A 55626-nucleotide genomic window follows, 5' to 3' on the forward strand; every position below is an offset into this window, starting at 1 on the left:
GGACCTCGTCCCGGTCGACCTTCACGATGACGCCGTCGACGATGTCGCCGTCGTTGAAGTACTTGATCGTCTCGTCGATCGCGGCGAGGAAGGCTCGCTCACCGCCTACGTCGTTGACCGCAACCGAAGGAGTCAGCTCGGGGTCCTGCACCTGTGTCACGGCGTACACAGCCGACGTGGTGCCCTGCGTGGGCGACGGGGTGACCGACCGGAGCGTGGGAGGGGACACGATGTACGCCCCGCGCGTGGGGTGCGCGGGTCCGGCCGCAGGGTGGGGAGCGAAGGGCGGAAGGCCTGTGACGGTCCGGGGTGCCAGCGTCCGGCAGGCTTCGTACGACGCCTGGACGAGTTGCACCACCGGGTGGTCGTGTCCCGCCAGTGCCGCCAGGCTGCGCCATTGAAGGTACAGGTCCTGGAGGATGTCCTCGGCCTGCGTCGGGCTCTGGTCGGCGCGCGCACACTCGAGACGGGCGACGGCGAGGTTGCCGGCCGCGGCGAGTGCCTGGGGGTGGCAGGCCCCGACATAGCGGTTGAGGCGAGTGCTGATGAAGGCGAGGTTGGCGGTCGCCTTGTGCAGGCGTTGGGCCGACCGAGCCGTCCGGGCGCACTCGATGTGGACTGCAGCCAGCTTGCCCTGCACGACCAGGGCGCGCGGGTGGTTGGCGCCGAGCAGGGCGGACAGCCGTTGGCTGGCCGCTTCGAGGACGCCCGCCGCGTGTTCGAAGCGGTCGTCCGCCTGGGTGTCTCGGGCGTCCTCGGCGGCGGCCAGCGCGAGCTGGGCCACGATCAGATAGCCCCGCGGGTCGCGGGAGTCCAGTGCCGCGATGGCCGCCAGCGAGGCACGGTTGAACGCGGCCATGGCCGCGTCCCGCGGTGCCCCGGGCGGCTTGCCGCGGGTGAGCACGACACGCACTCCGGCCAGGAGCTGGACGATCTCGACAGGCGGTGGGTCCGTGGTGGCGCTCAGCAGCCGGTCGGCCTCGGCCAGCCAGCGCGCCGCCTGCCCGGCCTGCTCCGTGCCGGCACTGATGGCGGCGAGGTTGGCCACGGCCCGCACAGCGGCCCAGTCGGGGCGCCCCGAACGCCATGGGTCCTCGGACGCGTCCTCCGTGCCCCGTCGTTTCGCACGAGCCCCCTCGGCGAGGGAGTGATCTCCCGGCTTCCGGCGGGCCGCGTCGGTCTTGTGCCGACCCGTCAGCAGACGCCGCGCCTCGTCCGGGTGGCCGAGACAGGTGAGCAGCACCGCGCAGCGGTTCGGGTCACCACCTGGTGGATAGCCCTGAGGGGGATCGGAGACCAGACGCCGCACCAGGGAGTGCGAGGCGGTGTGCAGCCCCATCTGGTACAGAAGCCAGGCCAGCTTCAGGACGGAGCCGAGGTCGGTTGCGGAGACGGGTACTTCGCCGGCGACGCACCGGTCGGTGAAGGTCTTCAACGAATCGGGCACGATGGTGCGCCGGGTCTCGCGCAGGGCCTCTTCGGCGTGTGCCACGGCGTCTTCGTAGGAATTGATCATGCTTCACCTCCCTCGTCGCCGGCGGGCAGTTGAAGTGTGCGCAGTGCGTCGGTGAGATCGCTCACCGACCGTACGCGAAATGCGGCCAGGTCAAGTGATTCGATCAGTTCAGCGTCACCCAGGTGGTCAAGAAAGCGCAGATAGTCCTCGGTTCGGGTGCACAGCGCGTTCAGCACCGGATCTTTGATTTCCTCCGGTGACCACGAGGTGAGTTCTTCCGTGGGTGATATGTCCAGCAGAGGCGTCTCGGAATCCCCTTCGCCGAGTTCGGGCGGAGGCGGAATACGCATACCGGCGTGCGCGGCGTTCTCGTGCGCCGTTTCCTCCTGAGCCAGCTCCGGTACGACCGTACTGTGCGCGGGCACCAGAGCCGTGTCCGGCGGGCAGGACGGTGGCTCGCCGGCGATCAGGCTGGTGGCCAGGCCCAGGGCCGACAGGCCCGGGAAGGTCTCCATCGCGCTGTCGATCGATGTGGCGATCAGGCCGTGGGGCGGATTGTGCGAGAACCGTGGCGAGGCGGGCGACATCAGTACGCCGACCAGTGGAGAGCGTTCCGTCTCGTCGGTGGTGCGTTCGACCGGTCCACCGCCGAAGGCGGCATGGTCGCGCACGGGGGTGTCCGTGGCCAGGTGGATCGCCGTGCGGCACGGACCGTCCTGCGGATGGTCGTGCACGATGTCGTCGACGGTGCCCTGCAGAAGTCGGCGCACGCGCGGGGGAGTATAGGGAGCGTGCCAGTCGTCGCCCTTGGTCGCGTGGTCCATGCGCGGACTGGGAAGATGCCGGCTGGGATGGGCGATGACAGAGATCAGCGCCAAGCCGACCTCCGGCCGCAGGTCGACGATCTCGCCGCGGACTTCGTCCCCGGACTGGTCGACCATGCGCAACACAAGGCGGGCGCCGACGTCGAGCGAGGCGATGCAGTCGGTGAGCGTCATCGCGTAGTAGCGCGTGAACAGGAAGGCGCCCCCCAGCACGTCGTCGTCCTGGACCAGGTCCACCCAGTACTCGTCGTCGCTCTCGTTCATCCGTACCTCTGGTTGGTTCGGGTGCCGACTACAGCCCACAACGCTCAACTGCTCGTCCACCAGCTTTCCTCGACACCCCGTGGAACTCACAACGCTGCCGTGCCCCGCGCCGGTTTCACTCGGCGGAAAAAAGAATAGTGACGGCGCGCAGGATTGGAAAAGGCGCACAACGGCGCACGGGGTTGCCGATGCACGCGCCCCCTATGTACCGCGACTCAACATGCGACTCGCACCCGAGACGACAGCCGTGGCGAGCACCCATCCCGAAACGATCAAAAAAACGGCTACGGCCTTGTCCCAGCCGACGGGGTCGAATGCGGAGCGATACCCCAGAGAAACCACCGGAATCAACAGGTCCATGCAGTACAGCACCGGATCGAAATCCCGCTGCCCTGAACCGCCCACAGGGGCGGGCGTGTGCACAGAGAACCAGGCCGAGCCGGCCGCGACCAGGGCCACCAGCCACAGCAACGCCCGCCGCGGGGCGTACCCGTAGCCGAACAGCACATCCTGTAGGGCGCCCCACATGCGACCGGTGAGCCGGTCGCCGCGCCGCAGATGCCGTTCACGCGCGTGCCGTACCGTGCGAGCCGCCCGTTCGTCGCCTGCGGCCTGGTAGGAGGCGGCCAACTGCTCGAAGACACCCACCCCGGCTTCCCGGTCCAGAGCGAGCCAGGTCAGCCGGTCCTTGACCGACAGCGGTGTGGCCGAGCCCAGTCGCTTGTACACCAAGCCCTCAATGTCCAGCTGTCCTTCCGTCGGCCACGAGGCGGTGTCGTCGACCAGTGCTCCCACTTGGGCGTCCCGCAGCACGATGCGCCCCGCCGGTGCGGCCCGCAAGCCGAGGCGCAGCCGTGACGTCCTCAGCCGGCTGAGGATCAGCTCGCCGTGCGGTCCGTTCAGGGTGGCGTCATGGAAGGTCACCACCGATTCGACTGCCGCCCCACGCAGCAGAATCTGCCCGCGGGAGTGGAATCCCCAGTCCGCGTAGAACCCGCGTCCGCAGGACAGGCCGGTGGCATCGATCCCTCCTACGCTCGCCCCGTCGAAGCGCACCGCGTGTGCCACCCGGGCATCACGCAGATACACCGCCCCGGAAGCCTCTAGCCCACGCCCCTGCACCGCACCGTCGACCTGCAGGCGCGGCGCGAACACGGACCACAACCCCGTCGAATGCAGCCGCAGTTCCTCGGCCGTCAGACTTCCCGCGATCCGTGCGTCGGCCAGCCTCAGCGGAGCCTCGGCGGACGGCTCCGTGACCCGGTGCGGTCCCCGGACACCGTCGCGCACGACAGTGGCCTCGGTGCCGAGCTCCCTTGGCTCACCCGGCGTCGCGCCGACAACGCAGCCCGACAGCCGGACGTCCCCGTCCACCACGAGTCCGTCCGCCAGCAACGCGGGAATGGAGGAGTCGCTAAGGTCGAGCGAGGCTGCGGAAAGACCCCGCAGATCGACCGGGCCCAGGAACCGGCACCGCACGAACTCCACCCCGAACTCCAGCTGCCGGTGCGCGAGATCCACCGGTCCGGCGACACGTGTGTCGTGCACGCGGCAGGGCCCCGTGCTCGGATCGTGCTCGGTCACCGCCTGCGCGAGAAGGCTCCCGCTGACAGGTCTGCCCCGCGCCGCGGCGCGCCGCACGCGCCGCATTGCCGTCCCGGCCATCCCGGTTCCCCCGATCCTCGTCCTTCGCAGGGGCATAGCACCACAACTGGCACCGGAATGAACCCGGTTCAGACAGACTTGGGGCATGAGCGGGTTGACATACTTCGGCTCCGAAGCCGCCAAAGAGCTCGAGAACTGGCAGAACCGGCGGCGCAGGATCACCTTCGCCAAGGCCGTTCCCGGTGGCGGCAGCGGGGCACTCCTAGCTTTCGTCTTCCACCGGGGCGACGCCGAGCACCCACAGCAGAAGCTTCTCCTCAAGCTTTGTGCCGAGGACGAGGGAGCCGTCAACGAACCCCGCGACCTGGAGGAGGCATGGCACTCACACCCGGACTTCGACCCCAACGCGCGCCCCTTCGACTTTCCCGAACGCCGTCTGATCCGCCAGGTGTACCCGCCTCTCAGAGTCGGCGGCACCTGGCTCATGTTCCTCAAGGTCGCTCTCGATGAGCGGGCCCGGCACCCCCTGAGCCCGCTCACTGTCGTCGGATCACTCGGCAGACAGGCCCAGGTGGCCGCCAGTGTTATCGACTCGGTCCTCACCGAGTGGAATCCCGACCCGGACGCCGACCACGACATGACGGCGCAGACCTTCCTCCACCAGGCCCTGGGACACCGGGCCGCTCCCGACAGCAGGCTGGCCCAGGTCAGCGCACGACTCCTCGGGGCTCAGCTGCACAACTCCCGCGTGAGGCTGCCCGGATGGCCCGGTGCCCTGTCCAACCCCACCCCGTTCGCAGACCCCCCGCCCCTGGCCGGCCTCAAACCGCCCACGGTGGCCCTGGGGCGCGCCCACTACGACCTTCACCCCGGCAACATCATGGTGGCCACGCAGCCGGACGTCCTGCCCAACTCGTTCCGTCTCGTCGATCTCTCCCGCTTCCAGGAGCAAGGCCTTCTCCTGCGTGACCCGGTACATCTGATGCTGTGCCTGGTCGGCGACCACCTTCCCGACCTGAACGAGCAAGCGCGCGACGAACTGGCCGGCCTCCTGCTGGACCAGGACCCGGACAGCGCGGACCCCTCCGAGAGCCGTCTGCCCGCAGGCCTGCTGAACGCCCTTCAACTGCTGCGGGCCGCGCCGGACCTGTGGCGCATGGCCCGTGACTACGCGCATGCCGACTGGCACCCTCAGTACCTCCTGGCCCTGCAGGCCTGCGCTCTGATGTTCCTCACCCGCCGCACGGAGGAGGACGAACAACTGTGGTTCCTGCGCCTGGCAGCCAGTGCCTGCGAAGCCTTCCAGGATCTCGCGGAACCGGTCACCTGCCACGACCCGGGACCCATGCCCCCGGACCAGGGGACGGTCCGACCCTCGGTCCCCGACGAAGGGGCCCGAGGTCTCCCCCCGGCCTTGCACGCCGAATTGACCCGCCACCACCAGCAACTGGAGCACCTGCGTACGCGCTGCGCCGACGCGCGCTTCGACGCCATGCTGGCCGAAAACCTGTACATCGTCATCAACCGGTGCACCAGAATCGCCGACCTGGCGCGCGACGGCATCGGTGCGGAGGCCGTGCTGGCCCTTCACGACCAGTGCACTCGGGTGCTCGAGACCGCTCGAGCACTGCAAGCGGTGCACGACCGGCCCGGCCGGACGAGGGAGAAGGAGACGGCGCGTGTCTCGTTCGTCACGGCGTTGGCTCGCCTCCTGGACTCGCCGGGAGACCGATCAGGTCCTTCGGAGGGGGAGCTGCGGCCAGGCGGCCACGAGCCGACTGTCGAGCCGGGGCCAACGCTTCCGGTGGCAGCGCCCCCCGAACCCGGCGACGCCGGCGGCTTGGACCCGACGGCGGCGAGCTTCCTTCCAGCCTTGGCGCCCTTGCCCGAGATCCCCACGGCCTCCGGTGGCGAGAACACGGTGGCCGAACACATCCGGATCGGGCTGTGGGGTGGGGAATGCTCCGGGAAGACGACCTACCTCGCGGCTCTGCCCGTCGCGGCGATGCAGTCCGGGCGGCAGGGGGAGGAAAGCTGGACGATCAATGGGATGACCTCGGAGGCCAACGCGTATCTCGTCCAGGGCACCGCCATGCTTGCCGTCGAGCGGGCCTTCCCTCCCGCCACGTCCACTGTCAGAGCCCTGAACTGGTTGCTACGAGGAACGGTGCCCCCCAGGCTCATGAGGCCCAAGCGGCTCCGAGAAGTCGAAGTGACTCTGGATATCAAAGACATTCCAGGCATCGCTTTCGATGAGACGCACCCCCTGCACGACGAAGTGATCGACGAACTGGCCCGCGCTCAGGGACTGATCTACCTCTTCGACCCCCTCGCCGGTGCCCAGGAGGCGGCGCACAGCGTGTCCACGTTCCTCTCCACCCTGAACGGACTCGCCAAACGAGTCCGCGATTCCGGAGGCATCCTTCGGGGGCGGCTGCCGCACCAGGTCTCGGTCTGCGTCGCCAAGTTCGACGCCCCCGAGGTCTTCCGGCCGGCTGTGGAGGCGGGATGGGTCACGCAGGACAGTCACGGCCCCCGGCTCCCCCGTGTCCCCGGACACATTGCCCGGCAGTACTTCGAGTGGCTCTGCGACAACGCTCCGCACGCCCACCTGGTGCGCGACGGCCTGACGACCCATTTCCATCCCGAACGCGTCGCCTACTACGCGACCTCCGCCATCGGGTTTCGGATGAACCAGCATCACCACTTCGACTACCGCGACTTCGCCAATCTGGTGGAGACGGAGGGCCCGCCGCGGATCCGCTCCGCGCCCGAGCCCATCAACGTACTGGAGCCGTTGACCGACCTGGCCCACAGGATCCGCATGTCGAAGGGCGGAAAGCGATAGCGCTCCCAGGTCTCGATGTATCGCGGGTGTATCGAAAACCGCATACGCCCGCGCAACCTCCGACCAACTTCACTGGGAGCGTGAGCCACAAGACATCCCCGCCGGCCCTGTCCCGCCGCACGCTCAGGTTCGTGCTTCTCGGGCTCGTCGTACTCACCCTGGTGAGCGGTCTGTTCGCCATCCGGCGGATGCTATTGATGTCGGCCCCGCGGTGCATGACCGGGCACTGGCACGGCTGCTACGACACCTTCAACGGTGTGGTGTTGATGACGCTGGTCGCGCTTCCGCTCGCCGCGCTGGTGGTGTGGGCCCTCGCTCACCGGCGGCAGGCCGCGGGCCTCGGTTCGGTCTGGGCGTGGCGCAAGTCGCTGGCCGAGGTGGGCATGGTCCACGGGACGGTGCCGTTCCTGTGGCTGACGATGATGCCGGGCCTCGCTCCGGGCGTCGCTCCCCGCCGGGTGAGCCTGGTACCGCTGCGGGACCTGGTCACGATGGGGACGGGCGGGATCATCGGCAATCTGCTCGTCTTCGCGGCACTGGGGTTCTTCGCCCCCATGCGATTCGCGGCGCTCGCGTCCGTGCCGCGGATCCTGGACCTCGGCGCGGGCTGCTCGGTCCTCGTCGAGATCGCCCAGTACGTCCTGTGGCTGGACCGGGTGTCCTCCGTGGACGACGTACTGGTCAACGCCACCGGCGCCCTGCTGGCGGGGCTGGCCTCGCGCCGCTGGTGGCGCTCGATGGCGCAGGCCCCGTCCGACCGGTCCCGCCCCGCCCCGGCTCCCGTGCCCTGAAGTGCCTCTTCGCTGCGCGTCCGCCGCGCGATACGTCCGCGATACGGTCCGCTGCTTAGGCTTCGGACATGCGTGTACTGATCGTGGAGGACGAGCCCTACCTGGCCGAGGCCGTCCGTGACGGTCTGCGGCTGGAGGCGATCGCGGCCGACATCGCCGCCGACGGTGACTCCGCCCTGGAACTGCTGGGCGTCAACTCATACGACCTAGCGGTCCTCGACCGTGACATCCCCGGCCCCTCCGGCGACGAGGTCGCCCGGCGGATCGTCGCCTCCGGCAGCGGCATCCCGATCCTCATGCTCACCGCCGCCGACCGGATCGAGGACAAGGCCTCCGGGTTCGAGCTCGACGCGGACGACTACCTCACCAAACCGTTCGAGCTGCGGGAACTCGTGATGCGGCTGCGAGCCCTCGACCGCAGGCGCGCCTACGCCCGGCCGCCGGTCCGCGAGATCGCGGGCCTCAGGCTGGACCCGTTCCGCAGAGAGGTCTTCCGCGACGGACGCCATGTCGCGCTCACCCGCAAGCAGTTCGCCGTGCTGGACGTCCTCGTCGCCGCGGAGGGCGGGGTCATCAGCTCCGAGGAGCTGTTGGAGCGGGCCTGGGACGAGAACGCCAACCCGTTCACCAACGCCGTCCGCATCACCGTCTCGGCGCTGCGCAAACGACTCGGCGAACCGTGGATCATCGCCACCGTGCCCGGGGTCGGCTACCGGATCGACACCGGCGCGGACACCGGCAGCGACGACCCGCACTCCGGCGACCCGCATGGATAGACCCCCAGGGCGCAGCGCCCGGCTGAAGCTCACCCTCAGCTATGCCGGATTCCTCTTCGTCGCCGGCGCGCTCCTGCTGGTCGTGATGTGGGTGTTCGTGCTGCGCTGGCTGCCGACCAACGACCCCCGGCTCATCCAGAGGACGTACGGCGCCGTGATCATCGTCGGGCCCAGCCGCTCCGACCTCCTGCGCGGCTTCGCCCCCGCCGCGGCCGTCTCACTCGGCTTCCTGCTGGTGTTCGGCCTCCTCGGGGGCTGGGTCCTGGCCGGCCGGATGCTCTCCCCCCTCACCCGGATCACGGACGCGGTGCGCGTGGCCGGGAGCGGTTCACTGTCCCACCGGATCCGCATGAAGGGCCGCCAGGACGAATTCCGCGAACTCTCCGACGCCTTCGACTCGATGCTCGAACGACTCGAGTCCAAGGCCGCAGAGGAGCAACGGTTCGCCGCGAACGCCTCCCACGAACTGCGTACCCCGCTGGCGATCACACGGACACTCCTGGACGTCGCCAGAAGGGACCCCGCGCGGGACCCGGACGAACTCATCGAACGCCTGGACGCCGTCAACACGAGGGCGATCGACCTCACCGAGGCCCTTCTGCTCCTCAGCCGCAGCGACCGCGGGAACCTCCCCCGCGAGAACGTCGACCTCTCCCTCGTCGCCGAGGAAGCCGCCGAAACGCTGCTCCCCTTCGCCGAACAGCGCCGGATCACGCTCGACGTCACCGGTGGGGTGGCCCGTACCGGCGGTTCCGCGGAACTCCTGCTGCGGATGGTCATGAACCTCGTCCAGAACGCCGTCGTCCACAATCTCCCCGACGGCGGCACCGTGACGGTCCACACCGGCACGGAGGGCGACACCAGTGTGCTGCGGGTCGAGAACACCGGCCGCCCGCTCCCGCCGGAACTGGTGTCGACCCTCACCGAACCGTTCCGGCGCGGATCGGAACGCGTACGCACCGACGAGCACGCGGGCGTCGGTCTGGGCCTGGCCATCGTGGCCGGTGTCGTCCGGGCCCATGGCGGAAGCCTCGAACTCGTTCCCCGCCCCGGCGGTGGCCTCGTCGTCACGGTCCGGCTGCCCGGCGCTCCGTAGGAGGCGTCCCCGCGAGCGGGCTCATCGTTGAGTGAAGACCCTTCAGTCGGTGGTTCCGTAGGCGGCCATGAACATGTCCACGAGGCCGTCGACCGCGGCGGCGTCGATGGGGCGGTTCGACAGCAGGCTGCGGTAGTACAGGGCACCGCACAACACCTCGGCCGCGAACTCCAGGTTCGCGTCGGCCTTCAGTTCGCCGGCGGCCTGGGCACGGGTGATCCGGTCGAGGGTGCGCCGCTCGACGGTGGCCAGGAAGCGTTCGTGCAGTGCCGCCCGGAGCGCGGAATCGCCTTGTGCCTCGGCGATGACCGCGCGGTAGACCGGGCCGATCGGCGGGCTGGAGAGGGCCGTGCCGGAACGGACGAACTGCTCACGCAGATCCTCGCGGACGTTCCCCGTGTCGCGGTAGTCCAGGTCGCTGGTCCACACACGGCTGAGCGCGTCGAGCAGCAGCGCCGCCTTGGAGGGCCAGCGCCGGTAGATCGTGTGCTTTCCGACTCCGGCCCGGCGGCCGACCGCCTCGATGCTCAGACCCGCGTACCCGGCCTCCGCGGCCAGGTCCAGTGTCGCCTGGAGCAGCTCCTCGGTGCGCGCGGCGCCTCGACGCCGCGGCACGGCGGGCGGTTCCGTCATGAGTCCACCCTATCGGCACGGCCCGTGCCGTTGACAAGGCGAGGGTCACACGGAATATTCGGCCGTCATCGGCACGGTGCGTGCCGATGTGGACGGGTGGCGGGTGCCATCCGCGTGCGCGAGATTGCGGACAACGGACCTCAAGGGGGAGTTCTGTCATGAGCAGCACGGAAAACGGTCGGCACGAAGGGTTCACGGCCGAGGAGCGGGCCGCGATGAAGGACCACGCCAAGGAGCTGAAGAAGGAGGCCCGCCGCGGTTCACGAGCGGACAAGGCGGCGGAAGCCGAGCGGGACGTACTCGCGAAGATCGCCTAGATGGGGGACGCCGACCGGATCATGGCCGAACGCGTCCACGCCATCGTCACCGCAGGCGCTCCGGCCCTCGCGCCGAAGCTCTGGTACGGCATGCCCGCCTACGCGCTGGACGGCAAGGTCGTCTGCTTCTTCCAGAGCGCGGAGAAGTTCAAGGCACGCTACGCGACGCTCGGTTTCAGCGACCAGGCGAAGCTGGACGACGGCACGATGTGGGCCACCGCGTTCGCCCTGACGGAGATCACCGCCGAGGTCGAGGCGAGGATCGGCGCACTCGTGAAGCAGGCGGTGAGCTGAGGCACCTCACGACGGCGCCCGGTCGGAGTCCGGGAGAGTGCGTGCCTCGGCGGTGCGACTCCCGGCGGCCGGGCGTTCGTGCGGCCCCTGGCAGTCGGGCGCCCGTGCGACCTCTGGCAGCCGGGCGCCGTCGAGAATCCCCGCTTGCCGGGAGCCCGTACGGCTCCCGGCAAGCCGGCCGGGAGTTCTAACCGACGGTCGGCGGGGCGCCGTTGAGGGCCGCGCTCAGGTCGACCGGTGTGGAGGTCGGGTTCGGCGGCGGGCTGAGGACGACCTGGGGCTGGCCGGGCGCGGGAGGCGGCGGGGTCATGTCGGACTTGGGCAGCTTGGGCGGGGTGGTCTGGTTGAAGACCGTCGTGTCGAAGTCGACGAGGCCGGTCTTCTCCATCACGGTGATGTGGTCGAGCACCGTGTTGTTCGCCTGGTCGGCCAGGGCGCGGATCAGCGTGTTCTTGGTGGTCGAGCGGACCTTGGCGATCGCGTTGAAGATCGAACCGTGGGTCATCCGCAGGATGTTGGCGAAGTCGATGTCGAACTGCCGCCCCGACTCCGCCTTCAACTGGGTGACGAAACCTTCCTGTTGGGGGCTCGCCACGTTGGGCAGCGTGACGTTCAGCATCGGCGCGATCTTGCGGCACGTGATGTCGAGGGCGGCGTGCCCGTCGACGAGGTGCTGGCTCGCGGTCTTGACCGCCTTGCTCTGTCCTTTCTGCAGCCCGATCAGGCCGAGCGGGTGCTCCCACAGGCCGGCCGCGCGCACCTTGACCACGAAGTCGCGCTCGCCCTCCGTCAGCGGCCCCCACTGCGTGTTGGCGATGATCCGGTCGGTCGAGGTCGAGGTGTTGTCCACTCCGAGCATCGCCGGATAGGCGAGCGCGGCGAGTGTCAGGGTCAGAGCACCGCCGACAAAGAGGGTTCCGATCAGGTTGCCCGAGCGCTGCACCTTTGCTCCTGCCCGTCGGCCTGTCGCCGAACTGTCATCGCCTGGTTGATCCGGTCGAAGAGGAGTACGCGCGGCACGCCGTTCTAACTCAGCCGATCAGGTGGAGAATCACACCGAAAGCGAGCGGACTCTCCGGCCGACCGCCCAGGTGGGGCCGGTGGAACGTCGACGGCGGGTGTCTGCCGACGGCGGAGACGAGGGGCGAGGACCGTCGAGGAGGGTCGACAAGCCTGGTGCGCCCCCAGGCCCGTCCGGCGGGAACGGGCCGGGGCAGGGTGTGCGGAACACCCCGGCCCGACGGTTCGACGGTGCCGCACTTGGGGGCCAACTCACCTGGAAAGCAGGGGAGTTGAATCCGGACAACGGAGGTTCAGCCCGGTCTCAGTGGGAGTTGGGCCCAGTCTCAGCGGCTCTTGCGTACTCGGGCAGCCGCGCGGGCCTCCGCGGCCTTGCGCGCGTCGGCCGTCTTGCGCGACTCCTTGGCGCGCGGTCCGGGACGCGTGCCGATGCCCCGGAAGGCCGCGTTGCCGGTGCTCGGCTTCGGCCCGGTCGGGGGGCGCTTGGCACCGGTGATGGCGGTGAGCACCGCCTCGCCCGAACGCACCTGCGTGACGGTCGGCCGGATCCCGGCCTCGGACATCAGACGGTTCACGTCGCGCCGCTGGTTGGGGGTGACCAGGGTGACCACCTTCCCCGACTCCCCGGCGCGCGCGGTCCGCCCGCCGCGGTGCAGATAGTCCTTGGCGTCGGCGGGCGGGTCCACGTTGACGACGAGGTCGAGCGCGTCGATGTGAATGCCGCGGGCGGCGACGTTGGTGGCCACCAGCACGTTGATCTCACCGTTCTTGAACTGGGCGAGCGTGTGCGTGCGCTGCGGCTGCGACTTCCCGCTGTGCAGGGCGGAGGCGCGGATGCCGCTGGCCCGCAGATGACGGGTGAACTGGTCCACGCCCGCCTTGGTGTCCAGGAACATCAGCACCCGGCCGTCCCGTGCGGCGATCTCGGTCGCCGTCGCGTACTTGTCGGCGCCGTGGATGTTCAGTACGTGGTGTTCCATCGTGGCGACCGAGCCCGCCACCCGGTCGACGGAGGCGAGGACGGGGTCGTGCAGATAGTTCCGTACGAGCTGGTCGACGCCCCGGTCGAGCGTGGCCGAGAACAGCAGCCGCTGACCGTCGGCGCGCACCTGGTCCATGAGGTCGGAGACCTGCGGCAGGAAGCCCAGGTCGCACATCTGGTCCGCCTCGTCCAGCACCGTGATCCGGACCTGGTTCAGGAAGCAGTCCCGGCGGGACACCAGGTCGGTCAGCCGCCCCGGCGTCGCGATGAGCACCTCGACGCCGGTCCGCAGCAGCGCCTGCTGCCGGTTGATCGACAGACCACCGACCACCGTGCCGAGCCGTACGTTCAGGGTCTGCGCGTACGGTTCCAGCGCGTCGCCCACCTGCTGCGCGAGCTCCCGGGTCGGGACCAGGACCAGCGCCAGCGGCCGCTTCGCCTCCGCCCGCCGGCCCGCGGTCCGGGCGAGCAGGGCCAGCCCGAAGGCCAGCGTCTTGCCGGAGCCGGTCCGTGCCCGGCCGAGGACGTCGTGCCCCGCCAGCGCGTTCGGCAGCGTCGCGGCCTGGATCGGGAAGGGTTCCGTCACCCCGAGCCCGGTCATCCTGGACACCAGTTCCGGCGGCAGACCGACGGCGTCGAACGATGTGACGGGAGGCAGACCTGCCGAGCGGGACGATGACGCCGTGACGTCGCCCTGCGGCGCCGGCTGCTCGGCGCCGGCGTCGGGGAGTCCAGGGGCCGGCGGCTTCGCGTTCATGGGGAACCTTCCTCAGTCTGACGCCCGGAACGCCCCGGGGCCCGTACCCATCGGCACGGGCCCCGGCGACTTCGAAGCGTGCTCCCCATTTTACCAGCGGGCACATGGCCCGCCCGGCCGGGTCGTCGGCCCGGCCGGGCAGCCGGCGTCACCCGATGTGATCCTCTTCCTTGCCATCCGCGCCTCGGTGTGGGAAGCATCTCCGCAACGAGTCTCCGAAGAACTGTTATCCGAGGTTCCGCGGGCGGTCTCCCAGGCAACGGCAGCATCGTTCGGAGTCGAGGACAGGGAAGTTTTGATGAGGAGACAGCACGCGGTGGATGCGGCGGCACTGGTGACCGCCGCCCGGTCGGGGGACCCGGCGGCTCAGGACGCTCTGGTGAGCGCCTATCTCCCCTTGGTCTACAACATCGTCGGGCGCGCGCTGAACGGCTCCGTCGATGTCGACGACGTCGTGCAGAACACCATGCTCCGCGCCCTGGACGGCCTGGACGGCCTGCGGACGCCGGAGAACTTCCGCTCCTGGCTCGTGGCGATCGCGATGAACCAGGTCCGGGCGCACTGGCGGGACCGGCAACTCGCCCCGGAGGGGGTGGAGGAGGCGGAGGATCTCGCGGACCCCGGCTCCGACTTCGTGGACCTGACCATGGTGCGGCTCCAGCTTTCCGGCCAGCGCCGGGAGACCGCGCTGGCCACGCGCTGGCTCGAACCCGAGGACCGGGGCGTGCTCTCCCTGTGGTGGCTGGAGTGCGCCGGTGAGGTGACCCGGACCGAGGTGGCCGAGGCCCTGGAGCTGTCGCCGCAGCACGCGGCGGTCCGAGTGCAGCGGATGAAGGCGCAGTTGGAGACGGCTCGCGTGGTGGTACGGGCGCTCGCCGCCCGCCCGCCGTGCGAGGAACTGCGGGGTGTCCTCGCCTCCTGGGACGGCCGGCCCTCGGCTCTCTGGCGCAAGAGGATCGCCCGGCACGCCCGCGACTGCGTCCGCTGCTCGGGTCTGTGGAGCGGACTGATGCCGGCGGAGGGACTGCTGGCCGGCCTGGCGCTGGTGGCCGTGTCGCCCGGGCTGGCCGCGGCACTGAGCGAGGCCTCCGGCGGGCTGGCCGCCACGGGCGCGGCGTCGCGAACTCCGGCCGCCCATCACGGGGACGCGGGCGGGTCCGGGACCGGACACCGGGCTCCCGGCGGGAGGTCGGCCGCGCGCGGCGAGGCCCGCCGACGCCGACGCGTCCGGCGCCGGGCGCTGGGCGGCGCCCTCGTAGCGGTCTGCGTGGCGGGCGGCGGGCTCTGGTATCTCGACACGGATCCGGGAACACCGAGCGACGGGGCGGCTCCCTCGCGAACCGCGGGCGACGCGATCGCGGACCTTTCGGCACCGGACGCCTCCCGCACCTCGCCGTCGGCCGACGCCACGCCCTCGCCGTCGGCGTCCGCGTCGAAGAAGGTGAAGGCCAAGGCGTCCAAGACGGCCCGTGCCGCGGAGCCGAGCAAGTCGGCCGCGGCCTCTGCCGCGCCGACCCGGCGCGTGACGGGCCTGGCCCAGACACAGGCGGCTCCGGCGACCACGGTCGCGCAGGTGGTCGCCCTGGTGAACAAGGAGAGGGCGGCCGCCGGCTGCGGGCCGCTCACGGAGGATCCGCAACTGGAGGACGCGGCTCAGGCACACTCCGACGACATGGCCGCACGGAACTTCTTCGAGCACACCAACCCCGACGGCGTCGACCCCGGCAAGCGCATCACCGCCGCCGGTTACCGCTGGTCCACGTACGGCGAGAACATAGCCAAGGGCCAGCAGACCCCCGAGTCGGTGATGGAGTCCTGGATGAACAGCCCGGGTCACCGGGCGAACATCCTCAACTGCTCGTTCAAGAACATCGGGGTGGGTGTGCACAAGGGGTCGGGCGGCCCGTGGTGGACCCAGGACTTCGGGGCGAAGCTGTGATGCCGGTGCTCCCTCCCGGGCGGGCGGCTCTCCGGCCGTGACCGGGCCGGCGGCACGTCCGGGCCGGCCGCGTCTCCGGACGGGACGCGCTCAGTCTCGGGTGACGTGCCAGCCGGGTTCGAGACGGTCGAGGAGCGCGTGGAAGGCCGCGTCAGCCCGCTCCCGGCCGTCGTCCGTCAGCGAGGCCACGACCAGGCCGAAGGTCGCGTCGACCAGGAGGACGGCCTCCGTCCGGGCACGGACCTGTGCCAGGCCGAGGTTGCGGAAGGCGGCGGTGAGCAGGTCCGTCCACTCGGTCAGCACGTCACGCAGCAGGGGCCCGTACCGGTCGGGGTCGATCAGGCTCGCGGCCATGATCTCGACGTACAAGGGGAGGGCGGGGCGCAGGTCGGGGGCTCCGAACCGCTGCCAGGTCTCCTCCATGAAGCGGCGCATCCCCGCCGGATCGCGCGGGGACCGCGCCGAGGCGAGTTCGTCCCGGGCGCGCAGGAGCGGCCGCCTCTCGTCCAGGGCGAGCGCCTCGGCGACCATGGCCTCCTTGGTCCCGAAGTAGTACAGGAGCATGCGGTCGCTGGTTCCGAGGGCCCGGGCGAGGGGGCGCAGGGACAGCCCGGCGAGGCCGTTGCGCATCAGATACATGCGGACCCGGTCGAGCAGCTCGCGTCGTTTGGCCTGGTCGGACGGTCGTGGCATGAGGGCTCCCGGCGGCCGTGGCCCGGCCGGAGTGGGGTCGTGTGACACCAGACACGTTCCATATGTCTGGATGGATACTCTTGGAAAGAATTTTTACCGTAGCGACCGCTACATGCATATTTGTTATCGTGACGGGCGTTACGTGAACGCGTGACCCGACCCATGTCCGGACCGGTCGTCAAAACCGTCCGTGCCGCTCCGGCGGTCCGGTCGCCGGCAGTGCAGAAGGGACTGATTCCCATGGCCCCGGGGGCCATCGACCTCATGGCGACACCACGCCGAGGGCGCTTCACCCGGCTCTACCGCCGGCCCGAGGGATCGGGGCGGGAGGGGGCCACGAAACGCGATCAGCAGAACGGGGCATCCGTGGACGCACCCCCCACGTCGTGGCTCGCCAGGAGCATGGCTCTCTGGGCGCGTGCGGTGCAACCGATACGCCCGTTCGACGCCCCCCGCGCCCGCGTCACCCCCTGGGAGGCCTCCTGGCCCCTGTCGCGTGAGCTCACCTCGGCCCGCCGGGCCCGCCGTCTGGTGACGGCACAGCTGGACGAGTGGAATCTGGGGGAGCTGGCCGACACCGCGGAGCTCCTGGTCAGCGAGCTCGTCACCAACGCCCTGTGCCATACGCGCGGCCCGCTGCGGCTCAACCTGTGCCTGCGCGAGGACCGTCTGCTGTGCGAGGTCGAGGACACGGAGCCCCTCTGTCCCGTACGACGCGAGGCCGACCCCGACGACGAGGGCGGCCGCGGCACCGAACTGCTCGACCTGCTCGCCGAGAGCTGGGGCAGCACCTGCACACCCACCGGCAAGACCATGTGGTTCGAGGTGCCGACCCAGGACCCGTCGTAGTACTGGCTACGACCCACCGGCTCTGACCGACCGGCCAAGACGTACCGGGTACGACGTACGGCTACGACCTACCGGTTACGACGTACGGCTACGGCCTACCGGTTACGACGCAACGGCTACGAACCTTTCCCGCGGCGCCGGCGTTCCCGCTGGGGAAACAGGCCGCCGAACGCCGCCGCCACGACCGTCCCGAGGAGCAGACCGCTCCAGGGCGCGCTCGCGATCGAGTGTCGGCGGACCCCCTCGTACGCGATGAGGCCGAGTGTCCCTCCCACGAGGAAGGCGGCACCGCCCCGCAGTGCGAACCACCATCTCGGGCGTTCTGTCGTCGACGTCACGACCGGAGTATCCCCCCACCGGCCGGAGCGCTCAGGCGCGGGTGGTCACCTGGGTGGCCAGGAAGCCGAGGAGCGCGGTGTTGAAGCGGCCGGGCTGTTCGGCGCCGGGGAGATGGCCGGCGCCCTCGACGACGGCCAGGACCGCGTGCGGGACCAGCCGCTGGATGGCCTCGGCGTCGGCGACCGGGGTGTAGACGTCGTCGGCCCCCACGACGATCAGCACCGGCGTCCGCACGGCGGCGAGCGTGTCCCGGTAGTCGGGGCGCTCCGCCCGTCCGCGCAGGGCCGCCGCGGCACCGCGGGGATCGGTGGCGCGCATCATGCCCAGGACGTGCTCGGCGACGTCGGGCAGCGCGGTCACGTTGTAGTCGGCGAGCATCTTGCCGATGACCTCGTCCGCGTAGCCGTTCATCCCCTCCGCCAGGAGCCGGTCGGCCAGCCGGTTGCGGAAGACCTTGCCCTCGTCCGTCTCGGCCGGCGCCGAGGTGTCCGACAGGACGAGCGCGCGGACGCGGTGGGGGTGGGCGCGCTGCATCTCCATGGCGATCTGCCCGCCCATCGACACGCCGCCCACCACGGCGCTGCCGATGTCCAGGTGGTCCAGGAGCGCGACGAGGTCGTCGGCGAAGTCGGAGAGATATACCGGGCCGTCGTCCACCGCGCTGGCGCCGTAGCCGCGCAGGTCCGGGGTGATGACGCGGTGACCGGCCGCGACGAGCGCTTCGGCCTGAGGGGCCCACAGGGTCCGGTTGAAGGGATGCCCGTGGATCAGCAGGACGGGCAGCCCGGCCGGGGAGCCGGTGTCGTCGTAGTGGAGCGTCGTACCGCGCAAGCCTATGGAGGTCATGCCAGGCACCCTAGTCTCAAGATCATCCCGGGTGGTCGGGAATGCGTGTGCGCGGAAGTGGGGGACGGAAGGGATGCGACGGCGGGGAGCGGGTGGAGGGGAGGCAACGCCAACGGCCCGGCGCGGACGCGAGGTTGATCGCGCCGGCCGGGCCGTCGACAGGCCTGGGAAGGGGTTACCTCCCCTCGTACCCGGTTCCGTAGGGGGCACCGGCGTTCGTCCCGCCGTACTGGGCGTGCTCGTCGGCGGGCTGCTGAGGCGCCGCCGCCGGCCAGTGGTCGGCCTGCGGGACGTTGTGGACCACCGGTGTCCCGGGGGCCGGAGAGTCCTGGATGCCCGACACCCGCACCGGCATGGCGTTTCCGCGTGCGACGACCTTGGAGCCTCCGTCGACCGGCTTGTCCCGGCCGCTGTCGCCGAGGATCAGGACCGGGTCGAACATGACGACGGCCGTGGCGAGGATCAGGAAGATGATCGGGCCCAGGAGCATCGGCAGCAGGAGCGAGGAGCCCTCCTGGCCGCTGACGGTCGGGGCCGTCTCGATGCTGTTGTGGAGGTGGACGCTCACGGCGGCCATGCCCGTGTAGTGCATGCCGGTGACGGCCAGGCCCATGACGAGGCTGGCGCCGAGGGTGCGGACGAAGCCCTGCACGGAGACGGCTGCCCACAGCGCGGCGGTCGCCGCCACGAGGGCGATGATCACGGACAGCGTCACGGTGAACGCGTTGTAGCCGAGGTCGCCATTGAGCCGCATCGCGAACATGCCCAGGTAGTGCATGGTCGCGACGCCGAGGCCGGTGATGGCGCCGCCCACGGTGAGGGCCGTCCGCGTGGCACCGCGGTGCCCGACGATGAAGACGCCCGCGGAGACCACCACGATCGCGACGGCGAGGCTGAGGACGGTCAGCGGGATGTCGTAGGTGATGGGCGTCTCCGCCACGGAGAAGCCCGTCATGGCGATGAAGTGCATCGTCCAGATGCCGCAGCCCAGGGCGCTGGCCCCCAGGGCGAGCCAGCCCAGCCTCCATCCGGGCTCGTGGTGCACCGTACGCACCACACAGCGCAGCCCCAGCGCCGAGCCCACACAGGCCATGACGTAGGCGGCCACCGGTGTGACCAGCCCGTAGCTGAAGCCGTCGATCGTGCCGTTCATCCGCTCCCTATCCCTTTACCGCTGACATACGAAGGACATTGAGCCCGTTTCATGGTCGCGATAGCAAATTCTCAGGCCGAAGTTGGTTGAAACTTGCCCGATCGTTATCGATCTCGTACGTGCGCGGGCGCGCGCGGGTTTCAACGGTGTCCCGGCCGTCGTCACGACCCAGATGCCCGGCCGGGAATTTCCACCGGCCCTTTCAGCCTTGTGCTGTGCGGTGCCACGTCCTGCGAGGGCGGGGCGGACGGACCGCCGAGGCGCGCTGAACCGCGCCCGTGCGAGTCTGGCGAGGACTAGGAAGAAGGGGTGCGTGCGATGAGCCGGAACGAGGAGAAGGCACTGCTGGCCGGTGGCTGCTTCTGGGGCGTGCAGGATCTGATCAGGACGTTCCCGGGTGTCCTCGACACGCGGGTGGGGTACAGCGGCGGCGACGTGGCCAACGCGACGTACCGCAACCACGGCACGCATGCCGAGGCGATCGAGATCACCTTCGATCCCACGAAGACCGACTACCGGACGATCCTGGAGTACTTCTTCCAGATCCACGACCCGTCGACGAAGAACCGCCAGGGCAACGACATCGGTCTCAGCTACCGGTCCGCCATCTTCTACGTCGACGACGAGCAGAAGCGGGTGGCCGAGGACACCATCGCGGATGTCGACGCCTCCGGACTGTGGCCCGGGAAGGTCGTGACCGAGGTCGCGCCGGCCGGTCCGTTCTGGGAGGCGGAGCCGGAGCACCAGGACTACCTGCAGCGGTACCCCGACGGCTACACCTGCCACTTCGTCCGCCCGAACTGGCGGCTGCCGAAGCGCGCGGAAGCCTGAGCGTGACGTGACGGCGCGCGGCCCGGCGGGCCGCGCGCCGTCGATGCGGCGGCCCTGGCCGTGAGGTGTGGATGCGGTGGCCTCGGCCGTGGGCTGTCGGGCGTTCGTCGCGGATACGGCCTTGGTGCGCCTCCGTGCCGTTCGCGGGGGCTGCCTGCGTGTACGACCTTGGGTGCCGCCCTGCTCGCGATGGCTGCCCGCGTGTGTGTCCGGTCGGCGCGGCGGGCCTCGGTGGGCGGTCGTCGGCGGGGGCCCTGCGGATGTTGTCGGCGGGCCGGCCCGAGGGTTGGCCATGACCGTGACCGCCACCGGCGTTGCGCCCGCCGCTGCGCCGAGGACCACCGCAGTTGCGTCGAGGCCCACTGCAGTTGCTTTGAGGACCACCGCAGTTGCCCCGAGGACCACCGTCGTTGCGTCGAGGACCTCTGCCGTTGAGCCGAGGCCTCCGCCTTGGCGCCCACCCTCCCCGTGGCGCCGACCTCCCCGTGCCCCCGTGGCGCCGAGTTCCACGTGTCGTCGCCCCCCGGTGGCGCTGACACCCCCGAGAGGCCGCCCCCCCCGGTGGCGCGCAGCACCACCGACATGGCCCCGGCCGCGCGCCGAGCGCCCCGCAGGGATCGCCGCCCCTGAAAAGCCTTGCTCGCGTCAGACGTATTCGTTCCGCTTGAGCTCGATCACCCAGGCCCGGCGTTCGCAGATCTTCCCGTCGCGCATGCGGAAGACCTCGGCCATCGACATGCGCATCAGCTCTCCCGTGTCACGCATCACCGTTCCGGTGAGCTCGGCCATGACCACGTCGTCCTCCTCGACCATGCGGACGACCTCCAGCCGGGGAGGCGGGACGAAGCCGGGGCCCTCGATCGCGGCGTCGTACGCCTCCTTTCCGGTCAGGTGGAATCCGCCGAAGACCGTCCACTCGATGTCATCGGTGAGACAACTCAGGATCTCCGCGTGATCGTTCTTCCGGAAACCGTTCAAGTAGGTCTCGACGGTCTGCTTGTTCCGGGACATGGCTCCTGCTTTCCATCGCGGGGGAGGGGAAGACGGCCGCACGTGCTCAGGAGGCGCTGATCCGGACCGTGAACCGTCGAGGCACCTCCATAGCGCTGTCGCGTCCGCGAGGCAAGCCGGGCTCACTCGAAGGTGTGGTGCCGTACTGCAGATAGAGTTGCGGGCCTCTAAAGGCGTAGTGTCATATGCCTGTTGCCCAGGGCAGGCGGGCAACTCGCAGGCGGGGGCCAGGGGAGAGGACGGCATCACGAGATGACGAGCACCGACTGGAGCGATCGAGGATTGTGCCGCACGGCCGATCCGGACGACCTTTTCGTCGAGGGCGCGGCGCAGAACCGGGCCAAAATGCTGTGCATCGGCTGCCCCGTGCTCACCGAATGCCTCGCTTACGCGCTGGACCAGCGCATCGAGCACGGCGTCTGGGGAGGCATGACCGAGCGTGAGCGCCGCGCCCTGCTGCGCCGCAGGCCGACGGTGACGTCCTGGCTGAACCTTCTCGAAACGGCCCGAGTGGAACACGAACGCGCGAAGGACGCCGGGGTCGTGGCTTCCAGGGCGAGCTGACCTCCGGGTCCATGCATCGCTTCCGGGGGCGCGATCGGCGTCCCGCTCGTCGCGGTGGCACGGGGTCCACGCGGCCCCGGGTCGTGCCCATCAGCGTGACGGGCGCCGATGTCGTGCTCGTCGGCTGTTTCTCCGCCAAGGAGAAGGACTTCGTGGCGATCATGGACGCGGCGGCGACGGAACTGACGGCACGCGGCGCCCGAATCGTCGGGCGGATCACGCAACGGCGTGGTGTCTCGGACGGCGGGGTCCGGAAGATGGCCCTGCCGTATTCCTCACGCACACTGCTCAGTTCCGGCAAGATCCGTGAAGTGGCGGCGCACTGCGAAGAGACGGAAGCCGACGTGGTCGTCTTCGTCCCCGCCCTGACGGACCGACAACGGCACGTACTGACAGAGATATTCGATCGGCCCACGGTGGGCGTTTCCGGGATCACCGACACCGGGTGAGCCGCGATTGCCTGTGTTCCGCAATTCACCCTTGGTAGGCCGGATGTCCGCGGAAGGTGAACGCACTTGGTTCGGCGGCGCCGCCGGAGTTGCGCGTTGCTCCGGCCCGAAATCCGCTGGCTCCGGGCCCGGGTGATCCCTAGCATCTGATCATGATCGAGAGTGCGGGGACTGCGGGCGACGAGCGCGACGAGGCGCCGGCGCGGAACTTCGCCTGGCGTTCGGCGTCCGTCGGGCTCGCGGTGGTCGAGGCGGACGACGCCGAGTTGCTGCACGGCTGGCGATCCGATCCGGCGAACGCCTACGAGTTCTGCACCTGGCCGCGGTCCCTCGCCTGGCTGCGGGAGCGCATCGAGCGCGACAGCGAGGACGACGACTGCGACGCGTTCCTCGTCCTGCTCCCGGACGGCACTCCCATCGGCCAGACCGCGCTCAGCCGTCAGAACATGCTCGACGGCACCGCGGAGGTCGAGTTGATGCTGGACCCGCGGCACCGGGGGCAGGGCCACGGCGCCGACGCGCTCGACGCCCTGGTGGACCTCGCCTTCGGCGAACTCCCGCTGTACCGGCTCACGGCCGAGACGCACACCGGGAACACCCGCGCTCTGGCCGTCCTCGCCAAGTCGGGCTTCGTCCAGGAGGGCGTCAGCCGTGGCGCCTGCCTCCATCGGGGCCGGCGCCACGACCTCGCGGTGTTCTCCTTGCTGCGCCCCGAATGGGAGGCGCTGAACCGTCCGCGCGCCTGGGACGCCTGACCGGACGAATCGATGCCGGGGGCGCCGCATTGAGGCAGAGCAGCGGAATCCACTGAATGCGTAAACGCCGTCATGTCCGTGACGTTCATCCGGGTCCGGTGACGGCCTGACCGGAACCGTCGCCGGGCCCGGCGCTTCCCGCTAGGCTCCGGTCCGTACCTGTGGTCGGCGGGACGGCCGAAGCGCCGGTGACGTGGTCGTCCGACCGGTCATGAGCGCCAGGCCCACTCGTTCGGAGCACGGCAGTGCGACCCGTCCGTGGCGGCGGCTTCCGGGCTTCAGCCGGCCGGGAGCCGCCGCCACGGACATGAGCCCGACCCGCCCCGTCACGCCGGCACCCGGCGACCGGCACCGCCTCCCGGGTGCCGGTGGGCACAGACACCCACGTTCGCGTACCGACACCCCTCACAGAGGTCCGATGCCTAACCTCAGATTTGGCAAGTACCTGACATTAGCCGCAGCCGCCCTCCTGCTGCTGGCCACGGCTCCCGGGGCGATCGCCGCCCCAGTGGAATCCCCTGACGGCGCGGGTCAGGGAACCTCCTCCGTCACCGCGGCGGCCGAGACCTGGAAAGCGCCGCTCTCCACTCGCGGACGCTACATCGTGGACGCCGACGGCAACCGTTTCCGGCTGAAGTCGGCCAACTGGGACGGCGCGCAAGGTTCCTGGACGGGCAGCGGCAGCAAGGACGACGCGGCCAACCACCACGCCGGCCAGAACTCCTACGGCGTGCCGCTCGGCCTGGACCGCGCCCCGCTGGCCCAACTGCTCGACGACTTCCACCAGCTGGGCATCAACAGCATCCGGCTGCCCTTCTCCAACGAGATGATCCATGCGACGACGCCGGTGCCGGACGCCGCCATCGCGGCGAACCCGGACCTGCGCGGCAGGACACCGCTGCAGGTCTACGACGCCGTGGTCGCCGCGCTCACCCGAAGCGGGTTCGCGGTCATCCTCAACAACCACACCAACACCTCGCGTTGGTGCTGTGGTGTCGACGGCAACGAGCGCTGGAACAGCAGTCAGTCCACGCAGCAGTGGGCGGACGACTGGGTCTTCATGGCCCGCCGCTACGCCGGTGACCCGCGGGTGGTGGGCGCCGATCTCTACAACGAGGTACGGCGCGACGTACTGGACGATCCCAACTGGGGCCTGGGAGACGCCCACGACTGGTACGCGGCGGCCCAACTCGCCGGTGACCGCATCCTCTCCGAGGCCAACCCCAACCTCCTCATCGTCATCGAGGGAATCAACTGGACCGGTATCCCGGTCGACGGGTTCGCGCACGGACGCCCCACCCTCACCCCCGCGCGCAACCTGTCGCACACCCTCGTCGCCGCCCACAAGCTGGTGTACTCCGCGCACTTCTACGGATACACCGGCCCCAACCACAGCGGCGCGACCGGCATCGGCGAGACCCACGACGCCCGGTACCAGGACCTCAGCCGCGACCAGCTCTACCAGGTCCTCAACGACCAGGCCTTCTTCGTCTCCTCCGAGGCCAAGCAGCACTTCACCGCTCCCGTCTGGATCAGCGAGTTCGGCATCGGTGCCGGCGAGACCGGCGCGGCCGCCCGGACGTGGTTCGGCAACATCACCGACTACTTCGCCGACCACGACGTCGACTTCGCCTACTGGCCGCTCGTCAGCTGGCAAGGCCATGACGACTGGTCCCTCCTGCGCTACGACGCCTCCGGCAACCGGTACGGAATCCTCGACCAGTCCGACTGGCGCGGCACCGCGTGGAACCGGCTCATGACCGCCCCGACCCGCACCGGGTCCGTGGACGCCGTCCCGAGCTGGCACATGCTCGCCACCGACCACGGCGACTACGTGCAGTCGCTGCGGGTGCGCGCGGGCGGCGACTGGAACTCGGGCGCCTCCAAGGCCGTTTGCCCCGACGGCGAACGGCTGGTCGGACTCGGCCACAGCGGTGTTCGCGCGCTGTGCACCGACGTCTCCACCGGCGACCTCCGCTCCGCGGCCGGCACCCAGACGGTCGTGACCGACGAGCGTCATGTGCCCTCGGGCGGCGACTGGGCGTCCGGGTACACCAAGTTGCAGTGCCCCTCGGGGAACTTCCTCATCGGCTACAGCCGCCGCGGTGGCCGCACGTCAGCGGCTCTGTGCGTTCCGGCCGCCGCCTCGCTGGCCGGTGCCGGGCGAACCGTGTGGTTCGACCGCTCCGACAACCGGCCCGCGGGTGCGGCCGGAGGCGACTTCGCGAACGGCGACTACAAGGGCCAGTGCGCCGATGACGAGTACGCCGCCGGAATCGCGTACACGACCCGCTTCGGCGCCAGTCAGGGACCGGCCGCGCTGCTGTGCCGCAAGCTGAGCTGATCCGCTCGGCCGCCGTCGACGCGGCGCACACCCGGACGTGCCGTGCCCGGGTGTGCGCCGCGCAGTGACGGACGTACGACAGCGCCGAAACCGTCAGGACCCGGTCGCCCGAGCCCATGCCCGTGGGCCGGCCGGGTCCTGACGGTGTTCGGCGGCGGGTGACGCGAGCGGCCTCAGAACCGCCGGGCCGATTCCTCGGCGTGGGCCATGCGCCGCAGGCTCAGCAGCACCGGTTCGTACAGCACCGTGAGCGCGACGGCCGCCTCGATCTGCTCGCTCGGGGTCGGCTGCGCCTCGACCAGATCCAGGTCGGTGACCGCCAGTTGCGCCGCCAGCCGCCCGTACGGGAGCAACGCCTCGGTGTCACAGGGGTAGCCGAGCCGGACCAGGGCGGCGACCGAGTCGATGAGCCTTCGGTGGGCGGGGTTGAGCAGGTCCACACCGGGCTCGCAGCTCCAGCCGAGCCGCTCCAGCAGGGCCTCGACCGAGCGGCAGGCGGTCGCCACCGCCGGATCGTCCTCGGCCGGCTTCTCGGCGGTGGGCAGCGCGCGGGTCGCCGCGCCCAGTCGCAGATGGTGGTCCAGCGAGTCGTCCTCGGCCGCGGCGATCACCTCGCGCGCGTCCGCCACCGAGACCCCGCCGATCTGGATCAGTGCCCGCACCAGGCGCAGTCGCCGCAGGTGGTCCTCGCCGTACTCGGCCTGGGTGGCGGAGATCCGGCGGCCGGGCTGGAGCAGTCCTTCGCGCAGGTAGTACTTGATCGTGGCGGTCGACACGCCGCTGCGCTCGCTCAGCTCCGCCAGTCGCATCCGGTTGCACCCTTCGTCGGACAGTGACACTATCCAAGCATGGATCGTGCCACTATCCAACACGAGAACGGGGAATCTCATGGGTAATGCACCGACATCCGGACGACGGGTCACGGCCTCGGCCGAGGGCGAAATCGTCGTCTTCCTCATCGGCATGCGGATCAACCGCTGGCGGGCCGTCCGCCACTGGCTGCCGACGCTGCTGGCGATGCCGCGCATGCTGAAGGAACTCGCGCAGGACGGCGACAGCGGACTGCTGGGCCACCGGGGGCTGGGCGGCGGTCCGCGCGTGTTCACCACCGCGCAGTACTGGGAGTCGCGCGAGAAGCTGCTCGCGTACGCCTCCGACCAGGGCCGGGAGCACCGTCCCGCGTGGGCGGCGTTCAACCGGCGGCTGCGCAACAGCAACGGCAGCGTGGGGGTCTGGCACGAGACGTACATCGTCCCCGCCGGTTCGTACGAGTCGATCTACGTCGACATGCCGCCGTCCGGTCTGGGCGCGGCGTGGGGAGTCGAGCCCGTCGAACGGCGCGGGGAGCGCGCGGCGCAGCGACTGGCGGACAAGGCCTCCTAGGGCCTGCCGGTGCGGCCGGGCGACGACGGGAGTCGGACACGGGACCCGGCGCCGCCCGACCGGCGGCCCGCGTCGGCAGCGTGCGCGTCAGTCCCGCCCCGGGTGGGTCCAGATCCGCAGCGGGCCGATCGGTTCGAAGCCGTGTCGCACGGCGGCGGCCAAGTCGTCGCCGTGCTCGTAGCCGACCACGGGCAGGGCGGGGAACAGCGTGTGGACGGCGTTCGGCACGTGCGCCCAGGCCGCTTCAAGGCCGCCGTCGCGTGCGAAAACGTTGGAGATCCCGACCACTCGGTCGCTGCGGCTCGCCACCGCTCCGGCGGCCACGCGGCCGTCGGCGGAGCGCCCGGTGAGCACGAAGGTGGCCGGGTCGTCGAGCAGTCCGGGGCGGAACAGGTCCGCGTCGCCGTTCCCGTCGTCCCAGGCCAGAGCCCAGTCGCGCAACGCGTCCGGATCGCTCGCCACGCTCCAGACGAGCTCGGGGGAATCGGCGGGTTCGGGGGAAGCGGCGGGCCCGCTCGCCGGGCGGTGGATCCACTGTGCCTCGAACAGGACCTTGAATCCGGCCGCCGTCAGGTCGAGGTCGGCGAAGCTGTCCTTGACGGAGGCGCCGGGTACCAGCGTCACCGCGTCCGGGTAGTACCGCGGGGTGCGGTCCGGGGCGGCCCAGGCCTGCTCCGTGAAGTCGCCCTCCACGCCGTGGGATCGGCTCATCGCCGCGCACCACTCGGCGTTGTTGCGAGCGGCGGCGCGGGCCAGGGACGGGTTCGGCGTCTTCATGAGTGCGGATCATGGCACGCCCCGCCGGGCGGCTCCTCGTCCGGTCCCGCCGGGCGGCTCTACGCCCTGTCCCTCCGGGTGGACACGATCGCCCGGAGGGACAGGGCTGGAGGGGGTGAGGGCCCGAGACCGGGCAGGGATTCGGGCCCTCACGTGTCGCGCATCCGTCGGGGGCGTTTGCGCGCTGACCACTTCAACGAGCTTCGTCTCCGGGGGATACGTTTTCGCCGCCGGGCCCGGCGACCTGGGCCGAAGGGGGGTCCGACGACCCCTCAGGGCAGCCGCTGGACCAGCCTGTCGACGAGCGCTGATGGTTGAGACAGCGCGGCCAGATGTCCACCGGGAATGGTCTCGGCCTCGATCCCGAGACGGTCGCGGGCCACTCGGCGCTGGAAGTCCACCGGGAAGAACCGGTCCCCGGTCGCGGCCAGCACCCGGGTGGGGGTGTCGGGCCAGCGCTCGATCTCGCAGGGCTGGTTGAAGGCGATGTCGGCCTCCGGTCCCTCATGGTCCGCTCCGGCGGCGGCGATCTCGGCCGGAACGTCGTGCAGGAAGTAGGTGTCCATGTCGAACTCGGCGCCGTAGCCGCCCGCTTCGGCCGCCGCGAGGCGCGCCGGCTCCGAGCCGGTGTTGCCCCACCACTGCCCGGGCGTCTCGCCCGGCAGCGGCACCATCGCGTTGACGAGGACCAGCAGTCCGACCGGAACACGGGCGCAGACCATCGGCGCAGTGAAGCCGCCCATCGACTGCGCGACCAGCACCGTACCGGCGCGGTCGCCGATCACCGCGGCCACGGCGTCGGCGTACTCGGGCAACCCCTGGGACTCGTCGGCCCCGGGCAGATCGACCGCGACCGCCTCATGCCCCCTCGCCCGCAGTTCGGACACCACAGGATGCCAGTACCAGGCCGCACCCCCGGCCCCGGGAATCAAGACAAACACCCTCGTCCTCGCCTCCGTCCGTTTCACCCTGTCCATGCAGACCACCTGGAGCGACGAAAGTCATCGGTGACGACCGGGCGGCCTTCCTGGCCGATGTTCCATCCCGGCGACGGCACCTCGTCGCAGAACACGCGGGCGAGACACGTGCCGGTCGGTTGCACGCGGGCCCGCTGCGCGGACCGGGCGGGGACTCATGGGACGTGGCCCGGCACCCGGCTCAGGTTCCGGGGAGGATACGGCGCGTCTCGTAGGCCCACATCGCGATCTCGACCCGGTTGCGGGCGCCGAGTTTGGCCATCAGGCTGGCCAGATGCGTCTTCACCGTGCTGAGGCTGATGTGCAGTGCATCGGCGATCTCGGTGTTGGTCAGCCCGCGAGCGACGGCGAGGAGGACCTGCTCCTCGCGCGCGGTGACGGGGGAGACCGGCTGGGCCACGGGCCGCCCGGCGGGGAGGTCAGCGAATGCCTGGAGCAGACGGACGGTGACGCTGGGCGCAATGAGCGCCTCACCGCCGGACGCCGACCGTACGGCCTGCGCCAGAAGGTCTGGTCCCGTGTCCTTGAGGAGGAATCCGCGGGCGCCGGCACGCAGCGCGCCGTAGACGTACTCGTCGAGGTCGAACGTGGTGATGACGACCACGGTCAGCGGATCGGCGACGCCCGGGCCGGCGACCAGCCGGGTGGCCTCGAGCCCGTCGATCACGGGCATGCGGATGTCGAACAGGCAGACGTCGGGGCGCAGTTCGCGGGCCAGACGTACCGCCTCCTGTCCGTCGGCGGCCTCGCCGACCACCTCGATGCCGGGCTGGGCGTTCAGCATGATCCGCAGCCCGGTGCGGATGATGGTCTGGTCGTCAGCGACGAGGACGCGGATGGGCACCGCTCTCGGTCCTCCCTCTCGGCAGCTCGGCTTCGACAAGCCAGCCCTGGTCGGTGCCGGGGCCGGCTTGTAGTGTGCCGCCGAGCAGCGTCGCGCGCTCGCGCAGTCCGGTGAGTCCGTATCCGGCACGGCCTCGGTTGGTGCGGTGGCCGTTGTCGCGCACGCTCACCCGTACCGTGTGCCGGTCCGCGGTGACCCGGACGACGACCTCGGTCGCGTCGACCGCATGGCGCATGGCGTTGGTCACCGACTCCTGCACAATGCGGTAGACGGCCGCGTCCACGGCCGGGGACAGCGTGTCCAGTTCGCCGTCGAGACCCAGGTCGACCCTGAGGCGACCACCCGGGGTGCGCACCAGGCGTTCCAGATCCGCGACGCCGGCAGGCGGCGCCAGCTCGGCGCCGACCCCGCGGTCGCGCAGCGCGGCGACCATGGCGCGCATCTCCTCCAGCGTGCGCGCCCCTTCCTCCTCGACCCCCTCCAGCGCCTCGACGGCGGCGGACGGGTCGGTTCCCGCGAGCACCCGGCCCGCCTGGGCGCTGATCACCATGGCCGAGACGTGGTGGGCCACGGTGTCGTGCAGTTCCCGGGCGAGCTGCTCACGCTCGCGGGAGCGTACCTGCTCCAACTGCCGCTCGCGAGCGGTCCCCCAGAGCCGCACGGCGGCCCCGATCAAGCCGGGCAGCGACAGGAAGACGAAGCCCCCGACCTGTTCGGCGGCCGGAGTGTCGTCCGCGGTGACCCCCAGCGCGAAGGCCGTGAGGATCACCGCGCTGCCCAGCACGACCTCCCGTCCCGATCCCCACCGGGGCAGCGCATACACCAGCACGACCACGACCACGCCGGTGTCCAGGCCGACGGGCTCGCGCGGTGCGGCGACCAGTGAGGCCAGCTGGAGCAGGATCACCGAGCCGAACCCCAGCGTGACCATCGCCAGTGGGCGGGTCCGGCGCCACAGGGGCAGCAGGCACAGCCATACGGCGAACACCACCGCCACCGGCCGCCACACGACGTTCTCGCGCAGGGTGGCCTCCAGCACCACAGCGACCAGGCTCGCGGCGAGCAGCGCCCAGTCCCGCCACACCCGGGCGGGCGCGTCGGGCGGCCGGGGTTCGGTCCACAGGGTTCGCAGGTCGTCTCGCAGCACGGTTCTCAGCCTAGGGGCCGCGCCGTGCCGCGCATCGGCCGAAAGAACGGGTCGCCACTCCGCCCCGGGGCCGACGGATCCGCGGCCCGCGGGCCGATGCCGCGGAGCGCCGTGGCGACGAGCCTCGGTATCGGCGGCCGTACAAGGACGGCCGACGAGGTGGTTGGAGGACCCGATGCTCTCGAAAGCCCTGTCGCGCCTGGGCACAAGCGCCGCCCGCCATCCCTGGCGGGTGATCGCGGCATGGCTGGTCGCCGCCACGCTCGTCGTCCTCGCCGCCGTCGCCTTCGGCGGGCGGACGGCGGACTCGATGACCGCTCCGGGACTGGACTCCGGACGGGCCGCGGAGCTGATCGAGCGGGCCGGCACCGGCCAGGAGGGGATGACCGCCCAGGTGGTCGTCACCCCCCTCGACGGCGGTGCGACGTTCTTCGACGACGACAGCGCGCGCACCGCGCTCACGCGGCTGCGGACCGAGGTGAAGCGGCTGCCGCACGTGCTCGGCACGAGCGACCCTGCGGGGGCACTCCACGCGGGCGGGGACACCGCCGTGCGCGGCGGCCTCGTCTCGGCCGACGGGCGGATCGCGGTCGTCCGGGTGCAGTACCCCGACCAGAGCCGGCTGTCGGCCGAAGACCTCGACGCCCTCGTCGATCTCGGCGACCGGCTGCGCGCCGAGCTGCCGCTGCGCATCGAGATGGGCGGGAACCTCTTCTACGCCTTCTCCGACGCGGACGGCGGCGCGAGCGAGCTGATCGGCCTCCTCGCCGCGGCCGCGATCCTGTTCCTGGCGTTCGGTTCGCTCGTCGCCGCCGCGCTGCCGATCGGCATGGCGGTCTTCGGACTGACCGTCGGGGTCGCCACGATGACGGTACTGGCGGGGGTGACGGACGTCCCCACCTTCGCCCCGGTCCTGGGCAGCATGGTCGGGCTCGGAGTGGGCATCGACTACGCGCTGTTCGTGCTCGCCAGGCACCGGGAGTACCTCGCGTGCGGGCTCGATCCGCAGGCGGCGGCCGGACGAGCGGTGGCAACGGCGGGGCGGCCGGTGGTCTTCGCCGGCGGCACCGTCGTCGTGTCGATCCTCGGCCTGGCGGTCGCGAACGTGCCGTTCATGACGGTGGGCGGGGTTGCCGTCTCGATCGTCGTCCTGACGATGGTGCTCGCGTCGGTGACGCTGCTGCCGGCCTTCCTCGGCGCGGCGGGGGCGCGGCTGGGCCGGGCCGGCCGGATCGGCCGGGCACTTCGGGCCGGGTGGTCGGGCCTCCTCGGCCGACGGCGGGACACGGCGGCGGGCGCCGCCCACGCCGCCGGGTGGCGTCGCTGGATCGGGCACGTCAGCCGGCACCCGGTGCCGTACGCGGTCGGCGCGGCGGGGCTGCTGCTGACCGCGACGCTGCCCGTGCTCGGCCTGCGCGTCGGCCTGCCGGACGACGGCTCACTGCCCCACAGTCGTACCGAGCGCCGGGCCTACGACCTCGTCGCCGAGGGGTTCGGCCCGGGCACCAACGGTCCCCTCGTCATCGCCGCGGACCCCGCCGGTGATCCGGGAGCGCTGGACCGACTCGTCGGGGCCGTCGCGGCGGATCCGGGCATCGCATCCGTCGCGCCGACGCACGTCGACCGGGCCACCGGCATCGCGACCCTCGTGGTGTTCCCGACCACCAGCCCTCAGGACAGGGCCACGGCCGACACCATCGCCCGGCTGCGCACCGACGTGCTGCCCACGGCGATCGGGCACGGCCCGGCCAGGGCCCACGTCGGCGGCGCCGCCGCGAGCCTGTCCGATGTGGGCCAACGCACCAGCCAGCGTCTGCCGGTGTTCGTCGCCGCCGTGCTGGCGATGTCGTTCCTGCTGCTGATGCTGGTCTTCCGCTCGATACTCGTACCGCTCAAGGCGGTACTGCTGAATCTGCTGAGCATCGGCGCGGCCTACGGCATCATGGTCGCGGTCTTCCAGTGGGGCTGGGGAGGCGCACTCATCGGGCTGGAAGCGACGGTTCCGATCGTGTCGTTCATCCCGATGTTCCTCTTCGCCATCCTGTTCGGCCTGTCGATGGACTACGAGGTGTTCCTCCTCTCCCGCGTACGCGAGGAGTACCTGCGCACCGGCGACAACGGCACGGCGATCGTCGACGGCGTCTCGCGCACCGCCCGGATCATCACCTCGGCCGCCCTCATCATGGTGGCGGTCTTCCTGTCCTTCGCGGTTGCCGAGGACCCCTCCACCAAGATGTTCGGGCTCGGCCTGGCCACCGCGATCTTCATCGACGCCACGGTCGTGCGCATGGTGCTGGTACCGGCGACCATGACACTCCTCGGCCGGACCAACTGGTGGCTGCCGAAGTGGCTGGACCGGATGCTTCCCCGCGGTCCGGTCGGCACCGACGGCACCGGCGCGGAATCCACGGATGAGGCTCCGCATTCACGGCTGGTCGACCGTTGACCCAACTCCAGCCCGCCCTGGGCGTCCTGCACTTCAGCGCGTCACCCTGGGGCATGTCGAGTCGTGTTCCCGGTCCGTTCCGTCGCCGCGCCGGTACCGGTGCGGGCCCTTGCCGCCGAGCGGCGGTGACGACCGGAACCGCGTCGACACGGGACGACGGATGTTTGCCGCGGAGTCGTCCGTGACGTGAAGTTCCTTGACTGTGAAGGGAGTTCGGGAGTTCCGTACGTAGGCGCGAGGATCGGTGGAACTGTCCGCGAGGGCGAAGGTCATGACAGACTGATCGGCGTTCCAGGGGGTCGATGAGGCGTGAGACGTGAGTGCACCGCGGTCTGCTCCGGCCGTTCGCGATGCGGTGCCGGGCGTCCCGCTGCTCCGGCAAGTGATGAGCAGCCGAACCTCCCCGTCTTACAGGTGAGTTGCGCGTACGTCGCTCCGTCGCACCCGGAAGTGTCCGGGGTCGCTCTCCCGCCTTTCACCCTCACAAGTCCCGTACACCTACGGTGTCACCGGCACGGCCGCGCGGGGTCCGGCCGGACGAGTGCCCACGCCACGCACGCCCACATGACGTCCGGCAGGGGAGCCCCTGGCGGACGTCCGCAAGGAGACAAGACGATGAAGCACGCCGTGAACGCCGCCGCAGAGCTGGGAACCCAGGGGTGGAGCAAGCCCTGGAGCGACGGCGGCGACGACGGTTGCGTCGAGATCAAGGAACTCGGCGGCGGTGTCGTGGCGGTCAGGCAGGCGACAGACCCGGACGGTCCCGCCCTCATCTGTGCCTCCTCGGTCATCGCCGAGTTCGTCGGCGGCGCCAAGGAGGGGCGAGCGGACTTCCTCGTCGTCTGACATGCCTGCCGGACGACCTCTCCCGCAAGGCTCCGGAATCGGGCATGATGGGGCATCCGTACCGGTCAAGCGGCTCCGCGCCGTTGTCGGACTGAACCGTTCACCGCTCCCGTACGTCGAGTGAATGTCGCCCCGCCCCGTTCGTCGCACGTTGCCCGGTCAGGCCCGGCCGCACGTGTGCACGGGTGGTGCCGCGACACCAGCAATGTCGTCAACCCGGGGAGGAAATCCAGTGGCGCCGGTGCTTGTCGGACGCGAAGGACTACTGGCCGGAGAACGCATACCGGTGATCGGCACCCGGGTCACGTTCGGGCGCAACCCCGAGAACACGGTCGTCGTCTCCAGCTTGAGCGTCTCCCGCTTCCACGCCGAGATCGTCCTGGACGACACCCAGGGTTACGTCCTGCGCGACTGCGGCAGCAGCAACGGCACGCTGGTCAACGGCGAGGAGATCGAGTCCCGGCTCCTCCAGGCCGGCGACGACATCACCATCGGCGACCAGGAGTTCCGCTTCGAGGTCGCGGACGCCATGGAGACGATCATGGCGCTCTCCCTGCCCAGGGCGCTGACCCATGGTGACGAGGAACTGGAACACGGGCCGGTTCTGCGGGTCACCATCGCGGGCGGAGGCCCCGTCGGCCTGTCGCTCGCCCTGCTGCTGGAGCACTTCCTCGGCGCTCAGGTGAACATCACCGTCTACGACGGCCGGTGGCGGAAACAGGGCCGCAAGATCGTCTGGAAGGACGCGAGTCAGGGCAACGTGCGGCGCCAGCAGGTGGTGACCGTGCAGAGCCGCCAGTACCTCAGCCTGCCCGCGGAGGTGCAGGCCCGGCTGTTCGACCCGGACAGCTACACCGAGATGTGGCCGTCGGGTCCCGACTCCATCGGCGACCACCACCCGCGCAACATGCGCATCGCCTACATCGAGGACCGGCTCCTGGAAGTGGCGAACGAGAAGCGGAGCCGTATCCGGCTCGTCCCCGCCCGGTTCAGCGTCGAAGAGGAGCGGGACGCGCTGGCCGGCCAACACGTCCTGGCCATCTGCGACGGCGGACGGTCGCACACGCGCGAGCACTTCGCCGCCAAGTTCGGCAAGGCGGACGAATCCATCTACTCGCTGGACGACCGCCACCTCCAGGACGTCGTCCTCGGCCTGCGGGTGAAATCGGCGCTGGCCGACCCCATGGCCGTCCTGCTCACCGTCGGGCAGAACCGGTTCCTGCTCAACTCCCTGCGCGGCGAGGGTTTCCTCAACATGCGGCTGACGGACGCCGAGGCCGCGGAGGTCGTCGGCATCGACCCGGTCCGCCGCGTCTTCGAGGAGTGCATCGCCTCGCGCCCCTGTCTCATGGGGCGCGACGAGCACGGCGACTACCGCTGCTCCACGCACAGCACCCTGTTCCTGCCCGCCCTCATCAAGGGCTCCGCCCTGTGGAGGCGGGTGGGCGAGGGACTGCGCCTGTTCGGCGTCGAGCCCGGCGAACTCAGCGCGGTCACGTCGTTCCGTCTCAGCATGGTGCAACGCCCGCGCTTCACCGCCGAGTTGCTGCCGCCCACGGCCAACACGCCGGGCACGTACGGATTCCTGCTGGGCGACGCCGCCAACTCCATCCACTTCTGGCCGGGCCGGGGACTCAACAGCGGCCTGGCCTCGGCGATCTCGCTCGCCCGTTCCCTCAATGGCGCCTGGAACGGCAAGCCCTTCCGGGACGCGGACTTCCTGCGCCACGAGGCCGCCATGTCGATGCTCCAGTACCGCCACAAGAGCCGCGCCTGGAAGGCGATGGTGACCACCGACGACAAGGGCGCCACCTGGGCCATCAAGGACATCATCGCGCACGGCATCGACGGGATCGCCGAGGAGCCGGACCGCGAGTCCGACACCGCGACACTGCTGGAGCGGCTGCGCGGGATCCGTTCCCGGCTGGCCACGCGCATGTCCGGCATGCCGGACGACGAGGCGATCCTGGAACGTCTGGGGACCCTGGAGAACAGGACGCTGCGCATGCTGGTGCTCAGCGGCGCCTGGGACACCCTCACCATGGGCGGTGAGGAGGTCGACATCGACATCTTCTACGGCCCGGACTCCGCCGCTGCCGCGGCAGCCGTCGAGGCCCTTGAGCCGGCTGTGCCCGCGGATCCGGCGGTGGCCGCGGGCTGACGGTCCCGGTCCGGAGGGGGCTGACGAACCCGGTCCGGACGGGCCGACGATCCCCGTCCGGACCCGCCTGCCGTTCACTGGCCGACGGACAGCGAAGGTAAAGTGAACACCCTGTCCCCTGTCCTCAGATGTCTCAGAGCCGATGAAGGCAAGACCCGTGCGGGAGCGAACGAGCGTGCCCAGCGAGCGAGAGCCGGGCGTCCCGGTGGTCGGTCGAGCCGCCCAGGCCGCGGCGACGCGACAGCAGATCGTCGAGACGGCCCAGCGGCTGTTCGCCGCCCGTGGCTATCAAGCGACCTCGTTGCAGGCGATCGCCGACGAGATGGGCCTGACCAAAGCCGCGGTCTACTACCACTTCCGGACCAAGGCGCAGATCCTCCAGGCTGCACTCGATCCGACGGTGGAGGAAATGACCGTACTCCTGGACGAGTTGGCGGCCATGCCGTCACGCCGGGAGAGGCTGGACGCGTACGCGGTCGGCTGGGTCGACTTCCTGGTGCGCAACCGCGAACTCGGGACCATGCTCCTGCACGATCCCGAGATCCGCGCCGCCAGCGTCTACGCCGAGAACGACACCCGCAGGCGGCGCGTCCTGCGGGTGCTGTTCGGCGGCTCGCCCACGCCCGTCGAGCGCATGGCGTACGTGATGTGTCTGTGGATGCTGGAAGGTCTCGGGGAGTTGTCCGACCTCTCGGACGACGACCTGAGGGGCACCTTGCTCCTGACTGCCCGAGGTCTCCTCGCCATCCCGGAGGCCGAGGGTCCTCACAGGGCGTAGGGGCCCGCGGACGCCGCACGAACCCGTTTGACTAGCCGCTGGCTAGTGAGTGGCTGTTCATTGGTAAAGTGAATGTCCGGCGGGCGGTGTCACCCCCGGCGGAACACCCCCGAGCTTGCCCCTGGAGCCCCGACCGCGATGACGACGACCGCCACGAACTCCGCCACCGCCGAACCCGAGGAGCCGCACGCGGTCTGGGGCGTGCTCACCGAGCGAGCGCGAACCGGCAGCCGCCCCGGCGCGCGCACCGACGGGCACCGCGTCGCGCTGGCCATCGAGGGCGGCGGGATGCGCGGCATCATCGCCGGCGGGATGGCCCTGGCCCTCCACGAACTCGGACTGACCGACGGCTTCGACGCCGTCTACGGCGCCTCCGCCGGTGCCGCCTCCGCGGCGTGGCTGCTGAGCACGAGCCCGCAGTCCCTGCGCTTCTGGGCGGTCCCCAAGTACGCCAGGACCCTGATCCGGCGCTCGAACCCGCTGCGCGGCAAGCCCCTGGTGGATCTCCACGCCTTCTACGAGGTGCTGTACCGCTACGGCGACCAGGACTGCGCGCCGATGGACTTCGACTCCATCCTCGCGAGCGACATCGAATACCACCCACTGGCCACCGACGCCGAGACCGGCGAGTCGACCGACCTGCGGCCCTTCATCTCCGACCCCGCGGAGCTGCGCCTCGCGCTGCGGGCCAGTGCCTCCCTGCCCCTCCTGGCCGGCGAACCGGTGACGCTGCGCGGACGCCGGTTCTACGACGCGGGCGTCTCCGAATCCATTCCCTACCGGACCGCGCTGGCCCAGGGGGCGACCCACGTCATGGTGCTGCGTTCACGGCGCGCGACCGACGTCGCGCGCCCGTCGCGCTCCGCCCCGCTCATCGCCAGGACGGTCCTGCGACGTGAGCCCGTGGCCCTGCGCCAGGTGTTCCTCGACCGCGAGACCCGCCTGGCCGAGGACGACGCCCGCCTGGCCGACCATGCGGCCGTCGTCTCGATCCGCCCCGCACCGGATTCGCCGACGGTCAGCCGTCTGGCGCGCGAGGGCGACCTCCTCGAAACCGCGCTGGAAGCCGGCCGCACCGCCGTGCACGACACCTACGGCCGCCTGTACGGCGCGTAGAAAGAGCCGGTCACCAGTCGCCCAGGTCGGCGAAGCGACCCGCCCAGGCCCTGAAACGGTCGTCGTGCTCCTTGCGCGCGTTCCAGAGGGCGTCCGGATCCTCCGGCGGGTGAAGCCCGAACGTCCGGTCCAGCCAGGCGACGAACTCGGCGTGCCCCTGGCTGTGCTCCTCGACGGCGCCGTAGCCGAAGAACCCCTCCGAGACGGGCTCACGGTCGATCGTGAGAAGCCGGAACAGCTCCCTCAGGTCCCGTGCGATCACGTACAGGTCGCCTTCGTCGCCGACGAAGACGACCGGCAGCGTGGCGAGGTCCGTACGATCGTCGCAGCGCCACAGGGCGTAGTCGGAACCGGAGCCGTTGGCCTTGGCGAACGGGATGAACCGGCTGAGGAACCCGGGATCCTCCGACCAGGTGTGGAGTCCGGCGTCCCCTTCGTACTCGACGAGCTCGAAGCCCTCCGAGTAGAACGCGGGACCGAGGCGGTCCTGGAACTCCTTGAGCAGGTTCAGTTCGGGGACGGGCGAGTACGACTCGCTCATACGGCTGCGACCTCCTGGATGCGGATGCGGATGCGAATGCGGATGCGGGGTGGCTCGGTGGTGGCGAGGCGGGCTTGATCGTCTGATAGTATTGATCTTGAGCTGGTCGGGGGAGTCGCCCCGGTCCTCGATGCGTTGGTGGTCCAAGGAAAGACGCTCCGCTTCCTGCGGAGAAATGCAGGTGCAAGGCCTGCCCGGCGCTCCATGAAGGCTCGTCCCGTTTCGTACGGGACGAGCCTTTTTCCGTCCCCGACGCCACGGTGGAGACGGCAGCACTCTTCCCCCCTTTCCGCAAGGTCACCAGTTCCCGGGAGCGGTCCCGATGTGGGTGACTTCTTCGCATACTGAGGGGCATGGCCATCTATGACACGCTCGGCGCGACGTACGGCCGGACCCGGCAGCCGGACCCGCGGATCGCCAGACAGGTGCACGCCGCCCTGGGGGACGCCAGGACGGTGATCAACATAGGCGCCGGCACCGGTTCCTACGAGCCGGAGCAGACGGTTCTCGCCGTCGAGCCCAGCCAGATCATGATCGCCCAGCGCCCGCCGCGTTCCGCTCCCGCCGTGTGCGCGGTCGCCGAACGTCTTCCGTTGCGCGACGACGCCGCCGACGCCGTCATGGCACTGCTGACCGTCCACCACTGGACCGACCTCGCGGCCGGCATCGCCGAACTCCGCCGGGTCGCTCGCCGCCGTATCGTCATCCTGACCTGGGACCAGGAGATCTTCCGCGAGACGTTCTGGCTCGTACGCGAATACCTCCCGCAGGCCGCCGCGTTCGACGACAGCCGAGCCGTCCCGATCGAGCGGCTGGACACCCTGCTCGGCGGGGCCCGTCAAGAGCCCGTCCACGTCCCCCACGACTGCACGGACGGGTTCGGCGCGGCGTTCTGGCGCCGCCCCCACGCCTACCTCGACCCCCAAGTGCGCGCCGGAATTTCCATGTTCGCCCAGACCGGGGAGGACGCCCTCGCTCCCGGCCTGGCAGCGCTCACCGAGGACCTGGCGAGCGGCCGGTGGCACCGGCGTCAGGCCGACCTCCTCGACCTCGACACCTTCGACGTCGGCTATCGACTCCTGGTGTCGGACGTCTGACCCTCACGGGAGACCCCGCCCGAGCGCCGCGGCGAAAGGTCACCGTCCGATGCGGTGTCCGCCTCAGATCCGCGTTCTCGCCTGATCGATCCACCCCAACACGCCCTTGGCCCCGCACTGTTCGGCCACATTCCGGGCCTCGTCGAGATATCTGACGGCCGCCTCGCGGTCGTCGGTATCGACGCAGAGATGGGCGAGCGCCACCAGGCCCGCCGCGATTCCCGGCACGAACCCGATCTCGCGGCGCAGCGCCACCGATTCGGTCAGCGCCTCACGGGCTCGGTCGAGCCGCCCCGCTTCCACCGCGGCGAATCCGAGATGACGGACCGCGTAGGACATGGTCCTCCGGTCGTCGACGGACCGCGCCAGCTCGTAGGACCTCTCGAAGTACGGCAGGGCGGTGGCACCGTCACCGCGCACGACTTGGTGCCAGCACCCGATCCAGAACAGGGCGTCCGCCTCACCGCTCGCGTCTCCCACGCGCCGGTACAGCTCGGCCGCGTGCTCGAAGAGGGCCAGTTCCCGCGGTTCCTCCCGCCGGTCGTCGAGGAAGCGTACGTGCATCACTTTGCCGCGCTCCAACGACACGGCCGCCTCGACGGCGTCCAACTCCTGGTCGGCGGCGGCGAGCGCGGAGCTGTCACCGCCGAACATCGCCGACTCGTAGAGCTCCCGAACCCGCTCGATCCGATCCTGCTCCCGCATCCCCCGTCCCTCCCGGGCGTGTCCGCCCCCGCTCGCGGCGCCCCACGCAGCCACTGGTTCAGCAGCCAACCATCGTGCACATCTCGAGCGGCGGCCGGTCCAGCACTCTTTTATGGCCGAAGATCGGCCCCACGAGGCGGCATCCCGTTCATGCCGGCCCCTGCGCGGCACAAGCGCGGCGTCCCGTACCCGTCCGGGTCACCGGGCGCGCGGACCCGGCGGCCGGGCGGCAGGGTGATGGTGTCGATGCCGGGGAGCAGCCGATGGAATCGCCGTCCGGACCGTCCGCGGTCGCCGCCCTGGACCCGAGGCTGGCCCTTGAGCGCGTTCATCAGGAGGTTTCGTGCACGACATGCCGCTCCTCAAGAGCGTCGGTGAACTGCTGCGCCGACGGCACGGTTCCTCGACCCGCACATCCCGGGCGGCGCTGCCCGACGGGTTCGCCCTGGACAGTGCGAAGGTCAGCGGATTCACCGCCGGGACGCTCAGCGCCGAGGACGAGGCGAGCCTGGCCGACGAGATCGCCCGGATGCTTCCCCATCACTGGGATCTGCCCACCAAGTCGGTGGAGGCGCTCACGCCGGTCGTCGACCACCTCGGTGGCCAGCAGCAGTTGATGGCCTGGCTGGACCGCCATCCCGGCCGGCCGCGGCTGGTCGCGCGGATCTACGTCCTCCTCGGCCATCTCGACCAGTACAGCGAGGACCCGGCGGTCATCGACGCCGTACAGCAGGCCCGAGCCCGGGACCCCTTCCCCGCCGGATTGCGCGGCTACCTGGCGCCGGAGACCAACGCCGAAACCCTGGGCAGTCTTGCCTTCAGGATCGAGGAACTCCTCGGCGAGAGCCGTGTGGACGACGCCGTCGCACTCGCTCTGGCGACGGCCGACTGGCTGCGCGGCGCGGCGGAGAACGCCGACGCGCCGAGCGCCGACGTTCGCGAGATGGGCGAGCTCATGGGCCATCTGCACCGGGACATCAGCGAGGCCGCCGCGCAGGCTTGACGCGACCGCGCGCGCGAACAGGCTGCACCGGGACATCAGCGAGGCCGCCGCGCAGGCCTGACGCGACCGGGCGCGCGCGAACGGGGAGTCCGCCGACCGACCCGATCCGGTGCCGTACGACGATTCGGGCACCGGCCGGTGGCTTTCCCGTGCCAAGATCCTCCACAGCGCCGGGCCCGATCCGGACCGTGCGGTGCCCCCTTCGGCCCGCACGGCCCCGGCCGGGGCGCCCGGCGCCGGTGACCGCCCCTCCGCCCGCGGGGGTGGGGCGAGGCTGGGGAGAAAGGCATCGGATGAGCGCGCGTTTCGAGGAGATCGACTGGCGGCCGACGCCCATGGGCGAGATCAGCCTGCGCCGTCGGCGGGATCCGCTCTCGGGCGACGACGTGTACGAGGTGAAGCTCGGCGACGAGTACCTGATGTCCAGCCTCTTCACCAAGGGCGAGGTCGAGCTGACCCGGCTCGGCCTGGCGGAACTGTCCGAGGGCCCGCTCGACGTCGTCGTGGGCGGACTCGGCCTCGGATACACGGCCAGGACCGCCCTGGACGATCCGCGCGTCCGCTCGCTCATCGTCGTCGACACCCTGGCCGAGGTGATCGACTGGCACCGGCGCGGGCTCGTACCCCTGGGCGCCGGCCTGGCGTCCGACCCCCGGTGCCGGCTGGTGCGCGGGGACTTCTTCGCCATGACCACCGGCACACCGCGAGGCCTCGACCCCGAAACCCCCGGCCGCCGCTTCCACGCGATCCTCCTGGACGTCGACCACTCGCCGCGCCATGTGCTGCACCCCGGCCATGCCGTGCTCTACACACGGGACGGTCTGGCGGCCCTGGCCGAACTGCTCGAGCCCGGCGGTGTGTTCGCGCTGTGGTCGAACGACCCGCCGGACGACGAATTCGGCGCGGTGCTCGCGGAGGTCTTCACGGACACCGCGGCGCACGTCGTGGACTTCGACAACCCGCTGCAGGGAGGGACCTCCGCCAACACGGTCTACGTCGCCCGACGGCGCGCCGACTGACCCCACCCGCAGGGGCGGTCGTCACCCCGAGCCAGGCCCCCGGAGGGAACCGACGGCGGGGACCACGGGAAGCAACGCCCGGTTCCCCTCCGGCAGCACGCGCGGGACGCGTTCCAGGACACCGCCCGCGAAGACGTCGTACAGCGGCAGCGTCTCCAGGTGCACGTAGCCGATGTGGCAGTCGCACACGGCCAGCGGGCAGGGGCGCGGGGTGAGCGCGGCACGGTAGGAGCCGTCGTACAGCCGGCCCAGTTCGGTCCGGACGAAGTGGCAGCGGCTCACCTTCCCGTCGCCGTCGACCGAGATCACCGACTCGCCGGTGCGGCAGGGAAGTCCCGCCGACCGGTGGGGGTGACGGCTGAAGGGAAACAGCGGGTCGAGAGCCGTCCACGTGTCCGCCTCTTCGTCCGTGTAGGTGTGTCCCTCGGCGGCGTTCACCCACAGGTACACATGCTCCGGGAGCTCCGCGCGCAGTCTGTGCGCGGGCTCCCGGTGCTCGGGCAGGCCGACGACACCGACACTGAAACGGACACCCAGCTCGCCGAGCCGCCGCGTCTTGGCGACGAATCGTTCGTGCGGCGTCTGGCCCGGGTGGCACGTGCACCACAACGCCACGGTGTCCCGGTCCGCGGCCTCCAGCCAGTCGGTGCGGCAACTGAGGTTCGTCTGGATGGCCACACGCCTGACGTGCGGCTGGTGCGACAGTTCCACGAGGGCGCGGCGGTACCAGGAGCGGACCAGCCCCTCGCCCCACGGGGTGAAGAGCACCGACAGCCGGTCCTCGCGCTGCTCGCCCGCCCACGCGGTGAACCGTTCCAGTGCCGCACGGTCGGCCCGCAGCTGTGCGGTGGTGTCGCGGCGCTTCGCGAACGGGCAGTACGGACAGTCGTAGTCGCAGGAGGCGAGCGGGCCGCGGTAGAGGATCGTCAGGTCCACCGGAGCCTCACTTCGTCTCGTAGGCGGCCATGGCGTCCCGAACGGCCGGTGAGAAGAACTCGGGGCCTATCGCGTCCGAGTGCGCGAGTCCTTCCGCGGACAGACGCAGCCGGTCCTCGTCCCGGTCGGCGAGCCATCCCCGGTCGGCGAGCCATCCCCGGTCGGCGAGCGCGCCGATCTCGGCCGGGAAGTCGTCGCGGGGATCCGACCCGAAGCGCAGCCGGTAGTCCGCGACGGGCAGGCCCTCCGCCTGGAGGAGGGACTGCAGCAGGTGCCGGCGCCGTGCCTCGTCCTCGTCCACCCGACGGCCGTGCAGCGCGTACGAGAAGTCCTCGGTGGCGGTGTAGTCGTCGATGATGCCGCGGATCTCGCGCATCGACACCGCGTAGTCGAAGGAGTAGTGCAGCGTGGAGGTGTACGAGCGCGCGCCGCAGCCGAGACCGATCATGCCGTCGGTCTGGCACGCGTAGTCGTCCGGCCCCTGCGGAGGCGCGTCCGCCCGCCGGAACATCCGCATCGACACCTGCTCGTAGCCCTGTGCCAGCAGGCGGTCGCGCCCCTCCCGGTACCGGCGCAGCCGCTGCTCGTCCCACTCCAGATCGGCCGTCCGCGCGTCGGAGTGCCGGCCGAGGCCGGTGAGGGGCCGGATGTAGAGCGGATAGAGGTAGATCTCCTCGGGCCGCCAGGCCAGGGCCGCGTCCAGCGAGTGGCGCCAACTGGCCGCGGTCTGGCCGTCGATGCCGTAGATCAGGTCGATGTTGAGGACGGGGACGCCGGCCTCGCGGATCCGCGCGAGCGCCGCCTCCACGTCGGCGCGCCGCTGCGGCCGGACGGCGGCACGGGACTCCTCCTCGACGAAACTCTGCACCCCGAGGCTGAGACGGGTGGTGCCCCGCTCGACCAGTACCGCCAGCCGGTCGGCCGTGGCCGTGGAGGGCGAGGCCTCCACGGACAGCGGGATCGCGCGGAGGTCGGCCCCCATCTCCCGCTCGGCGATGTCGCACAGCCGCTCCAGCTCGGCCGCCTCCAGGAACGTCGGTGTGCCGCCCCCGAACGCGGCGTTGGCGAAACGCGGGGTCTCCTCGTCGCCCAGTGCCTCGCGCATCGCGGCGGCCTGGCGCCGTACCGCGTCCAGATAGCGTCCCGTCAGGTCTCCGGGAGCCCCGATCCGGGTGAACAGGTTGCAGAAGCCGCAGCGGACTTCGCAGAACGGGATGTGCAGATACAGCGACAGCGAGCGCCGGCACTCGCCGGCCCACAGGTCCTTCAGCGCGGGGCGCGGGGTGAGGGGCCGGTAGGCGGTCTTGTGGGGATAGGCGTAGGTGTAGCTCTGGTACGGGCGCGGCAGACCGGTCGGGGCGGCCACGGGGGCGGACGTCATACGGTCGGCTCCAGGAAGAAGTGGCGGTAGGGCACGGTCCACACGCTGTCGTGGCCGAGACGATGGCCCGTGTAGCCGTCGTCTCCGTAGGCGGTGCCGTGGTCGGAGCAGACGATGGCGAAGCAGCGGCGGCGCGAGCTCATCGCGCGGAACAGCCGGCCGACATGAGCGTCGATGTACTCGAGGGCGGCCGCGTGGGTGACCAGGCTGTCGCCCGCCTCACGGGTGGCACCGGGCAGGTGGAACCAGTTCGGCTGGTGCAGCGCCGACGCGTTCAGGAACAGGAACAGCCGCTGTTCACGGGGAAGTTCGGCCACGACCTTCTCCGCCCGGGCGACCTGGGCCTCGAACGAGGTGGGCGACGCCACCCCGAACTCCGGCTCCCAGTGGCTCTCCTGGAAGAGTCCGGGCAGGACGCCGCCGAGCGAGCCCTGCTTGTTGAAGAAGCCGACACCCCCGACGCAGACCGTGCGATAGCCGTGCGCGGCGAGTCCGGAGACCAGGTCCGGGGTGTCGAAGACGAACGTGCGGTCCGCCGTCGTCTCGCTGCCCGCGAACCGTGCCGCGAACAGCCGCGGGTGCGGCCCCGGAGCGGCCGGAGTGGGCAGGAAGCCCGCGAACATGGCCTGGTGGGAGGCGTACGTGAAGTTACCCGGCGCGTGCCGCCGCTCCCAGGTGCCCCCGGGCAGGTGCGCGGTCAGGTTCGGCAGGCGGCCGGCCGCGGCGAGTTCGACGGCCACGTCGTGGCGCAGGGTGTCGAGGGTGAGCAGGAGCAGGTCGTCCCGTCCCACCACCTCGTTCATGTCCGGCGTCCCGGCCGGTTCGGGGGCGGAGGGTGTCCGGGCCGCTGTGCGGTCGGGATCAGGCTGAGGCATGTGCTGTCCTGGCAGGGGTGTCGAGCGGAGGTGCGGTTCGTACGGGGGAGGGTTCGGGGGAGCGGGAAAGGACCGCCGCGACCTGCGCCGCGTACGTGTTCATGCCTTCGGCGCCGCTGCCGGGCAGCCCGGTCAGGCGGGGCAGGAGGTCGCCGAAGGCGTTGACCTCCCCGACGGCGAACCGGCGCCAGCCGACCGCGGGAAGCAGGTCGACGCCCACGCACAGGGTGCCGGGAAAGCAGGCGGCGGCCCGCTCGCTGATGGACAGCGCCTCCGCCCAGCGGTCGCCCGCCAGCGCGCGCACGGCCGCGAGATCGCCGCGGGCACCGCCCAGATGCAGATTGGTCAGCGGAGAACGGCTCGTACGGACCACGGCGTGGGTGGCGCGGCCGGCCACGACCACGACCCGCAGGTCCGCCGACCTGCTGCCGAGCGAGGCCTTCGGCAGCCAGCGCTCGACGTGCAGTCCGTCCGGGGCCAGCGCGTCCACGATCGCGGCGATCCCTGCCTCGTCCGTGTAGCGGCGGATTCGCAGGGAGTTGTGCAGGGCGCCGTCAGCGGTGCGTTCGACCGAGGTGGTGGCCCGGATCCGGCCGGCGGCGGTCGTCTCGACGGCCAGCACACCCGACGCGGACGAGCCGTGCGCGAGCTTGACGAAGACCCGCCTCAGCCCGGCCTCCGCCATGAGACCCCGGACGCCGCTCCAGTCGTCCACGGCCCGAAGACCACCCGAGGTCGGGGAATGCGGCACCGGCACACCCGCCGCGTCGAGCCGGGCGTGGCACAGCCTCTTGTCGAAGAGCACGGCAAGATCCGCCGGGTCGTCGAGCCGCCTGCCGCCGCGCAGCGAGCCCACGCAGTCCAGGAGACCCGCGTACCAGCGCGCGGAACCCTCCACCCTGGTCGGCTCGTCGACGCCGCGCAACAGCCGGTCCACCTCGGCGTTCTCGCCGGGGGAGTCCAGCCGGACGACCTCGTCGTCCGCGAACTCGTGGCCGCCGTCCCGCAGGACGTCCCGCCACTCGACCAGGCGCGGTGCGCCACAGCCCGCCTTCTCGGTCGCCGCCCTGAACAGGTCCACCCGGCGGTTCTCGCCGTTCGCGACGACCGCCCACTTCACCGGCGCGCCCCGCTGCCGCATCCCGCCCATACCGCCTCCTCGTACTCCCCGCCCGTGCCGGTAGCGCTACTCGCCGACCGCGACGAAACGCCAGACCGTGCCGTCCTCCTCCTCGTCGGACTCAGCGTCGTCCTGGTCGGCGCGGACCTCGACCCCGGCGGGTTCCAGCGTCTCCAGCAGGCGCGTCCGCACCGCCGTGCTGAGGTAGTTGTGGTGCAGGTCGAGCACCTTGAGGTGGGTCAGCGGCTGGCCCGAGAGCAGGGCCGTCGCGCCGTCGTCGGTGAGTACGCCCATGGAGACGTCCAGGTGTTCCAGGCGCGCCACGACCGGGGCCGAGGCCAGCGCCGTGCAGATGGCGTCCTGGATCTCGCTGTTGCGCAGGGCCAGCCGGACCAGGTTCGGCAGCCGGCCGCCCGCGAAGAAGGGCTCCAGGTCGGCGACATCAGCGTCCCCGCCGTACTCGGAGGTGCCCAGCCACAGGTCCAGCGCGGCCAGCGACGGCAGGTCGCTGGAGGCGATGCCGCGCACCGCCTCGACGGGCAGACCACCGCTCTCGACGGTCAGAGTGCGCAACCGCTCGTGCTTCACGGCGGGGAAGACCAGGCCGTTGCCGCCGCGGACGCCGAACTCGACCAGGGAGGGGAAGGCGTCCAGAAGGGGCGACACGTCACCCTGGACGATCCAGGAGATCTCGCACTCCTCCATCACGATGTCGGCGAGGAACAGGGCGCGCAGCGCCGGCAGCCGGTCGCGCGCGCCCACCAGGGCCTCGATCACCGCGTGCGGAGAGGTGTCGTAGACCTCGCTCCACGCACCGACGATCAGCGCCCGCACCTGCTCCGTGTCCACGGTGTCCAGGAAGCGCGCGAAGGCGTCCTCCCACTCCTCCTCGCTGTCGTAGGCGTCCACGGCGATGCGCCAGGCGACGCTGTCGGGTGTGGGAAGCGAGGCGGCGCGGCTCGACTTGTCGTCGGCGTCCGGGAACGTGAAGGCCGGCAGGCCGTGGAACTCCTCGAGATGGCTGTTGATGGTCATGCGCGCCCGCTCCTTCGTGCTGACACCGGTGGATCGCCGGTCGTGGTGGCGAGTCCGGAGCGCGCGGTCCGCACCCAGACAGACGAGTTGTACCAAGCCCCACCGACATCGGGGCGAACGGGGTCGGCACCTGTGGACAAGATGCGGGGGAACGGTCGCGGCGACCGTGGCCGCCGGTGGGCGGGAACGGGTACGACGACCGGCCTTCGGGACATGACGCCTGGCCAGCAGGGGTGTGCGGTCGGTCCGGAGGCCGATTGTCAGTGGTCGCCCCTACGGTTTTTCCCATGGCACATCGAGTGCCGTGCCGGGAGGGAGACCCATGTTCCGTCAAGGAGACGTGCTGATCGTGCCGTTGGACGAGAAAGCGGTGCCGGGCCACGTCCTCGACGCGGCGTCCGAGCCCCGCGACGGCCGAGGACGGCTCGTGCTGGCCCTCGGTGAGGTCACGGGGCACGCCCACGCCGTGGTCGGTCCGGGGCGGCTGATACCGGACGGCGGGGTGTTCGGCCCGATGCTCCTCCATGTCCCGGACGGGGCGCGGGTCGTGCACGAGGAACACGCGGCGATCTCCCTCCCCAAGGGCTGGTACCGGGTGATCCGCCAGCGTGAGTACGTGCCGGGCTCGGTGCGGATCGTCGCCGACTGACAAGCGCAGGGGAAATCGGAGAGGAAACGGTGTGATGGGACAGGGCGATTGGCGTGCCACCGCGACACGGACGGGGGCGGGTGACCGGGCGGCGGCCGAGGAAGGCGTCCGGCTCGCCTACCGCAAGGCCGGGCTGGACGAGCCCGAGCGCATCGTCTGGGCGCGGTCACCGCACGAGGCCGTACGGATGCTCATGGGTACGGCCCCCGTCGACGGCGCGGTGCTGGGGGACACCGGGGCCTGCGTCCGCGGTGCTGTCGTCGCCGGACCCTGGGCGGCGGAACGCGCGCGAACGCACGAACGGCTGGGACCGGAGGGATGGTGCGGGCACTGGCGGGCCACGGGAGCGCCGCTGTGGGAGTCGGCCCGCACGCTGGCCGACCGCGTGCGCGCGGGCATCGTCGAGGACCTCGGCACCGACCGGCACGAGGAGAGCCGGGTGCGGTTGCTGCTCCTGGACGCGACCCTCGGGCAGCACGACGCGGCATGGCTGTGCGCCTTCGACCCCGACGGGACGAGCGACCTGGCCGGAATTGCGGCGGTGGCGCGGGAAGCCGGCTGGTGGTGGCCGTACGAGAAGGTGGCGGTCATCAGCGAGCGGCCGCTGAGCCTGCACCGCGACGAGGCCGGACGCCTGGACCGGGGGGACGGCCCGGCCCTGAACTACGCGGACGGTTTCGAACTGTTCGCGTGGCGCGGCATGCCGGTCCCGCGCACCTTCCTCGACGAACTCACCGCGCTGACCCCCGAGCGGATACGCGACGAGGAGAACGCCGAGCTGCGCCGGGTGATGCTGGAGTACTACGGCTACGACCGGTACCTGGACGAGTCGGGGGCCGTTCCCGTGCACCGCGACGAGACGGGGGTGCTGTGGCGGGTCGAACTGTCCGGAGACGAGGACGTGGTCATGGTCGAGGTCGTGAACTCGACCCCAGAGCCCGACGGCACGAGCCGCACGTACTGGCTGCGCGTCCCGCCGACGACCCGTACGGCTCGTGAGGGAGTGGCGTGGACGTTCGGTCTCGCCGCCGAGGTGTACGAGCCGTCCCGGCAGACGTGAGGACGACCGGCGCCCGGGGGGGGGGGGGCCCGGCGGGCTCAGGGGCGTCGGCCCCAGGCGATCATCATGCCGGGTCCTAGTTCGGCGAGCCGGGGCGAGGCGAGGTAGGCCATGGCCTCGTCGACGACGGCGGAGTCGACTCGTCCGGTCTCCTCCAGGGCGGGGCGCATGCGGTCCCACGTCTCGGACCAGAAGCGGGACAGCGGGCCGCCCGCGACCAGCGGCGGGCAGAACAGTTCGCCGCCGGCGTCCTGGAGCCCTTCCTCCCGCAGGAAGTGCGGATACGCCGGGATGTCCGAGGTGTCGGTGCCGATGGTCGACCGCAGGGCCTGCCACATGGCGTCCATGGTCCGCCGGTAGGCCGACGAGGAGTCCAGTGGATTCGGCACCTCGACGGCGTCGCCGAGGACCAGCCAGCCGCCGGGGTTCAGCCAGCGCGCGAGACGGGAGACGAGTTGACGGCGTTCGGGCAGATGCATGAGGACGAACCGGGCATGGATGAGGTCGAACGTGCCCAGGTCCAGGTTCTCGTCCCGGAGATCGGCGGTGACCAGGCGCACCCGGGGACCCGCGAGGGCTTCCAGGCCGCCGGTGTCCCGGTCCAGGGCGACCACTTCCGCGGCTCCCGCCTCCTCCAGCAGCCAGCGGACCACGGTCCCCGTTCCGGCTCCCACCTCCAGGCAGCGGCCGCCCGGTCCGGAGCCCAGCGCGCGCAGACGGCCTGTGGTGACAGGGTCGTAGACCAGGGCCGCCGCGTCGATGCGCTCGGCCTCCTGCGGGTGCTCCGGCTCGAAAAGGTCTTCACCGTAGCGGCCGTCAGGGGCTGTGGCGCCGGTCATGAATGCCCCTCCGGCACCCGTCCGGCGATGGGTCTCCCGTCTGTCCGCGCCATGAAAACCCCTGAATGTCGAAGAACGATTTACAGACAGAGTGGCAGCTTTCGGGCACCCCGGCAGAACGTCGGGCACGGGATCTGCCAGTCTTTGCACTGGCTGTGACCCTTGAAACCCACCTGTAACGCTCATAGCATGATCGAACTCACGACGATTGCCCTGATCGTCCGTCCTTCACTAGAAGAACACGCTGTCTAGCGCGAAGGGTGAGTCGGATGACCCATACCTAAACAAATCGGCCGAACAGTTGATATCTATAGCATCCCGAGTAACTTCACGAATAAAAGACATAATTGAATTCGACGAGCGGCATCGGTCCCGGGTGATTCTGTGGGCCGTCGCGAGTGTGGTGACCTTCGGTTTCCTCGTCGCGATGGAGATCGTCGCGCGCCATTACGGCATGCCGGGGCCGATCACCAACCAGGCCCGGGAGGTGATATTCACTCCGACCTCAGGACCGCTGCTGTACGCCGGCCTGGCGCTGATGATGGTGGTCCTCTCCTGGCGGCAGCGGTTCATCTCGCTCGGAATCGCCGCCGGTATCGACGTCGTCTTCTTCCTGGTGCGCTGGGCGGTCGGCGCTCCGATGATGTTCGGCAACGGCGCATTGTGGGTGATTCTGGGTCATGCGTTCATCGCCGTCACCCGCCGCACGGGCAAGGAACGCCTCCTGCTCCTGAAGGGCGTCGGACTGGGCCTGCTCCTGGTGGCCGGTCACAAGACGGGCGACACCTGGCTGATGATCACGTCGGAGACCCGTCCGTCCGTGCTCGACGCCTACGTGGCCACAGCCGATCACGCGCTGGGCGACCCGTCCTGGGTAATGGGCCGCCTCGTCGACGCCACCGGCCCGATCGGCTACCACGCCCTCCACCTCGTCTACGGCCAGCTCCCGCTCGCCGCGGCCGTCTTCGGTCTCTACCAGCTGCGCAACGTGGCGCGCGAGGGCCGCTTCCCCGCCCATCATCTGGTGCGCACCTTCCTGGCCATCGGTCTGGTCGGGCCCCTGGTGTACATGATCTTCCCGGTGGTCGGTCCGGTCTTCGCCTACGGAGCCGAGGGCGGGCAGTGGGCGGCGGCCAACCTGTGGCCGCAGACCCCCCTGTCGACCGGCTCCCCGCAGCCGTTCCCGTTCGACGAGATCACCCCTCGCAACTGCATGCCCAGCCTCCACACCGCCTGGGCCACCACGCTCTTCATCCACACCCGCGAGGGCTCACGGCTCCTGCGCAACGCGGGCACCTTCTGGCTGGTCGGCACGCTCACGGCGACGCTCGGATTCGGCTACCACTACGGCGCGGATCTCGTCGCCGGTGTGGTCTTCGCGCTCACGATCGAGGCGACCATGCGCGCCTTCGCCCGAGGGTGGGACCGGGCGGGAGTCTCGCTGGTCGCGTACGGCTCGACGGTCTTCGTCGCGCTGGTGGTCTCGTACCGCTATCTGCCGGTGGAGATGGCCCGGTACCCCTGGGTGTTCGGACCGGTTCTCCTCCTGGCGATGGCCTCCGTGATCTACGGCTATCTGCGGACCACCAGACTGTGGAATCCGGCGATCGCGCCCGTGCAGCAACCGGAACCGCAGCTCGTTCAGGCGTGACCGCTCCGGCCCCCAGCGGAGCGGGGGGCCGGAGTCCGCCCGTCCCCCGGGCAGGCTGGATCTGCCCTGGAGCGCACTCCTAGCCCGGCTCCGGCCCGCCGGCGCGAGGAGGGCGAGGGGGTGGGGGCAGGGGGCGCGAGGAGGCGGGTCAGCTGCGGTGGCTCTGGTAGTAGCCGCCCACTTGATCGTGGTAGTCGGCGTCGCCGACGTGCTTGGCCCTGTCGAACTCGGGGGACTCCCTGATCTGCTCCTGGGTGAGCGCGACGTAGATCTTTCGCTCGTCCCGGTCGACCCGCCTCACCGTGCCCGCGGGCAGCAGGACGTGCCTGCCGAAGATCCACACGCCGATGTCCACCACGAGATACGCGGAGTCGACGTCGTCCGAATGCTTGTCGACCTTGCCGATGGCGCCGTCGACGGCCTCGACCTTGTACCCCGCCAGATCCGTGCCCGTGACGTGCCCGGCCGCCGGGTCGTATCCCCAGATGCTGTCGGTCATGAACGGCTCCCTCATCGAGAATCCACGCTCGTCCGCAGCGGAACCGGGGAGTCGCGCAGGCGTCATCCACGTTAGACGAACCCCGCGCGGGATGACGGATCCAGCCTTGCGGACGGCTCCGGGACACCTCGGCCCGCGCCCTTGTAGGAGGACCCCCTGTGTGACCTGGCCTTCCACCGACCGAAGGCGTCGGTAGTACGTCAGTAGTAGTCGCCTCGCCGTTGCGTGGGATTGACGGTGTCACGCCGCTGCCGCATCTGGCGGGCTGCCCTGAAGGCCGCTATCTCCCGCAGGTGTGCCTGGCTCTGAAGCGTCATCATCGACCCCAGGGCGTGGCGCGCGGTCATCGGATTGTCCACGCAGGACTGGTACATCACCGCGGCTCGTTCGTTGTCCTGGTAGAGGGTGCGGTAGATCTCCGCGGCGCGGTACTGGCCGTACGGGTGGTTGCGCGTGGCGGCCGCCAGGAACTGCTCCAGGGCGTGTTCCGCCGGAGTCCGGCTGACCGGGATCAGGCGTTCCAGATACAGCTCGCCCAATACGAGCATCGCCTCGGGCTCGCCCAGTTCGGCCGACCTGGCGTACCAGCGCGCCGCTTCGTCCAGCGACTCGACGATGCCGGCCTGAGGACAGCCGTGGTGATACAGCGAGGCGAGATAGAAGGCCGCTCGCGGTGAACCACTGCTGTGCCGCAACCGCGGCACAGCGCTCGCGTACCGCCCCTGCGTGTAGTCGATGTGCCCCAGCAGCTCGATCGCGGCACTGTGGCCGGTGGACGCCGCGATCTCGAGGAAGTGGACCTCCGCACCGGGGTGCTGCCCGCTGTTCCAGCAGTGCAGGCCGATCCGGTAGTACTCCTCGGAACTGGCCGGCTCGTGTCCGTCCACGGTGAAGTTGGTCCCCTGCCACTGCACCATGTCGCTGCCTTTCGCGTCGTGGCCTCAACCGATGGTACGGCCCGTCAACCGGCACGAGGGGCGCGTACGGCCAGGGGGACATCGAACCGGGGCGCGATCGCGCCGCCGTCCGCGGAGCTCTTGGCCGGGGGAGCGTCAGCGGGTCCTACGGTCAGGATCGTGGCCCGGCGCCGGTGTCACTCCGTTCTTCATCACCGGGCTCCGGCGAACGGACAGCGTTCTTCTTCGCGGTCGAGTCGGCCTGGTGGTGCGGTGCGCGGGCAGGTGGCACGCTCGCGGCCACGGCATCGAAGTAGCGCCATCCGTCGACCTGGGTGGCGCGCCCGAAGCGCCGGCCGTCCGCCAGAGCCGCTTCGATCAACCCTCGCACGGACGCCGGCCGGTGGAGATTGAGATAACCGCCGTCCACCCGGCTGACACCACCCTCGTGAGCGCCCCAACCACCGCCGCCCACCACACGACCGGGGCCCGAGTCGAAGACGATGCGGATCACGCCGGGCGAGCCCTCGCGCGTGAACGCAAGGACCTCCTGGCAGGAGTGTCCGGCCGTAAAGTCGGTGTCCGAGGTCGGCACATGGCGATGACCGACCCACCACCGGAATCGATCGGAGCCGATGACCAACTGCCGATGCCGACGACGTCCCATCCCGTCAGACCAGCAACGCCTGCATGTCGGACAGGGCCTTCCGCATTCTCCCGCTGAGCTGCCAGACCACGCATATGGACAGCGCGGTGGCGCACACGTACAGACCATCGCTCAGTATCACGTGGTGCAACGCCTGGCCTGACTGCGCCGCGGTGTCCGCCTTCTTCATCGCGGACAGGGCCCTGTCGCCCGCCGCGCCGGCGGCGAGGACGAAGAGCCACCAGACGGTGAGAAGCGGATGGCCGCGCCGATGCCGGGTGCCGGGTTCGGCGGCCGCCCACAGGTCGTTGACGATCATCTTGGGGACGAACAGGTCGGCCACCGGAAGCACCCAGCCGAAGAACAGCCACGCGCGGCGGCGGCGCTGTCCCTCCGGCCAGAGCCGTTCCGCGATGTCGCGCATGTTGGTCATCCAGACCATGAGGAGAAGCATCGCCGCGAGGGTCGTTGCCTGCCACCAGCCCAGCAGGTTTCCGAACCATATGTCGGCGTTGATCAGGGGCAGGGCCTCGCCGCCGTCGGGCCGGGGCGGCAGCGGAGGTGCCAGCAGAACCTGGTGCTTGTGCCAGGCGGCCAGGCCGGTCGCGACGGTCAGCAGTGCGTACGCGGTGAGCACGCCGCAGGTCCAGAGCGCCAGCCCGCCCAGCGACTTCACTGTCCTGTTCACGATGTACCTCCGCGAGCCCCTGTTCGGACTTTCCGCAGGTCGGCGCGTGATCGTAACCCACCAGCGAGTGCCTGGGGCTTTCCGCTGGTGCCCACTGGAGCGGCCGGGGCGCTGGGACTGCTGCTCATTCCGGCAACAAGTGTTATGTCAGGGGCAGTTGGGAAGATCTGGGGACGAGTTGTGAGTCAGTGGTTCAACAATCCCGGGGGGATCCGTGACTTTCGTTCGTCGTGCTGTCGTGGCCGCTGCCGCCGCCTCTGTCGTGATCTTGGTGACGTCCGCGGACTTCGCTCTGGCCAAGGAGGAGCAGCGTTCGTACATCGCCGCGGACGGGACGATCCAGGGGTGTGTGAACGCGAAGGGCCGACTGCGCGTCGTCGAGCCGGACTCCGCGTGCCGTGCCGGCGAGGACTCGGTCACCTGGAACAGGACCGGCCCCGAGGGCCCCGCCGGCCCCAAGGGAGACCAAGGCGACAAGGGAGACCAGGGCACCAAGGGGGATGTCGGAGAGCAGGGCGCCCAGGGGGAGAAGGGAGACCCGGGAGCGCAGGGGGAAAGGGGAGAGGCCGGAGTCAAGGGGGAGTCCGGCGACAAGGGTGACAAGGGCGACACCGGTGCTTCGGGCCCCGCGGGACCTGCGGGACCCGCGGGGGCGGACGGGGTCGTGGGGGCGCACGTGGTCACGGCTACGAAGACCGTCGCCGTCCTGGACCTGGTCGACGTCGAGGCGCGGTGCCCGGACGGCGAGATCGCCACCGGGGGCGGCTGGTACCTGCCCGGGACAACCGCTCAGTCGTACGGCGCGGCGCTGCACTCCAACCCGATCGTCGCCGGCAGCACACCGGTCGGCTGGACCGCCGGTTTTATGAACGGCGGCTACGAACCGCACTACACCGCCGCCGTCTACGCGATCTGCGCCCAGGCAGGCTGACCGCTCAACCCGGCCAGAAGCCGGGCGAGGGGCCCGGCGCCGCACCGGCGGTACCGGGCCCCATGCTCCCTCGTCCGTCGTGGCTGCGACCATGACCTCGTGAACTCCTTCTCCTTCCACCGCATCGGCCCGGGCCAGGACGGA

The 55626-nt window shown here is 70.6% G+C and carries 52 protein-coding genes and 2 pseudogenes (1 of these 54 only partly in view); 26 read left to right on the forward strand and 28 right to left on the reverse strand.

Translation table 11 applies throughout. The annotated features are described in order from the left end of the window. The 3 genes and pseudogenes from rpsA to ACFYYF_RS39950 form a co-directional block, all read right to left on the reverse strand. Nucleotides 1-160, reverse strand: a pseudogene (gene rpsA / locus ACFYYF_RS39940) (30S ribosomal protein S1); the annotation flags it as partial. Nucleotides 161-1512: 1352 nt separating this feature from the next. Continuing rightward, nucleotides 1513-2544 (reverse strand): hypothetical protein, encoded by a 1032-nt coding sequence (locus ACFYYF_RS39945; RefSeq protein ID WP_388784006.1) that lies wholly within the window; start codon nt 2542-2544, stop codon nt 1513-1515. Between the two features lie 201 nt (nt 2545-2745). After that, nucleotides 2746-4209, reverse strand: a complete 1464-nt coding sequence (locus ACFYYF_RS39950; protein ID WP_388784008.1) for a hypothetical protein — start codon at nt 4207-4209, stop codon at nt 2746-2748. Nucleotides 4210-4294: 85 nt separating this feature from the next. Here ACFYYF_RS39950 and ACFYYF_RS39955 point away from each other — a divergent pair, with 85 nt between their 5' ends. The 4 genes from ACFYYF_RS39955 to ACFYYF_RS39970 all read left to right on the forward strand — a co-directional run bounded on the left by ACFYYF_RS39955 (nt 4295) and on the right by ACFYYF_RS39970 (nt 9660). Then, nucleotides 4295-6997: a hypothetical protein gene (locus ACFYYF_RS39955; RefSeq protein ID WP_388784010.1), complete on the forward strand. Its 2703-nt coding sequence runs from the start codon at nt 4295-4297 to the stop codon at nt 6995-6997. Nucleotides 6998-7077: 80 nt separating this feature from the next. Next, the gene (locus tag ACFYYF_RS39960) at nt 7078-7788 is read left to right on the forward strand and encodes a VanZ family protein (protein WP_388784013.1); all 711 of its coding nucleotides are present in this window, start codon (nt 7078-7080) and stop codon (nt 7786-7788) included. Between the two features lie 68 nt (nt 7789-7856). Continuing rightward, nucleotides 7857-8564: a response regulator transcription factor gene (locus ACFYYF_RS39965; protein ID WP_388784016.1), complete on the forward strand. Its 708-nt coding sequence runs from the start codon at nt 7857-7859 to the stop codon at nt 8562-8564. After that, complete coding sequence (locus ACFYYF_RS39970; RefSeq protein WP_388784019.1) at nt 8557-9660, forward strand: sensor histidine kinase; 1104 nt, start codon at nt 8557-8559, stop codon at nt 9658-9660. The genes ACFYYF_RS39965 and ACFYYF_RS39970 overlap by 8 nt, the downstream gene beginning before the upstream one ends. A 42-nt stretch (nt 9661-9702) precedes the next feature. Here ACFYYF_RS39970 and ACFYYF_RS39975 read toward each other — a convergent pair whose 3' ends face one another. Next, nucleotides 9703-10293, reverse strand: a complete 591-nt coding sequence (locus tag ACFYYF_RS39975; RefSeq protein ID WP_388784021.1) for a TetR/AcrR family transcriptional regulator — start codon at nt 10291-10293, stop codon at nt 9703-9705. A gap of 158 nt (nt 10294-10451) precedes the next feature. Here ACFYYF_RS39975 and ACFYYF_RS39980 point away from each other — a divergent pair. Beyond that, nucleotides 10452-10904: pseudogene (locus ACFYYF_RS39980) on the forward strand (iron chaperone). A gap of 187 nt (nt 10905-11091) precedes the next feature. On the opposite strand, the gene ACFYYF_RS39985 reads toward ACFYYF_RS39980, so the two are convergent. Next, entirely contained in the window at nt 11092-11847 is a 756-nt protein-coding gene (locus ACFYYF_RS39985; RefSeq protein WP_361686496.1) for a DUF4142 domain-containing protein, read from the reverse strand. Nucleotides 11848-12250: 403 nt separating this feature from the next. Next, nucleotides 12251-13663, reverse strand: a complete 1413-nt coding sequence (locus tag ACFYYF_RS39990; RefSeq protein WP_388784023.1) for a DEAD/DEAH box helicase — start codon at nt 13661-13663, stop codon at nt 12251-12253. A gap of 298 nt (nt 13664-13961) precedes the next feature. Between ACFYYF_RS39990 and ACFYYF_RS39995 the strand changes: the two genes are divergently transcribed. Continuing rightward, nucleotides 13962-15602: a sigma-70 family RNA polymerase sigma factor gene (locus ACFYYF_RS39995; RefSeq protein WP_388784025.1), complete on the forward strand. Its 1641-nt coding sequence runs from the start codon at nt 13962-13964 to the stop codon at nt 15600-15602. Nucleotides 15603-15692: 90 nt separating this feature from the next. On the opposite strand, the gene ACFYYF_RS40000 is transcribed toward ACFYYF_RS39995, so the two are convergent. Further along, nucleotides 15693-16295, reverse strand: coding sequence for a TetR/AcrR family transcriptional regulator (locus ACFYYF_RS40000; protein WP_388784027.1), 603 nt, complete (start codon nt 16293-16295; stop codon nt 15693-15695). A 240-nt stretch (nt 16296-16535) separates the two neighbouring features. Between ACFYYF_RS40000 and ACFYYF_RS40005 the strand changes: the two genes are divergently transcribed. Further along, a complete protein-coding gene (locus tag ACFYYF_RS40005) occupies nt 16536-17144 on the forward strand; it encodes an ATP-binding protein (RefSeq protein WP_361686548.1) in 609 nt (202 codons plus the stop codon). Nucleotides 17145-17260: 116 nt separating this feature from the next. On the opposite strand, the gene ACFYYF_RS40010 is transcribed toward ACFYYF_RS40005, so the two are convergent. The 3 genes from ACFYYF_RS40010 to ACFYYF_RS40020 all read right to left on the reverse strand — a co-directional run bounded on the left by ACFYYF_RS40010 (nt 17261) and on the right by ACFYYF_RS40020 (nt 19482). After that, on the reverse strand, nt 17261-17482 hold the full coding sequence (locus tag ACFYYF_RS40010; RefSeq protein WP_388784030.1) for a hypothetical protein: 222 nt from the start codon (nt 17480-17482) through the stop codon (nt 17261-17263). A gap of 31 nt (nt 17483-17513) precedes the next feature. Continuing rightward, nucleotides 17514-18329, reverse strand: a complete 816-nt coding sequence (locus tag ACFYYF_RS40015) for an alpha/beta fold hydrolase (protein WP_388784033.1) — start codon at nt 18327-18329, stop codon at nt 17514-17516. A 175-nt stretch (nt 18330-18504) separates the two neighbouring features. Then, entirely contained in the window at nt 18505-19482 is a 978-nt protein-coding gene (locus ACFYYF_RS40020; RefSeq protein ID WP_388784036.1) for an MHYT domain-containing protein, read from the reverse strand. Between the two features lie 318 nt (nt 19483-19800). Between ACFYYF_RS40020 and msrA the strand changes: the two genes are divergently transcribed. After that, nucleotides 19801-20313, forward strand: a complete 513-nt coding sequence (gene msrA / locus ACFYYF_RS40025) for a peptide-methionine (S)-S-oxide reductase MsrA (RefSeq protein WP_361686475.1) — start codon at nt 19801-19803, stop codon at nt 20311-20313. A 645-nt stretch (nt 20314-20958) separates the two neighbouring features. Here the strand turns inward: msrA and ACFYYF_RS40030 are convergent. After that, nucleotides 20959-21324 carry a nuclear transport factor 2 family protein gene (locus ACFYYF_RS40030; protein ID WP_361686472.1) on the reverse strand — a complete coding sequence of 122 codons (366 nt, stop codon included), beginning with the start codon at nt 21322-21324 and terminating at the stop codon, nt 20959-20961. A gap of 252 nt (nt 21325-21576) precedes the next feature. On the opposite strand from ACFYYF_RS40030, the gene ACFYYF_RS40035 reads away from it, so the two are divergent. From ACFYYF_RS40035 to ACFYYF_RS40050, 4 genes are all read left to right on the forward strand, one after another. Continuing rightward, a complete protein-coding gene (locus ACFYYF_RS40035; protein ID WP_388784040.1) occupies nt 21577-21888 on the forward strand; it encodes a WhiB family transcriptional regulator in 312 nt (103 codons plus the stop codon). Nucleotides 21889-22049: 161 nt separating this feature from the next. Next, nucleotides 22050-22337, forward strand: a complete 288-nt coding sequence (locus ACFYYF_RS40040; RefSeq protein ID WP_388784115.1) for a hypothetical protein — start codon at nt 22050-22052, stop codon at nt 22335-22337. 152 nt (nt 22338-22489) lie between these two features. Then, nucleotides 22490-23092 (forward strand): GNAT family N-acetyltransferase, encoded by a 603-nt coding sequence (locus ACFYYF_RS40045; protein WP_388784043.1) that lies wholly within the window; start codon nt 22490-22492, stop codon nt 23090-23092. 418 nt (nt 23093-23510) lie between these two features. Then, nucleotides 23511-25436, forward strand: a complete 1926-nt coding sequence (locus tag ACFYYF_RS40050; RefSeq protein ID WP_388784045.1) for a glycoside hydrolase family 5 protein — start codon at nt 23511-23513, stop codon at nt 25434-25436. 173 nt (nt 25437-25609) lie between these two features. Here the strand turns inward: ACFYYF_RS40050 and ACFYYF_RS40055 are convergent, their stop codons facing one another. Further along, nucleotides 25610-26245, reverse strand: coding sequence for a MerR family transcriptional regulator (locus ACFYYF_RS40055; protein ID WP_388784048.1), 636 nt, complete (start codon nt 26243-26245; stop codon nt 25610-25612). A gap of 79 nt (nt 26246-26324) precedes the next feature. Between ACFYYF_RS40055 and ACFYYF_RS40060 the strand changes: the two genes are divergently transcribed. Then, the gene (locus ACFYYF_RS40060) at nt 26325-26819 is read left to right on the forward strand and encodes a DUF4188 domain-containing protein (protein WP_365483027.1); all 495 of its coding nucleotides are present in this window, start codon (nt 26325-26327) and stop codon (nt 26817-26819) included. A gap of 87 nt (nt 26820-26906) precedes the next feature. Here ACFYYF_RS40060 and ACFYYF_RS40065 read toward each other — a convergent pair whose 3' ends face one another. The 4 genes from ACFYYF_RS40065 to ACFYYF_RS40080 all read right to left on the reverse strand — a co-directional run bounded on the left by ACFYYF_RS40065 (nt 26907) and on the right by ACFYYF_RS40080 (nt 30564). Continuing rightward, entirely contained in the window at nt 26907-27596 is a 690-nt protein-coding gene (locus ACFYYF_RS40065; RefSeq protein ID WP_388784051.1) for a hypothetical protein, read from the reverse strand. Between the two features lie 272 nt (nt 27597-27868). Continuing rightward, complete coding sequence (locus tag ACFYYF_RS40070) at nt 27869-28573, reverse strand: alpha/beta fold hydrolase (RefSeq protein ID WP_388784053.1); 705 nt, start codon at nt 28571-28573, stop codon at nt 27869-27871. Between the two features lie 181 nt (nt 28574-28754). Then, nucleotides 28755-29417: a response regulator transcription factor gene (locus tag ACFYYF_RS40075; protein WP_361686449.1), complete on the reverse strand. Its 663-nt coding sequence runs from the start codon at nt 29415-29417 to the stop codon at nt 28755-28757. Continuing rightward, on the reverse strand, nt 29392-30564 hold the full coding sequence (locus ACFYYF_RS40080; RefSeq protein ID WP_388784057.1) for a sensor histidine kinase: 1173 nt from the start codon (nt 30562-30564) through the stop codon (nt 29392-29394). The genes ACFYYF_RS40075 and ACFYYF_RS40080 overlap by 26 nt, the downstream gene beginning before the upstream one ends. A gap of 175 nt (nt 30565-30739) precedes the next feature. Here ACFYYF_RS40080 and ACFYYF_RS40085 point away from each other — a divergent pair, with 175 nt between their 5' ends. From ACFYYF_RS40085 to ACFYYF_RS40105, 5 genes are all read left to right on the forward strand, one after another. Further along, nucleotides 30740-33010: an MMPL family transporter gene (locus tag ACFYYF_RS40085; RefSeq protein WP_388784060.1), complete on the forward strand. Its 2271-nt coding sequence runs from the start codon at nt 30740-30742 to the stop codon at nt 33008-33010. Nucleotides 33011-33625: 615 nt separating this feature from the next. Next, nucleotides 33626-33856, forward strand: a complete 231-nt coding sequence (locus ACFYYF_RS40090) for a DUF397 domain-containing protein (protein WP_388784063.1) — start codon at nt 33626-33628, stop codon at nt 33854-33856. A gap of 241 nt (nt 33857-34097) precedes the next feature. Next, complete coding sequence (locus ACFYYF_RS40095; RefSeq protein WP_388784066.1) at nt 34098-36017, forward strand: FHA domain-containing protein; 1920 nt, start codon at nt 34098-34100, stop codon at nt 36015-36017. A 175-nt stretch (nt 36018-36192) separates the two neighbouring features. Continuing rightward, entirely contained in the window at nt 36193-36795 is a 603-nt protein-coding gene (locus tag ACFYYF_RS40100) for a TetR/AcrR family transcriptional regulator (RefSeq protein ID WP_388784068.1), read from the forward strand. Nucleotides 36796-36933: 138 nt separating this feature from the next. After that, nucleotides 36934-37911, forward strand: coding sequence for a patatin-like phospholipase family protein (locus tag ACFYYF_RS40105; protein ID WP_388784071.1), 978 nt, complete (start codon nt 36934-36936; stop codon nt 37909-37911). A gap of 10 nt (nt 37912-37921) precedes the next feature. Here the strand turns inward: ACFYYF_RS40105 and ACFYYF_RS40110 are convergent, their stop codons facing one another. After that, nucleotides 37922-38452: a hypothetical protein gene (locus ACFYYF_RS40110; RefSeq protein WP_388784074.1), complete on the reverse strand. Its 531-nt coding sequence runs from the start codon at nt 38450-38452 to the stop codon at nt 37922-37924. 353 nt (nt 38453-38805) lie between these two features. Here ACFYYF_RS40110 and ACFYYF_RS40115 point away from each other — a divergent pair, with 353 nt between their 5' ends. Next, a complete protein-coding gene (locus ACFYYF_RS40115; protein WP_388784077.1) occupies nt 38806-39549 on the forward strand; it encodes a class I SAM-dependent methyltransferase in 744 nt (247 codons plus the stop codon). A gap of 63 nt (nt 39550-39612) precedes the next feature. Here ACFYYF_RS40115 and ACFYYF_RS40120 read toward each other — a convergent pair whose 3' ends face one another. After that, nucleotides 39613-40254: a tetratricopeptide repeat protein gene (locus ACFYYF_RS40120; protein ID WP_388784080.1), complete on the reverse strand. Its 642-nt coding sequence runs from the start codon at nt 40252-40254 to the stop codon at nt 39613-39615. Between the two features lie 352 nt (nt 40255-40606). Here ACFYYF_RS40120 and ACFYYF_RS40125 point away from each other — a divergent pair, with 352 nt between their 5' ends. Then, complete coding sequence (locus ACFYYF_RS40125; RefSeq protein ID WP_388784117.1) at nt 40607-41257, forward strand: hypothetical protein; 651 nt, start codon at nt 40607-40609, stop codon at nt 41255-41257. 293 nt (nt 41258-41550) lie between these two features. Then, on the forward strand, nt 41551-42276 hold the full coding sequence (locus tag ACFYYF_RS40130) for a spermidine synthase (RefSeq protein WP_388784083.1): 726 nt from the start codon (nt 41551-41553) through the stop codon (nt 42274-42276). Between the two features lie 21 nt (nt 42277-42297). Here the strand turns inward: ACFYYF_RS40130 and ACFYYF_RS40135 are convergent, their stop codons facing one another. From ACFYYF_RS40135 to ACFYYF_RS40155, 5 genes are read right to left on the reverse strand one after another with little or no spacing between them, the layout of a single operon-like run. Next, nucleotides 42298-43212: an STM4011 family radical SAM protein gene (locus ACFYYF_RS40135; protein ID WP_388784085.1), complete on the reverse strand. Its 915-nt coding sequence runs from the start codon at nt 43210-43212 to the stop codon at nt 42298-42300. A 7-nt stretch (nt 43213-43219) separates the two neighbouring features. Beyond that, the gene (locus tag ACFYYF_RS40140; RefSeq protein WP_388784088.1) at nt 43220-44593 is read right to left on the reverse strand and encodes an STM4012 family radical SAM protein; all 1374 of its coding nucleotides are present in this window, start codon (nt 44591-44593) and stop codon (nt 43220-43222) included. Continuing rightward, nucleotides 44590-45396 carry an STM4013/SEN3800 family hydrolase gene (locus ACFYYF_RS40145; RefSeq protein WP_388784120.1) on the reverse strand — a complete coding sequence of 269 codons (807 nt, stop codon included), beginning with the start codon at nt 45394-45396 and terminating at the stop codon, nt 44590-44592. The genes ACFYYF_RS40140 and ACFYYF_RS40145 overlap by 4 nt, the downstream gene beginning before the upstream one ends. A 58-nt stretch (nt 45397-45454) precedes the next feature. Continuing rightward, the gene (locus tag ACFYYF_RS40150; RefSeq protein ID WP_388784091.1) at nt 45455-46618 is read right to left on the reverse strand and encodes an STM4014 family protein; all 1164 of its coding nucleotides are present in this window, start codon (nt 46616-46618) and stop codon (nt 45455-45457) included. 36 nt (nt 46619-46654) lie between these two features. Next, a complete protein-coding gene (locus ACFYYF_RS40155; protein WP_388784093.1) occupies nt 46655-47623 on the reverse strand; it encodes an STM4015 family protein in 969 nt (322 codons plus the stop codon). Between the two features lie 322 nt (nt 47624-47945). Between ACFYYF_RS40155 and ACFYYF_RS40160 the strand changes: the two genes are divergently transcribed. Next, on the forward strand, nt 47946-48272 hold the full coding sequence (locus ACFYYF_RS40160) for a hypothetical protein (RefSeq protein ID WP_361686401.1): 327 nt from the start codon (nt 47946-47948) through the stop codon (nt 48270-48272). 31 nt (nt 48273-48303) lie between these two features. Then, nucleotides 48304-49332, forward strand: a complete 1029-nt coding sequence (locus ACFYYF_RS40165; RefSeq protein ID WP_388784095.1) for a DUF6745 domain-containing protein — start codon at nt 48304-48306, stop codon at nt 49330-49332. A gap of 38 nt (nt 49333-49370) precedes the next feature. On the opposite strand, the gene ACFYYF_RS40170 is transcribed toward ACFYYF_RS40165, so the two are convergent. Next, nucleotides 49371-50171 carry a methyltransferase gene (locus ACFYYF_RS40170; RefSeq protein WP_388784098.1) on the reverse strand — a complete coding sequence of 267 codons (801 nt, stop codon included), beginning with the start codon at nt 50169-50171 and terminating at the stop codon, nt 49371-49373. A 379-nt stretch (nt 50172-50550) separates the two neighbouring features. Here ACFYYF_RS40170 and ACFYYF_RS40175 point away from each other — a divergent pair, with 379 nt between their 5' ends. Beyond that, nucleotides 50551-51822: a phosphatase PAP2 family protein gene (locus tag ACFYYF_RS40175; RefSeq protein ID WP_388784123.1), complete on the forward strand. Its 1272-nt coding sequence runs from the start codon at nt 50551-50553 to the stop codon at nt 51820-51822. A gap of 148 nt (nt 51823-51970) precedes the next feature. On the opposite strand, the gene ACFYYF_RS40180 is transcribed toward ACFYYF_RS40175, so the two are convergent. The 4 genes from ACFYYF_RS40180 to ACFYYF_RS40195 all read right to left on the reverse strand — a co-directional run bounded on the left by ACFYYF_RS40180 (nt 51971) and on the right by ACFYYF_RS40195 (nt 54551). Beyond that, complete coding sequence (locus tag ACFYYF_RS40180) at nt 51971-52321, reverse strand: PRC-barrel domain containing protein (protein ID WP_361686391.1); 351 nt, start codon at nt 52319-52321, stop codon at nt 51971-51973. Between the two features lie 200 nt (nt 52322-52521). Continuing rightward, nucleotides 52522-53238 carry a tetratricopeptide repeat protein gene (locus ACFYYF_RS40185; RefSeq protein WP_388784101.1) on the reverse strand — a complete coding sequence of 239 codons (717 nt, stop codon included), beginning with the start codon at nt 53236-53238 and terminating at the stop codon, nt 52522-52524. Nucleotides 53239-53389: 151 nt separating this feature from the next. Beyond that, a complete protein-coding gene (locus ACFYYF_RS40190) occupies nt 53390-53884 on the reverse strand; it encodes a hypothetical protein (RefSeq protein WP_388784104.1) in 495 nt (164 codons plus the stop codon). 4 nt (nt 53885-53888) lie between these two features. Beyond that, entirely contained in the window at nt 53889-54551 is a 663-nt protein-coding gene (locus ACFYYF_RS40195; protein WP_388784107.1) for a DUF4328 domain-containing protein, read from the reverse strand. A gap of 214 nt (nt 54552-54765) precedes the next feature. On the opposite strand from ACFYYF_RS40195, the gene ACFYYF_RS40200 reads away from it, so the two are divergent. Together ACFYYF_RS40200 and ACFYYF_RS40205 are read left to right on the forward strand one after the other, a co-directional pair. After that, complete coding sequence (locus tag ACFYYF_RS40200; RefSeq protein ID WP_388784110.1) at nt 54766-55482, forward strand: hypothetical protein; 717 nt, start codon at nt 54766-54768, stop codon at nt 55480-55482. 99 nt (nt 55483-55581) lie between these two features. After that, on the forward strand, nt 55582-55626 hold the 5' portion of the coding sequence (locus ACFYYF_RS40205; RefSeq protein WP_388784112.1) for a hypothetical protein. 555 nt of this gene lie beyond the right edge of the window; the window shows 45 of its 600 coding nt (coding positions 1-45); its start codon is at nt 55582-55584; its stop codon lies beyond the right edge, outside the window.

The sequence above is a fragment of the Streptomyces sp. NPDC001914 genome, from assembly GCF_042891215.1.
Taxonomy (GTDB): Bacteria; Actinomycetota; Actinomycetes; order Streptomycetales; family Streptomycetaceae; genus Streptomyces.

What these genes read in the sequence shown, in the direction of transcription:
- ACFYYF_RS40060 (WP_365483027.1), top strand. Translation starts at nt 26,325, where the DNA reads ATGGGTAATGCACCGACATCCGGACGACGGGTCACGGCCTCGGCCGAG.
- ACFYYF_RS40115 (WP_388784077.1), top strand. Translation starts at nt 38,806, where the DNA reads ATGGCCATCTATGACACGCTCGGCGCGACGTACGGCCGGACCCGGCAG.
- ACFYYF_RS40120 (WP_388784080.1), bottom strand. Translation starts at nt 40,254, where the DNA reads ATGCGGGAGCAGGATCGGATCGAGCGGGTTCGGGAGCTCTACGAGTCG.
- ACFYYF_RS40020 (WP_388784036.1), bottom strand. Translation starts at nt 19,482, where the DNA reads ATGAACGGCACGATCGACGGCTTCAGCTACGGGCTGGTCACACCGGTG.
- ACFYYF_RS40055 (WP_388784048.1), bottom strand. Translation starts at nt 26,245, where the DNA reads ATGCGACTGGCGGAGCTGAGCGAGCGCAGCGGCGTGTCGACCGCCACG.
- ACFYYF_RS39975 (WP_388784021.1), bottom strand. Translation starts at nt 10,293, where the DNA reads ATGACGGAACCGCCCGCCGTGCCGCGGCGTCGAGGCGCCGCGCGCACC.
- ACFYYF_RS40105 (WP_388784071.1), top strand. Translation starts at nt 36,934, where the DNA reads ATGACGACGACCGCCACGAACTCCGCCACCGCCGAACCCGAGGAGCCG.
- ACFYYF_RS40005 (WP_361686548.1), top strand. Translation starts at nt 16,536, where the DNA reads ATGGCCCCGGGGGCCATCGACCTCATGGCGACACCACGCCGAGGGCGC.
- msrA (WP_361686475.1), top strand. Translation starts at nt 19,801, where the DNA reads ATGAGCCGGAACGAGGAGAAGGCACTGCTGGCCGGTGGCTGCTTCTGG.
- ACFYYF_RS40110 (WP_388784074.1), bottom strand. Translation starts at nt 38,452, where the DNA reads ATGAGCGAGTCGTACTCGCCCGTCCCCGAACTGAACCTGCTCAAGGAG.
- ACFYYF_RS40030 (WP_361686472.1), bottom strand. Translation starts at nt 21,324, where the DNA reads ATGTCCCGGAACAAGCAGACCGTCGAGACCTACTTGAACGGTTTCCGG.
- ACFYYF_RS40140 (WP_388784088.1), bottom strand. Translation starts at nt 44,593, where the DNA reads ATGACGTCCGCCCCCGTGGCCGCCCCGACCGGTCTGCCGCGCCCGTAC.
- ACFYYF_RS40090 (WP_388784063.1), top strand. Translation starts at nt 33,626, where the DNA reads ATGAAGCACGCCGTGAACGCCGCCGCAGAGCTGGGAACCCAGGGGTGG.
- ACFYYF_RS39990 (WP_388784023.1), bottom strand. Translation starts at nt 13,663, where the DNA reads ATGAACGCGAAGCCGCCGGCCCCTGGACTCCCCGACGCCGGCGCCGAG.
- ACFYYF_RS40180 (WP_361686391.1), bottom strand. Translation starts at nt 52,321, where the DNA reads ATGACCGACAGCATCTGGGGATACGACCCGGCGGCCGGGCACGTCACG.
- ACFYYF_RS39970 (WP_388784019.1), top strand. Translation starts at nt 8,557, where the DNA reads ATGGATAGACCCCCAGGGCGCAGCGCCCGGCTGAAGCTCACCCTCAGC.
- ACFYYF_RS40170 (WP_388784098.1), bottom strand. Translation starts at nt 50,171, where the DNA reads ATGACCGGCGCCACAGCCCCTGACGGCCGCTACGGTGAAGACCTTTTC.
- ACFYYF_RS39945 (WP_388784006.1), bottom strand. Translation starts at nt 2,544, where the DNA reads ATGAACGAGAGCGACGACGAGTACTGGGTGGACCTGGTCCAGGACGAC.
- ACFYYF_RS40015 (WP_388784033.1), bottom strand. Translation starts at nt 18,329, where the DNA reads ATGACCTCCATAGGCTTGCGCGGTACGACGCTCCACTACGACGACACC.
- ACFYYF_RS40000 (WP_388784027.1), bottom strand. Translation starts at nt 16,295, where the DNA reads ATGCCACGACCGTCCGACCAGGCCAAACGACGCGAGCTGCTCGACCGG.
- ACFYYF_RS40065 (WP_388784051.1), bottom strand. Translation starts at nt 27,596, where the DNA reads ATGAAGACGCCGAACCCGTCCCTGGCCCGCGCCGCCGCTCGCAACAAC.
- ACFYYF_RS40145 (WP_388784120.1), bottom strand. Translation starts at nt 45,396, where the DNA reads ATGAACGAGGTGGTGGGACGGGACGACCTGCTCCTGCTCACCCTCGAC.
- ACFYYF_RS40045 (WP_388784043.1), top strand. Translation starts at nt 22,490, where the DNA reads ATGATCGAGAGTGCGGGGACTGCGGGCGACGAGCGCGACGAGGCGCCG.
- ACFYYF_RS40035 (WP_388784040.1), top strand. Translation starts at nt 21,577, where the DNA reads ATGACGAGCACCGACTGGAGCGATCGAGGATTGTGCCGCACGGCCGAT.
- ACFYYF_RS40070 (WP_388784053.1), bottom strand. Translation starts at nt 28,573, where the DNA reads ATGGACAGGGTGAAACGGACGGAGGCGAGGACGAGGGTGTTTGTCTTG.
- ACFYYF_RS40160 (WP_361686401.1), top strand. Translation starts at nt 47,946, where the DNA reads ATGTTCCGTCAAGGAGACGTGCTGATCGTGCCGTTGGACGAGAAAGCG.
- ACFYYF_RS40125 (WP_388784117.1), top strand. Translation starts at nt 40,607, where the DNA reads ATGCCGCTCCTCAAGAGCGTCGGTGAACTGCTGCGCCGACGGCACGGT.
- ACFYYF_RS40130 (WP_388784083.1), top strand. Translation starts at nt 41,551, where the DNA reads ATGAGCGCGCGTTTCGAGGAGATCGACTGGCGGCCGACGCCCATGGGC.
- ACFYYF_RS40040 (WP_388784115.1), top strand. Translation starts at nt 22,050, where the DNA reads ATGGACGCGGCGGCGACGGAACTGACGGCACGCGGCGCCCGAATCGTC.
- ACFYYF_RS40155 (WP_388784093.1), bottom strand. Translation starts at nt 47,623, where the DNA reads ATGACCATCAACAGCCATCTCGAGGAGTTCCACGGCCTGCCGGCCTTC.
- ACFYYF_RS39950 (WP_388784008.1), bottom strand. Translation starts at nt 4,209, where the DNA reads ATGGCCGGGACGGCAATGCGGCGCGTGCGGCGCGCCGCGGCGCGGGGC.
- ACFYYF_RS40050 (WP_388784045.1), top strand. Translation starts at nt 23,511, where the DNA reads ATGCCTAACCTCAGATTTGGCAAGTACCTGACATTAGCCGCAGCCGCC.
- ACFYYF_RS39995 (WP_388784025.1), top strand. Translation starts at nt 13,962, where the DNA reads ATGAGGAGACAGCACGCGGTGGATGCGGCGGCACTGGTGACCGCCGCC.
- ACFYYF_RS40190 (WP_388784104.1), bottom strand. Translation starts at nt 53,884, where the DNA reads ATGGGACGTCGTCGGCATCGGCAGTTGGTCATCGGCTCCGATCGATTC.
- ACFYYF_RS39955 (WP_388784010.1), top strand. Translation starts at nt 4,295, where the DNA reads ATGAGCGGGTTGACATACTTCGGCTCCGAAGCCGCCAAAGAGCTCGAG.
- ACFYYF_RS40150 (WP_388784091.1), bottom strand. Translation starts at nt 46,618, where the DNA reads ATGGGCGGGATGCGGCAGCGGGGCGCGCCGGTGAAGTGGGCGGTCGTC.
- ACFYYF_RS39965 (WP_388784016.1), top strand. Translation starts at nt 7,857, where the DNA reads ATGCGTGTACTGATCGTGGAGGACGAGCCCTACCTGGCCGAGGCCGTC.
- ACFYYF_RS40185 (WP_388784101.1), bottom strand. Translation starts at nt 53,238, where the DNA reads ATGGTGCAGTGGCAGGGGACCAACTTCACCGTGGACGGACACGAGCCG.
- ACFYYF_RS40085 (WP_388784060.1), top strand. Translation starts at nt 30,740, where the DNA reads ATGCTCTCGAAAGCCCTGTCGCGCCTGGGCACAAGCGCCGCCCGCCAT.